Source organism: Porphyromonas sp. oral taxon 279 str. F0450, from assembly GCF_000292995.1.
GTDB lineage: Bacteria > Bacteroidota > Bacteroidia > Bacteroidales > Porphyromonadaceae > Porphyromonas > Porphyromonas pasteri.
On the sequence record NZ_ALKJ01000048.1, the window covers coordinates 1 to 57671 of the forward strand.

52 protein-coding genes and 1 tRNA gene (1 of these 53 running past the window's edge) are annotated in these 57671 nt (G+C 56.7%); 20 read left to right on the plus strand and 33 right to left on the minus strand.

The window, feature by feature from the left end; all coding sequences use genetic code 11:
• The 12 genes from HMPREF1323_RS08455 to radA all read right to left on the minus strand — a co-directional run.
• On the minus strand, positions 1–297 hold a 297-nt coding region (locus tag HMPREF1323_RS08455; RefSeq protein ID WP_009433754.1), incomplete at its 3' end, for an Arm DNA-binding domain-containing protein.
• A gap of 312 nt (positions 298–609) precedes the next feature.
• Positions 610–697, minus strand: a tRNA-Ser gene (locus tag HMPREF1323_RS08460).
• 319 nt (positions 698–1016) lie between these two features.
• Positions 1017–1433 (minus strand): DUF2752 domain-containing protein, encoded by a 417-nt coding sequence (locus HMPREF1323_RS08465; RefSeq protein ID WP_009433785.1) that lies wholly within the window; start codon positions 1431–1433, stop codon positions 1017–1019.
• Between the two features lie 30 nt (positions 1434–1463).
• Positions 1464–1802: a TM2 domain-containing protein gene (locus HMPREF1323_RS08470; protein WP_009433774.1), complete on the minus strand. Its 339-nt coding sequence runs from the start codon at positions 1800–1802 to the stop codon at positions 1464–1466.
• Positions 1803–1839: 37 nt separating this feature from the next.
• On the minus strand, positions 1840–3333 hold the full coding sequence (locus HMPREF1323_RS08475) for a metallophosphoesterase family protein (protein ID WP_009433747.1): 1494 nt from the start codon (positions 3331–3333) through the stop codon (positions 1840–1842).
• A gap of 6 nt (positions 3334–3339) precedes the next feature.
• Entirely contained in the window at positions 3340–3927 is a 588-nt protein-coding gene (locus HMPREF1323_RS08480; protein WP_009433741.1) for a hypothetical protein, read from the minus strand.
• A 31-nt stretch (positions 3928–3958) separates the two neighbouring features.
• Positions 3959–4954 carry a polyprenyl synthetase family protein gene (locus HMPREF1323_RS08485; protein ID WP_009433751.1) on the minus strand — a complete coding sequence of 332 codons (996 nt, stop codon included), beginning with the start codon at positions 4952–4954 and terminating at the stop codon, positions 3959–3961.
• Between the two features lie 145 nt (positions 4955–5099).
• On the minus strand, positions 5100–5573 hold the full coding sequence (locus HMPREF1323_RS08490; protein WP_009433757.1) for a Dps family protein: 474 nt from the start codon (positions 5571–5573) through the stop codon (positions 5100–5102).
• Between the two features lie 208 nt (positions 5574–5781).
• Positions 5782–6306 carry a 50S ribosomal protein L9 gene (gene rplI, locus HMPREF1323_RS08495; RefSeq protein ID WP_009433798.1) on the minus strand — a complete coding sequence of 175 codons (525 nt, stop codon included), beginning with the start codon at positions 6304–6306 and terminating at the stop codon, positions 5782–5784.
• Between the two features lie 60 nt (positions 6307–6366).
• Positions 6367–6633, minus strand: coding sequence for a 30S ribosomal protein S18 (gene rpsR, locus HMPREF1323_RS08500; RefSeq protein WP_009433795.1), 267 nt, complete (start codon positions 6631–6633; stop codon positions 6367–6369).
• 26 nt (positions 6634–6659) lie between these two features.
• A complete protein-coding gene (rpsF, locus tag HMPREF1323_RS08505; RefSeq protein WP_009433752.1) occupies positions 6660–6989 on the minus strand; it encodes a 30S ribosomal protein S6 in 330 nt (109 codons plus the stop codon).
• Between the two features lie 163 nt (positions 6990–7152).
• The gene (radA, locus tag HMPREF1323_RS08510; protein WP_009433789.1) at positions 7153–8529 is read right to left on the minus strand and encodes a DNA repair protein RadA; all 1377 of its coding nucleotides are present in this window, start codon (positions 8527–8529) and stop codon (positions 7153–7155) included.
• A 931-nt stretch (positions 8530–9460) separates the two neighbouring features.
• On the opposite strand from radA, the gene HMPREF1323_RS08515 reads away from it, so the two are divergent.
• Genes HMPREF1323_RS08515 through HMPREF1323_RS08560 form a run of 10 tightly spaced genes read left to right on the plus strand, consistent with a single transcriptional unit; the run spans position 9461 to position 20955 of the window.
• Positions 9461–11215: a tetratricopeptide repeat protein gene (locus HMPREF1323_RS08515; protein WP_198004383.1), complete on the plus strand. Its 1755-nt coding sequence runs from the start codon at positions 9461–9463 to the stop codon at positions 11213–11215.
• Positions 11216–11221: 6 nt separating this feature from the next.
• Positions 11222–12121, plus strand: coding sequence for a DUF4292 domain-containing protein (locus HMPREF1323_RS08520; protein WP_009433739.1), 900 nt, complete (start codon positions 11222–11224; stop codon positions 12119–12121).
• Entirely contained in the window at positions 12118–13527 is a 1410-nt protein-coding gene (locus HMPREF1323_RS08525) for a murein hydrolase activator EnvC family protein (RefSeq protein ID WP_009433763.1), read from the plus strand. Before HMPREF1323_RS08520 ends, HMPREF1323_RS08525 begins: the two co-directional genes overlap by 4 nt.
• Positions 13512–14435, plus strand: a complete 924-nt coding sequence (ribF, locus tag HMPREF1323_RS08530; protein WP_009433776.1) for a riboflavin biosynthesis protein RibF — start codon at positions 13512–13514, stop codon at positions 14433–14435. The genes HMPREF1323_RS08525 and ribF overlap by 16 nt, the downstream gene beginning before the upstream one ends.
• Positions 14435–15625: a glycosyltransferase gene (locus tag HMPREF1323_RS08535; RefSeq protein ID WP_009433793.1), complete on the plus strand. Its 1191-nt coding sequence runs from the start codon at positions 14435–14437 to the stop codon at positions 15623–15625. The genes ribF and HMPREF1323_RS08535 overlap by 1 nt, the downstream gene beginning before the upstream one ends.
• Positions 15626–15637: 12 nt before the next feature.
• Complete coding sequence (locus tag HMPREF1323_RS08540; RefSeq protein ID WP_009433746.1) at positions 15638–16711, plus strand: glycosyltransferase family 4 protein; 1074 nt, start codon at positions 15638–15640, stop codon at positions 16709–16711.
• Positions 16712–17689, plus strand: coding sequence for a glycosyltransferase family 2 protein (locus tag HMPREF1323_RS08545; protein ID WP_009433749.1), 978 nt, complete (start codon positions 16712–16714; stop codon positions 17687–17689).
• Positions 17690–17695: 6 nt separating this feature from the next.
• Positions 17696–18670 carry a glycosyltransferase family 2 protein gene (locus tag HMPREF1323_RS08550; protein WP_009433769.1) on the plus strand — a complete coding sequence of 325 codons (975 nt, stop codon included), beginning with the start codon at positions 17696–17698 and terminating at the stop codon, positions 18668–18670.
• Positions 18671–18684: 14 nt separating this feature from the next.
• Entirely contained in the window at positions 18685–19632 is a 948-nt protein-coding gene (locus tag HMPREF1323_RS08555; RefSeq protein WP_009433748.1) for a ketopantoate reductase family protein, read from the plus strand.
• A gap of 21 nt (positions 19633–19653) precedes the next feature.
• The gene (locus HMPREF1323_RS08560; protein WP_009433773.1) at positions 19654–20955 is read left to right on the plus strand and encodes a M64 family metallopeptidase; all 1302 of its coding nucleotides are present in this window, start codon (positions 19654–19656) and stop codon (positions 20953–20955) included.
• A gap of 146 nt (positions 20956–21101) precedes the next feature.
• Here the strand turns inward: HMPREF1323_RS08560 and HMPREF1323_RS08565 are convergent, their stop codons facing one another.
• From HMPREF1323_RS08565 to HMPREF1323_RS08615, 11 genes are all read right to left on the minus strand, one after another.
• Positions 21102–21875, minus strand: a complete 774-nt coding sequence (locus HMPREF1323_RS08565) for a diadenylate cyclase (RefSeq protein WP_009433756.1) — start codon at positions 21873–21875, stop codon at positions 21102–21104.
• A gap of 21 nt (positions 21876–21896) precedes the next feature.
• On the minus strand, positions 21897–22796 hold the full coding sequence (folP, locus tag HMPREF1323_RS08570; protein WP_009433796.1) for a dihydropteroate synthase: 900 nt from the start codon (positions 22794–22796) through the stop codon (positions 21897–21899).
• A gap of 11 nt (positions 22797–22807) precedes the next feature.
• Positions 22808–23368, minus strand: coding sequence for a 5-formyltetrahydrofolate cyclo-ligase (locus HMPREF1323_RS08575; protein ID WP_009433738.1), 561 nt, complete (start codon positions 23366–23368; stop codon positions 22808–22810).
• A 3-nt stretch (positions 23369–23371) separates the two neighbouring features.
• Positions 23372–25021: a S41 family peptidase gene (locus tag HMPREF1323_RS08580; protein WP_009433805.1), complete on the minus strand. Its 1650-nt coding sequence runs from the start codon at positions 25019–25021 to the stop codon at positions 23372–23374.
• A gap of 45 nt (positions 25022–25066) precedes the next feature.
• Positions 25067–25492, minus strand: a complete 426-nt coding sequence (locus HMPREF1323_RS08585) for a deoxycytidylate deaminase (protein ID WP_009433799.1) — start codon at positions 25490–25492, stop codon at positions 25067–25069.
• 452 nt (positions 25493–25944) lie between these two features.
• Positions 25945–26409 carry a hypothetical protein gene (locus HMPREF1323_RS08590; RefSeq protein ID WP_156795245.1) on the minus strand — a complete coding sequence of 155 codons (465 nt, stop codon included), beginning with the start codon at positions 26407–26409 and terminating at the stop codon, positions 25945–25947.
• Between the two features lie 167 nt (positions 26410–26576).
• Positions 26577–27026: a hypothetical protein gene (locus tag HMPREF1323_RS08595; protein ID WP_009433801.1), complete on the minus strand. Its 450-nt coding sequence runs from the start codon at positions 27024–27026 to the stop codon at positions 26577–26579.
• 175 nt (positions 27027–27201) lie between these two features.
• The gene (locus HMPREF1323_RS08600; RefSeq protein WP_009433767.1) at positions 27202–27645 is read right to left on the minus strand and encodes a lipocalin-like protein; all 444 of its coding nucleotides are present in this window, start codon (positions 27643–27645) and stop codon (positions 27202–27204) included.
• Positions 27646–28454: 809 nt separating this feature from the next.
• Positions 28455–28907 carry a hypothetical protein gene (locus HMPREF1323_RS08605; protein WP_009433787.1) on the minus strand — a complete coding sequence of 151 codons (453 nt, stop codon included), beginning with the start codon at positions 28905–28907 and terminating at the stop codon, positions 28455–28457.
• A 175-nt stretch (positions 28908–29082) separates the two neighbouring features.
• A complete protein-coding gene (locus tag HMPREF1323_RS08610; RefSeq protein WP_009433745.1) occupies positions 29083–29526 on the minus strand; it encodes a hypothetical protein in 444 nt (147 codons plus the stop codon).
• A 176-nt stretch (positions 29527–29702) separates the two neighbouring features.
• Entirely contained in the window at positions 29703–30152 is a 450-nt protein-coding gene (locus HMPREF1323_RS08615) for a lipocalin-like protein (protein WP_009433806.1), read from the minus strand.
• Between the two features lie 162 nt (positions 30153–30314).
• Here HMPREF1323_RS08615 and HMPREF1323_RS08620 point away from each other — a divergent pair, with 162 nt between their 5' ends.
• Both HMPREF1323_RS08620 and HMPREF1323_RS08625 read left to right on the plus strand, forming a co-directional pair.
• Positions 30315–30959, plus strand: coding sequence for an NAD(P)H-binding protein (locus HMPREF1323_RS08620; protein WP_009433778.1), 645 nt, complete (start codon positions 30315–30317; stop codon positions 30957–30959).
• A gap of 444 nt (positions 30960–31403) precedes the next feature.
• Positions 31404–32762 carry an alanine/glycine:cation symporter family protein gene (locus HMPREF1323_RS08625; RefSeq protein WP_009433771.1) on the plus strand — a complete coding sequence of 453 codons (1359 nt, stop codon included), beginning with the start codon at positions 31404–31406 and terminating at the stop codon, positions 32760–32762.
• A 95-nt stretch (positions 32763–32857) separates the two neighbouring features.
• Here the strand turns inward: HMPREF1323_RS08625 and lipA are convergent, their stop codons facing one another.
• The 9 genes from lipA to HMPREF1323_RS08670 all read right to left on the minus strand — a co-directional run bounded on the left by lipA (position 32858) and on the right by HMPREF1323_RS08670 (position 46005).
• Positions 32858–33751 (minus strand): lipoyl synthase, encoded by an 894-nt coding sequence (gene lipA, locus HMPREF1323_RS08630; RefSeq protein WP_009433791.1) that lies wholly within the window; start codon positions 33749–33751, stop codon positions 32858–32860.
• 71 nt (positions 33752–33822) lie between these two features.
• Positions 33823–35997 (minus strand): S9 family peptidase, encoded by a 2175-nt coding sequence (locus HMPREF1323_RS08635; protein WP_009433761.1) that lies wholly within the window; start codon positions 35995–35997, stop codon positions 33823–33825.
• A 202-nt stretch (positions 35998–36199) separates the two neighbouring features.
• Positions 36200–37396 (minus strand): MFS transporter, encoded by a 1197-nt coding sequence (locus HMPREF1323_RS08640; RefSeq protein WP_009433768.1) that lies wholly within the window; start codon positions 37394–37396, stop codon positions 36200–36202.
• 610 nt (positions 37397–38006) lie between these two features.
• A complete protein-coding gene (gene cobJ, locus HMPREF1323_RS08645) occupies positions 38007–39422 on the minus strand; it encodes a precorrin-3B C(17)-methyltransferase (protein WP_009433740.1) in 1416 nt (471 codons plus the stop codon).
• 79 nt (positions 39423–39501) lie between these two features.
• Positions 39502–40863 (minus strand): MATE family efflux transporter, encoded by a 1362-nt coding sequence (locus HMPREF1323_RS08650; protein WP_009433797.1) that lies wholly within the window; start codon positions 40861–40863, stop codon positions 39502–39504.
• A 1-nt stretch (position 40864) separates the two neighbouring features.
• On the minus strand, positions 40865–42334 hold the full coding sequence (locus tag HMPREF1323_RS08655; protein ID WP_009433783.1) for a potassium/proton antiporter: 1470 nt from the start codon (positions 42332–42334) through the stop codon (positions 40865–40867).
• Between the two features lie 288 nt (positions 42335–42622).
• Positions 42623–43996 carry a putative lipoprotein gene (locus HMPREF1323_RS08660; RefSeq protein WP_009433777.1) on the minus strand — a complete coding sequence of 458 codons (1374 nt, stop codon included), beginning with the start codon at positions 43994–43996 and terminating at the stop codon, positions 42623–42625.
• A 15-nt stretch (positions 43997–44011) separates the two neighbouring features.
• Positions 44012–44989 carry a leucine-rich repeat domain-containing protein gene (locus HMPREF1323_RS08665; protein WP_009433762.1) on the minus strand — a complete coding sequence of 326 codons (978 nt, stop codon included), beginning with the start codon at positions 44987–44989 and terminating at the stop codon, positions 44012–44014.
• 119 nt (positions 44990–45108) lie between these two features.
• Complete coding sequence (locus tag HMPREF1323_RS08670) at positions 45109–46005, minus strand: leucine-rich repeat domain-containing protein (protein WP_009433764.1); 897 nt, start codon at positions 46003–46005, stop codon at positions 45109–45111.
• Positions 46006–47148: 1143 nt separating this feature from the next.
• Here HMPREF1323_RS08670 and HMPREF1323_RS08675 point away from each other — a divergent pair.
• The 7 genes from HMPREF1323_RS08675 to HMPREF1323_RS08705 all read left to right on the plus strand — a co-directional run bounded on the left by HMPREF1323_RS08675 (position 47149) and on the right by HMPREF1323_RS08705 (position 53516).
• The gene (locus tag HMPREF1323_RS08675) at positions 47149–48501 is read left to right on the plus strand and encodes a Na(+)-translocating NADH-quinone reductase subunit A (protein WP_009433781.1); all 1353 of its coding nucleotides are present in this window, start codon (positions 47149–47151) and stop codon (positions 48499–48501) included.
• A gap of 33 nt (positions 48502–48534) precedes the next feature.
• Positions 48535–49746, plus strand: a complete 1212-nt coding sequence (locus HMPREF1323_RS08680) for an NADH:ubiquinone reductase (Na(+)-transporting) subunit B (RefSeq protein ID WP_009433803.1) — start codon at positions 48535–48537, stop codon at positions 49744–49746.
• Positions 49747–49764: 18 nt separating this feature from the next.
• A complete protein-coding gene (nqrC, locus tag HMPREF1323_RS08685; protein WP_009433759.1) occupies positions 49765–50499 on the plus strand; it encodes an NADH:ubiquinone reductase (Na(+)-transporting) subunit C in 735 nt (244 codons plus the stop codon).
• 2 nt (positions 50500–50501) lie between these two features.
• Entirely contained in the window at positions 50502–51143 is a 642-nt protein-coding gene (gene nqrD, locus HMPREF1323_RS08690) for an NADH:ubiquinone reductase (Na(+)-transporting) subunit D (protein WP_009433758.1), read from the plus strand.
• Between the two features lie 32 nt (positions 51144–51175).
• The gene (gene nqrE / locus HMPREF1323_RS08695; RefSeq protein ID WP_009433794.1) at positions 51176–51793 is read left to right on the plus strand and encodes an NADH:ubiquinone reductase (Na(+)-transporting) subunit E; all 618 of its coding nucleotides are present in this window, start codon (positions 51176–51178) and stop codon (positions 51791–51793) included.
• Between the two features lie 21 nt (positions 51794–51814).
• Positions 51815–53056, plus strand: a complete 1242-nt coding sequence (gene nqrF, locus HMPREF1323_RS08700) for an NADH:ubiquinone reductase (Na(+)-transporting) subunit F (RefSeq protein ID WP_044124277.1) — start codon at positions 51815–51817, stop codon at positions 53054–53056.
• 205 nt (positions 53057–53261) lie between these two features.
• On the plus strand, positions 53262–53516 hold the full coding sequence (locus HMPREF1323_RS08705; RefSeq protein WP_044124278.1) for a GlsB/YeaQ/YmgE family stress response membrane protein: 255 nt from the start codon (positions 53262–53264) through the stop codon (positions 53514–53516).
• A gap of 181 nt (positions 53517–53697) precedes the next feature.
• On the opposite strand, the gene HMPREF1323_RS08710 is transcribed toward HMPREF1323_RS08705, so the two are convergent.
• Positions 53698–55938 carry a hypothetical protein gene (locus HMPREF1323_RS08710; RefSeq protein ID WP_232204003.1) on the minus strand — a complete coding sequence of 747 codons (2241 nt, stop codon included), beginning with the start codon at positions 55936–55938 and terminating at the stop codon, positions 53698–53700.
• A gap of 860 nt (positions 55939–56798) precedes the next feature.
• Between HMPREF1323_RS08710 and HMPREF1323_RS08715 the strand changes: the two genes are divergently transcribed.
• A protein-coding gene (locus HMPREF1323_RS08715) for a kelch repeat protein (RefSeq protein ID WP_009433744.1) crosses the window boundary here: on the plus strand, positions 56799–57671 show its 5' portion. Its footprint extends 447 nt past the window's final position; the window shows 873 of its 1320 coding nt (coding positions 1–873); its start codon is at positions 56799–56801; its stop codon lies off the right edge, out of view.

The following is a 57671-nucleotide window of genomic DNA, read 5'->3' on the forward strand; positions in this document are numbered from 1 at the left end:
GTAGGCGGAGCGGAGCTTGTCCAGCGAGATCGTTTGGTCGTCTTGGTACTTGTGGTAGAGGGAGTGGAGGATGGTGGAGATGGCATCTAGGCTAGCATTGACAGCGAGGGCTTCGGAGGAGCGTCCCTTCTGTCGGCTGGTTCTGCTATTCCACTGTGCCTTGTCTACGAAGATCTTCGTGGAGCCAAGATTGCTCATTGCTCCTCCGAGGAAGATCCGTAGCATGACGGGCGACTTGCCTTCTTTGTTCTCGTAGTTGGAGCGTAGGTAGAAGGACACCTTGAACGATTGTCTCATAATGCATCATTCCTTAGTGTAGCAGGTGCTACAAAGTTACTTACTTACACATTGAATGAGAGCATGTTGCTGCCTTCAATTAGCCCTTCATTTAGCCGTCACTGCTACACTAATTGCTACGCTTCGATTTGTGTAGCAGTTTGTGTAGCAGAATTTGACCGATTGATGACTATTAGACCCTAGGGGTAAGCCGTCAGGTCTATAGACCGCATACAAAGAAAAATCGTTGTAAGACCGTGTCCTACAACGATTTCCTTTTGTTTTTGAAGGCTTCTGTGACGACTATTTTGCAGTCACTTTGAAGCCTTTTTGCGGAGAGGGCGGGATTCGAACCCGCGAAACGCTTTTGGCGTTTACACACTTTCCAGGCGTGCCTCTTCAACCACTCGAGCACCTCTCCTTATCAGCCTGCTTAAGGCTTCTACTTATTGGAAAGCTCCGCAAAGGTATAATAATATCTGTATACTGCCAAACTGCCACGCTTTCAGCTCCCGTCTCGGACGTCTGTGGCAGACTTTGCCGAAGGGAGCCCTTATGGTGTGGTGGTAGACTCTACGGAGCGGGGCAGTGTGAACCAATATAGGTCAGCGAGCTGACCTATATTGGTCCGACGACGAAGCTATATAGGTCGCGATGACGACCTATATAGGTCAGCTCGCTGACCTATATAGGTTCGTACCACCCGCTTATATGATTCGGTGTTGGTAGCTGCATTAGGGCTAACAGCCGAAGAGGTTGCGTGCGATCCACCAGCCGATGACAGCGACGACGAGGAGGCCGAGGGTCAGCGGATGCTGGAGGATGCCCCTGAGGCGGGGGGCTCGCTGGGGGAAGAACTCCGCGTAGCCGTAGAATAGGAGAAGGGGGATGGTGAAGAGGAGTGCGCGGTTGTAGCTAAAGGCTTCGATGAGGTGCCCATGGAGGAGGGCGTGAGCTGCACGCTGGAGTCCGCACCCTGGGCAGCGATAGCCCGTGGCGGAGCGGATGATGCAGCGAGGGAAGGGGGAGGTCGCTGGATCAAGGAAAGCATACAGCCCCACAGCTACCCCGAGGAGCAGAATCGCGATGAGTAGATATCGGCGCTGCTTGAGGGGGGAGCGATGGGGCTGTGTAGGGGGGAGGGGAGTGTGATTCATCCCCGAGAAGGGGGCTGACTGGCTAGGTACTTAGCTGATGACCTGCATAAGCTTGCTGTAGTTCTGATTGCGAGTGAGCTCTTCTATCTTGAACCAGTCCAGGACCATGAGGATGCCGCAACCGCCACCCGTGAGGAGCTTGAGGACACCATAGCCCGTGTCGCCGAGCATAAAGCGGTCGATGCCGAGTGAGCCTGCGAAGATCGATACGATGATCATCATCGTGGGGTCCTTGTAGTCCAGCGCATTGATGACGGCAAAGCGATCATCATCGAGGGCGAGCAGACGGTCCTTGATGGTGAGAATCTGCATGGGGCTAAAGAACTTCTGGTTAGCGGCAAGGAAGAGGTCTACTTTCTGACTGTCCATAGTGTTGATGTATTATGCGTGTGATCGGAGATGGATATTACTTAGAGCTACTGTGCTGCGAGGCGTGGGCAGCCTTGCGGTCACGCACCTCCTTGGCATATTGAGCGGCTTTCTTACGCCCCTTGCTGTCGGTGCCGAAGGAGTCGAACTCGAAGCGCTCGGGCAGCGTGCGAGCGAAGTCCCTCACGCGGGGCTGTCCGACCGTGCCCTTGTCGATGACGATGGAGTCATAGAGACGCTTCGTCTCAGGGGTGATGCTGTCGGGATGTCCCTTGATGGGCTCGGGGAAGCGGTAGGAGGCGTAGGAGATAGTGGCGGAGTCGACGCTGATGCGCTGGTAGAGCTTGAGGCCAGAGCCTAAGCGGTCATGCACGGCGTCGAAGCCATTGCGGTAGACCTTAGGCGAGGCGGAGCTAATGACGAAGGCAGGGGCGATGGTGTCGCCTTCCTTGCTGCGCGTCGTGCTGCGAGCATAGCCGTGGTCATGGCCCTGCAGGACGAGGTCGGCACCTCCCTTGATGAGCTCGTCCTTGAAGACGTAGTGCATCACCAGATTCTTTCGCCCGTCACGCACGCAGTCTACGGCGTGGTGGAAGAGGACGATCTGCCAAGGCTGGTGCGAGCCCTTGAGGGCAGAGCGTAGCCATTCCTTGTGCTGATTGATAGCCCCCAGACCCATGATGTCCGTGGTGTCCATGACGATGAAGCGTAGGAGCGGCATGTCGATGAAGTAGCTTCGCCCGAGGAAGTCCTTCGGCCCATTGGTCGGGTAGCCGAACTGACGTACCCAGCGGGGATCGAGTTCGCGCCCGAAGCCCTTCTTCAGGTACTCGTGGTTGCCTGGTGCTGCGATGATGGGGATGCTGCGCGTGAGGTTGCCGATGCTGGTGTACCACGCTCTCCAGTAGGCGTCCGTAGGCCCCTCGATCTGGTCACCTGCGAAGGCGAAGAAGTCGATAGAATCAGCTGCGTGGCGGAGGTAGTCGAAGTAGCGCTTGCTCTCTGCGATACCAGGGTCCTGCACATCACCCATATAGACGAAGTGCGTCGCACGGTCTTCGCTGGGCATAGCGAAGCGTCCCGAGACGGGGTCAGTGCCCTGCACGCGGATCGTGTAGAGGTAGCTGCGACCCGAGATGAGGCTGTCGAGATGGACTTGATAATAGCAACCACGGCCCGAGCGGGAGGCGATGACCTCGCTCGTGGGGGCGAAGGAGACGGGGCGGAGGGTATCGCCCTTCTCATTGATGGCGCGTAGGAGAAGCTCAGCGGGCTGGGCGGTCTCTCCCGAGAGCCAAGTGATCGTGCGCTGTGAAGCGAAGTCTTCGCCAGGCGTCAGCGTGACGCGGCTCACAGCCTGCTCGGTCGTGTAGGCTTCTTCGGGCACATTGCCGAACCAAGCACGCCAGCGGAGCTTAAAGAGAATACCTGTCCCGACGAGCAGTACGGCGAGGACGATGAGGGCGATACGCCAGCGGTGCTTCCTCTTGGGGGGCTGATGCCCGCGGAGTGTGGAGCGTCTGCGTCTCATTATGCTTTAGAGGGTGTCTGTAGTCTCCTCGCCGGAGGGGAGTGCCTCTCTGGACTCAGCGGTAGGGGCGCTGGCCTTGAGGATCGTGAGCTCACGCTGCAGTTCGTCGCGCTCGGCATCCCACTTGGTCTTCTCTTCCTTGAGGGTGCGGACTTCCTGTCCGAGGCTGTCCCATTCGTAGAGCCCTCGGACGGAGAGGCCGATAGCCATCGCTGCTACGACGCCGATGACGCCGAGGGAGGAGACGGGTACCGTGCCTTCGGCTACGCCAGGCATCGTGAGATCCCAGAGGCTATAGCTGAGGATGGGGATGATGAAGCCGATGAGTGTAGCAGCCAGCGTCATCCACAGATAGGGCTGGAAGAGGCGGCGACGCATCAGGCGTGGTGCGAGGACGAAGTAGTTGAGGTAGAAGATCACGACCAGATAGAGGTCCGTGAGCCACGTCGAGTAGTAGAGTCGGGGATTGGTGAAGACCGACATCTCGGGCGTCCCCTGCACGGTCGTCACGAGGGTCTGCAGGATGATCAGTACGATCCAGACGAGGGCGTAGATCGAGACGGATATGGTGCGGTTGGCGGACTTAGTACTCATTGTCTAATAGGATATGTCGTGAAGAAGGGTGTTAGATGGTGCGCTCGGCGATGTAGTCGGCGAGGTCGATGAGGGAGGAGCGGTACACGCTCTCGGGGAAGGATAGGAGGAGCGTCTTCGCCTCGTCTATATAATGGTAGAGGCGCTGCCAAGCGTAGTCCATGCCACCACCTTCGTGGGCGAGAGTGGTGAGGCGCTCGATGCTCTCCTCGGCGATGGGCTTCTCCTCGAGGAGCTGGAGGTAGGGGGCTGCCTTACCCACCTTCTGAAGCTCGGTGAGGACGTGGAGTAGGGGGAGGGTGATCTTACCCTCACGGATATCGTTGCCCGTGGGTTTGCCTACGTCAGAGCGATGGTAGTCGAAGATGTCATCACGGATCTGGAAGGCCATACCCAGTGCGGCACCGATGCGGGCAGCACGGTCATAGTCTGCGGCGCTGGCCTCGACGGTGATCGCCGCGACCTCGGCACAGGAGCGGAAGAGTACGGCGGTCTTCTGGAAGATGATATCGTAGTAGGTGGCTTCGTCGAGGATGACGCCCTCGGCGGTCTCGAACTGGCGGATCTCTCCTTCGGTGAGCTCGCGACCTATGGCTGAGACGATACCCATGATACGTAGGTCCGCCAGAGCGATCGCTCCCACGAGGGCGGAGGAGAGGATGAAGTCTCCCATCAGCACCGCCACGCGGTTGTCGAAGAGCACCCCGAGGGTGGGGCGGCCACGACGGGTCTTCGCCTCGTCGATGACGTCGTCATGGATGAGCGTCGCCGTATGGATCAGCTCCAGCAGTACGGCCGCATCGATGCTCCGCTGTGGGGGCACGTCACCACGCAGCAGCCCAGCAATGAGGGCTGTGAGGATGGGGCGTACCTGCTTCCCTGTGGAGGCACTGAGGTGCTCGATGGCTTCTTTCAGCCATTCTGACTTGGTCGCGAGGATCGAAGTGAACTGGCTGTGGAAGTCATCCACGAGGGCGGCCACGGGGGCTTTGATCTGATTGAGGTCGTGCATAGGCTGTCGGCGCATCGTTAATTCCTTGCAAAAGTAGCTAATTCTCCTCGGCTAACGCTCATGAAGCAGCCACCCCGCAGTCTCCACGCCCCTGATATATGGGGATGAGAGACTGCGGGGTGGCTGGTCGTATATAAGGTACGCGCGTGGAGCGAGGTGCTTAGCCGAGGTAGGCAGCTACCATCCAAGCGGTCTTTTCCTGACCGTCGAGGAGGTCCGAGAGGAGGTCGCTCGTAGCCGTGTCGTCAGCTTCGTCAGCCAGGGCGAGGACGGCACGCTCCTGGGCGATGAGTATGCGGAGCGATTCGAGGATAGCGGGGATGATGTCGCTGGCGGCGCTGACGTTGCTCTGCTCCTTGAGCTGGCTGATCTTGAGGTATTCGCTGAAGCGGTTCTCAGGCGTAGCACCGAGCTGGAGGATACGCTCTGCGATCTCATCTACTGACTCTGCGGCTTCGTTATACATCTTCTCGAACTGGCTGTGCAGCGTGAAGAACTGGGGGCCACGGACGTGCCAGTGGTAGCCGCGGAGGTTAGCATAGTATACCTGGAAGTCAGCGAGGAGCTGCTGAAGGCCCTTGACGATAGGTGCGACCTGGTTAGCGTCGAGGCCAGTGATTGAGAGTACGTTCATTGTCTTGTCGTATTAAGTGTTAATGATTACACTGCAAAGGTAGGGGAGTTAATGAATCTATACAAATGAATTTCTCTATATCGATATAAGCATCATTTATACTTTGCCTCTACCTGCTTCATGCGGTGCACAAACTAATCCCGCCCCTACGACTGTCCAAGTGAGGACGTGCCGTAGGGGCGGGGTGTAGTCTATGGGGAGTAGTCCCTTAGGCTTCAGCAGGTGCTTCTTCTTCAGCGGGAGCTTCAGCAGGAGCAGGAGCTTCTTCCTTCTTTTCTTCAGCCTTAGGAGCGTCGGAGAGGACTTCGACGGGGATTTCTACAGCCACTTCCTTGTGCAGGCGCACGATAGCGGTGTAGTTACCGATTTCCTTGATAGCCTTGATGTAGACGAGCTTGCGGTCGGTTTCGAGGCCGAGCTTCGTGAGTTCTTCAGCGATCTCAGCACCCGTGACGGAGCCGTAGAGGCTACCCGTAGCGACGTTGGTGTGAGCCGTGATAGAGAGGCGTACGCCCTGGTACTTCTGGGCACGCTCTTCGGCTTCCTTCTTGATAGCGGCGATCTTGTGAGCGCGCTGACGGAGGTTCTCTGCGAGGATCTTCTTCGCAGCTTCCGTAGCGATGATAGCCTTACCGGTGGGGATTAGAAAGTTGCGACCGTAGCCGTTCTTTACTGTGACGACATCGTCCTTGTAGCCGAGACCGACTACGTCTTCTTTCAAAATAACTTCCATTGTATTCTGTCTCCTCTATGTTTATTCGTTACTAAGTGGATGAGTAAGGGGGGATAGACCTTACTTAGCCATGTTGTCCGTGACGTAGGGCAGCAGGGCAAGGTGACGAGCACGCTTGACAGCCTGTGCGACGCGACGCTGGAACTTGAGGCTCGTGCCGGTGATACGGCGGGGGAGGATCTTACCCTGTTCGTTGAGGAAACGCTTGAGGAAGTCGGGATCCTTGTAGTCGATATACTTGATACCGCTCTTCTTGAAGCGGCAGTACTTCTTCTTCTTGCTATCTACGGTCAGGGGAGTGAGGTAGCGTACTTCTGATGCAGCCATTTTAATTTTCTCCTTTCGTTAATGGGTTATGCCTTGCGGCTTCTTCTCTTTGCTGCGTATTCAGCTGCGAACTTATCCTGGCGGAAGGTCAGGAAGCGGAGGACATTCTCATCGCGACGGAACTGCGTCTCAAGTACGGCGATGGTCTCTGGCTGAGCCTGGAATTCAACGAGCTGGTAGTAACCAGTCGTCTTCTTCTGGATCTGATAGGCGAGCTTCTTCAGCCCCCAGTTTTCTTCGTTGACGATCTCAGCGCCTTCGCCCTTGAGGATGCCGACGAACTTTGCGACCGCTTCCTTTACCTGAGCTTCAGATAAATCGGGAGTAAGAATGAAAACGGTTTCGTAGTTATTCATTTCTCTTTCTGTTTAGTGAGAGTTAAAAATATCGGGCACAAAGGTACATAAATATATCGTTTTGACCAAGCTATGCACCTGCGAGGTGGTGCAAAGTGGCACACGCGCGTACCATTATATATAGGTATGTGTGGGGCGAAGCTCTGCCTCGGGAGGGCGTGAGCTACTCGCCGCGGAAGAGCTTGCGGAAGGCCTCTTCGACGGTCTTCACCCCGATGAGGCGGATGTTGTAGCCCTCGGTGCTCAGTCCGTGGAGGTTCGCCTCGGGGAGGATGATCGCACGGAAGCCGATGCGCTCGGCCTCCATGATGCGCTGCTCGATACGGCCCACGGGGCGTACCTCACCTGATAGACCCACCTCGCCTGTGAGGCAGACGCCTTCGGGGAGGGCGATGTCGAGGCTCGAGGAGAGGACGGCCGTGATGACCGCGAGGTCTGAGGCGGGGTCAGCCAGGCGGATACCTCCAGCGATGTTGAGGAAGACGTCCTTCTGCACGAGTTTGAAGCCCGCGCGCTTCTCCAGTACGGCCAGCAGCATGTTCATACGTCGCGTGTCGAAGCCCGTGCTGGAGCGCTGGGGTGTGGCGTAGACGGCAGAGCTGACCAGCGCCTGCGTCTCGATGAGGAAGGGGCGCACACCCTCCATAGCTACGGCGATAGCGGTGCCGCTGAGCTTGAGGTCGCTCTGCGTCATCAGATGCTCCGAGGGATTCTCCACGGGGCGCAGTCCCGACTGGCGCATCTCGTAGATGCCCAGCTCAGCAGTGCTCCCGAAGCGATTCTTCTGCCCGCGCAGGATGCGGTACATATAGTGCTTGTCACCGTCGAACTGTAGGACGACGTCCACCGTATGCTCAAGGATCTTCGGCCCTGCGATGCTCCCCTCCTTATTGATATGACCGATGAGGATGACCGCCACGCCCTCGGTCTTGCAGTACTTCAGTAGGGCGGTGGCGCACTCGCGTATCTGCGAGACGCTCCCAGGGGAGGAGTCGGAGAGCTCGGTCTGTATGGTCTGTATGGAGTCGATGACGAGGATCTGCGGCTGGGTGTCGATGGCCGTGGCGAGGATCTTCTCGAGGTTCGTCTCGGCATAGATCAGGCAGTCATCGTTCGTCCCGCCGATGCGGTCTGCACGCATCTTGAGCTGGGAGAGGCTCTCTTCGCCCGAGACGTAGAGCGTCTTGTATGGCAGGCGAAGGATGGTCTGCAGGACAAGGGTGGACTTCCCGATACCTGGCTCCCCGCCGAGGAGGATGAAGGAGCCTTCGACGAGCCCGCCACCGAGGACGCGGTCCAGCTCGGGGTCGCCGAGGCTGAGGCGGCTCTCGCTGCGCTGCTCGATGTCACCGAGGCGTACGGGCTTGCTGGCGGTGATGCTCTGTGCCGTGAAGGTACGGCTGGCCTTATCCTGCTTGCCGATGATGATCTCCTCCTCTTCGATGGAGTTCCATACGCCGCACTGCGAGCAGAAGCCCTGCCACTTGGGGTACTCGGCACCGCACTCGGTGCAGTGGTAGACTGTTTTCTTCTTTGCCATCGTGTATCGTGATGCTGCTGTGATTGTGTCCACAAAAGTAGGGAGAATGCGCCTATTATAAGGCATATACGCTGGGGAAGCGATGCTCCACGGTGGAGGGCGCAAAATCAACCACTACTAGTCGGTGGGCGAACCAGTAGTGGTTAGCAATACGAACCACTATTGGTCGACGGGTGAACCTATAGTGGTTCGGCTGCGGACCACTATAGGTTCACTCACGGACCAATATAGGTTCGCCCGCCGACCAATATGAAACCGTTGCATAGAGTCTTGTCCTCTATTTAGAGTGCTAAGGTATCGCACGCCCAGCTCCCCTCAATATGCCCCTCCGAAGTGATTAGGCAAGCCCTTCGCCTTATCGCGAGTATTCCTCTTATCCAGCGGAGGGAAAAGTCTCCTTCTCATGAAGAAAAAAGCGCCTTCCCGTAGTGGTATTCTTCTATCTATGCACGTAGTCTTAAAGACCAAGCACGTAAATCCAAATATCCACGTACGTAGATATTAGAGCCACGTACGTAGTCCAAACATTTCTGCCACTCGTCCACAACTTTTATCCCTACGCGGAGCAATAATCTAATATAGGTCACTTCACAGAGCTATATAGAAAGCTGTCCAAAGCTACATAGCTTTCTTCACCGACCAATATTAGGTTCGATTTGCCTCCTCCATGAGGTCGCTCTTTCTCCCTCACAGAGGTCGGTCGAGTAGTGCACGATTTGAGGAGGTGTATCGAGCAGATTTTTAGATCTTTATGAAAGGGTAGATCCCCGTGCCAAGCGGGCTCTTCGGTGAGCTATCGCGAGAAAATAGTTACCTTTGGTAGATAGTATGCCGTGCTCTATTCATACGGCAGAAGCAGCAAAATTCGATGAGATTGACGAAGCGAAAAGACTATATAAGACGAAGCTATATAGGCCTCTTGATAGGCCTGTTGACCCTCCCGCTTGCTGGGCAGACCCGCCCCAAGCAACCCGCCCCTGACTCTGCAGCCCAGACGAAGGCCCGCGAATACTTCTACCAAGGGGTGCTGGCACAGTCCTCTGGCCGTACGATGGAGGCCTTTGACCTCCTTCGTCACGCGCGCGCCCTCGACCCCACAGATCCCGCTATTGCCTTTATGCTCGGGGGGAACTATGCCCAGCAGGGTATGAGCGATCGTGCGCTCTCCCTCCTCGAGGAGGCTTACGGGGCAGACTCCACCAACCTCACTTACGCGCGTGCCCTCTCGGCTGGCTATATTGAAGCCGGGCGCATGCAGGATGCCCTCCACATCAATGAGCGCCTCTCCGAGGCCGATCCCGAAGATGACGATGTGCGCTATCGTCTCATCCAGCTCTATGCCCGTACGGGAGAGCTGAAGAAGGGGATCCAGCTCGCCACGGAGCTACAGAAGCGCTTCCAGCCTATGCCCGAGGCCTATGGGCAGCTGACGAAGATGAAGATCCAGCTCCTTGCCCTCTCCAAGGACTCGGTAGCGGTGGGTCGTGAATACCGCGCTTGGGCAGCTCTCTATCCGGAAGACCGCCGTCCGTACTACGACTGGATCCTCCACCTCTTCCAGACGGGAGGGGTGAAGGAGGCGGAGAAGCAACTCGCCTCTGACGTGCGTGCTGGCCGTATCTCCTCGGGGGATGCCACCGCCCTGCGTGTCCATAAGTACATCTTGCAGAAGGACTATCCCGCCGCAGAGGCCGAGCTGGTCCGTCTCACCCCAGATAAGAAGATCGGTGCCGATGAGAAGCTCACGCTCTGGCTCCTGCTGACCAAGGAGTCGCAGGGCAGTGAGGGCTACACCGCAGGCAAGTACACCCCCCATATCGCAGAGCTCGTCGCCGAGTACCCGGATGACCTGCAGGTGCTGAGGGCCTATGCCCAGCTCCTTCGCTACGAAGAGCGCTATCAGGAGGCTTATGACCTCCTCGCTCCCAAGAGCAAGCTCCACCCCAGCGAGGAGTGGATATGGAGCGAACTCCTCGATGCGGCTATCGGCCTCCAGTCCGACAGCCTCACCGTCGTCGTCGCCCGTGATGCCAAGCGCTACGTCCCCACCGACTGGCGCAACTATATCGTGCTCTCGGGGGAGCGCTTCCAGCACGATGATGCTGACGGCGCGATGAAGATCCTCGAGGAGGGTGCTGCGGCCATTGATCCCAAGACGGGTGAAGGCGCTGCCCGTCTCTTCGGTTTCCTCGCCGACGTCTATGCCGAGCGTGGTGGCCCCGAGAAGGCTCCGCTGGCTGACAGCCTTTACCTCCGCGCTATTGAGGCCAACCCCAAGGAGCCCGATGTGCTGAACAACTACGCCTACCGCCTGGCGAAGGCGGGGCGCAACCTCGATGATGCGGAGCGCTACGCCCTGCAGGCTGTACGCCTCTCGCCCGATGCCGCCCACATCCTCGACACCTACGCCTATATCCTCCTCCTGCGTAAGAACTATACGCTCGCCAAGCTCTACCAGCGCAAGGCCCTCTCGCAGGCTGGCCCTGAGAAGACTTCGCCCGATATGTACGACCACATGGGCGATATCTACCGCGGGCTGGGCGAGTATGCCGAGGCTATCGAAGCCTGGCAGCAGGCCCTGAAGACCCTCACCGAGCGTGAGAATAAGGATGAGAAAGCCGATAAGGCTGAGCGCATCCGCATAGAGAAGAAGATCAACGAAGCTAAGCAAGCACAGAAGAAGTAACGAACGATGCATAGCACCGCATATCCCCGCCACCAGCGCCTCCGTGGCCTCCTCGTGGCAGCCCTATGTACGGGCCTCCTCTCCAGCTGTGGTCTCCTGCGAGATGTCAGTCACCCCGATGATGATACGCCACGCACCGAGACCCGCCAAGAGACGGGTGTGAATCCCCGCCTCGCTGCCTTCCAGTCCGACCCCGCCTATGGCCCGATGCTCAAGGGCAACCTGCAGGCAGAGATCCTCATCGGTAAGGAGACCTATTCGTCGAAGGTCAATGCCACCATCGTGCGAGGCCAAGGTATCTACTGGTCCGTTGTGCCCTTCCCCCTCATCGAGGCAGCGCGCGTATGGTTCACCCCTCAGGGCGTGACCGCCATCGACAAGATCCACGGCCGCTATGCCGAGGTGAGCTATGCCGAGCTCTCTTCACTCGTGGGCTTCCCCATCAGTTATAATGATGTGGAGCGCCTCCTCTTAGGTAAGCCCTTCTTCCCCGCCGAAGCCCGTGGGGCCAAGGGTGGAGCCTTCAGCTATGGCGTCACCGAAGATGGAGGCACCGATGCCGAAGCCAGCCTCAGCATCGCCCGTGGTGAGGCCGCTGGCGCCTACCATCTGCGCTGGCTTCTCAACGCTCAGCACCAGCCTACGAGCTTCGTCGTCAGCCAGTCCTCCCGTCAGGGTGCTCCTGTCTTCTCGCTGAACTATGATCAGACGGAGGCCTCTGCCACGCGCCACTTCGCTGAGCGCACCTTCCTCTTCCTCGGTCGCACTACGCGCCCCGCACTCACCATCGACTGGAGTAAGCTCCGTCCCTACACGGGCGAAGCGCCCGATCTGACGCCCCGCATCAAGGAGGGCTACAAGCGTATCAGTCTCACTGAGCTCATCAAGCTCCTACCCTCACTATGATCGCCTACGCCCGCCATCAGCTGAGGCACTGCCTCACCCTCGCCCTGCTCCTCGCGAGCAGTCTCCTCGCCCTCACTCCAGAGGCCGCAGCACAGGGGCGTAAGTCCAAGACCCTCCAGCGCCTCGAGCAGGAGCGTAAGCAGCTCCTGCGCTCCATCGAAGCCTCGGACAAGAAGCTCCAGCAGCTGCGCCGTGATACGCGCAATGAGGAGCAGACCCTGCGCACCGTCAAGGAGCAGGTAGAGCAGCGCCGTCAGGTCGTCGCCGTCCTCGGCAATGAGGTCAGCGGTCTGCAGGCTCGTATCGACACCCTCTCAGGGCACATCGGCCGTCTGCACCGCCGTGAGGGTGCCCTCCTTCTGCGCTATCGTGCCGCTCTCGTTCAGCTCCAGCGCATCGACACGCATATCGACCCTGTGCTCTTCGTCCTCTCGTCGCAGAACCCTGCCGAGGCACGCGAGCGTCAGCGCTTCCTCTCCCGCTACTCCAAGGCTGTACGTGAGGCCTCCGTCGCTCTGCGCACTACACGTGCCGAGATCGAGGCCACCAAGGCCGAGGTCGGGCGTACCCATTCGGAGAAGGAGCAGCTCCTTTCTCTCCGTGAGGCCGAGAAGAAGAAGCTCGAAGCCGAGGAGCAGCAGCGTACCGCTCAGGTCAAGGACCTGCAGGGTAAGCAGCAGGTCTTAGCGCAAGACCTCTCGAAGCAGAAGAAGAGAGCCGAGGATCTTGACCACAAGATCCAGGCACAGGTAGAGGCCGAGATCATCGCTGCCCAGCGCCGTGCCGCCGAGCTCCAGCGTCGCCGCGAGGAGGCTCGCCGTCGTCGTCAGACCCAGCCTACACCGCCCCCCTCCACAGGTCGCAGTGGCCGTAGTAAGGGGACGACACCCCCGCCTCCCCCGCCACCTCCTGCTGATGATGAGCCCGAAGAGCGCCGTGCAGCGACCCCAGGGGGCTATGCGATGGATGCCAATGAGCGTGCGCTCGCCTCATCCTTCGCGCAGAACAAGGGCCGTCTCCCTGCTCCTATCCGTGGCTCATACTCGATCCTCCGCACCTTCGGTGTGCATCAGCATAGTGAGCACAATCGTGTGCAGGTCAATAGCAGTGGAGTAGACTTCGGGGTCAATGGGGATAGCCGTGCCTACGCCGTCTTCTCAGGCGTCGTCAGCCGTGTCTTCGTCATCCCAGGCTACGGCACTGCCGTCATCCTCCGCCACGGGAACTACCTCACCGTCTACGCCAATCTCAGTAGTGTCGCCGTCTCTACGGGCTCTCGCGTCTCCACAGGCCAGGGTATCGGCTCTGTCGGTGCTTCGCCTGATGGCTCCTCGGGTCGCCTCCTGCACTTCCAGCTTTGGCACGAGCGTACCAAGCTCAATCCCCTCGCATGGATCAAAAGGTAATCGCTACTATCGGGGCTTTTGACGGCGTGCACCTCGGGCATCAGGCGCTCTTCTCGCAGATGCGCGACTATGCTGCCCGCTACGAAGGGACGCGTCTCGTCATCTTGACCTTCGTCCCTTACCCTGCCGATGTCCTGCGCCCACACGGGAGTCAGCACATCGATCCGCCCCACCGCCACCTCGAGCGACTGGGGGAGCTTGAGGGCTTCGAGGTCGTGCCGATGGTCTTCTCCGCCGAGCTGGCAACCCACTCCGCTGAGACCTTCATCCGCGAAGTTCTGCATGAGCAGCTGCATGTGACGGATCTCTTCCTCGGCTATGACAACCGCTTCGGTGCGGGGGCTAAGCTTGCCTATGAGGATTACAAGGTGCTCGGCGCCCTGTATGGTATGGAGGTCATCCAAGCCGATAGCCTCTCCCTCAGCGGGGAGATCGTCAGCTCCACCGCCATCAAGTCGCTGATACGTAGTGGCGAGATGCGTGAGGCATACCGTGCTCTCGGCCGTCCGCATGCCATCTATGGCACGGTCGTTGCGGGGCAGAAGCTTGGCCGTCGCCTCGGCTATCCCACGGCGAACGTCCAGCGTGAGGATGCAGACCAGCTCCTCCCTCCCGATGGTGTCTACGCTTGTGACCTCGAGCTCCTTCGCCCCATGGGCTGCTCGGAGCAGCATCATGCGATGCTCTATATCGGTAAGCGGCCGACCCTCGGCGGAGAGCTGGAGCGCACCATCGAGGTACATATCCTTGACTTCGATGAGATGATCTATGGGATGGAGGTCATCGTGCATATCTTCGAGCAGCTCCATCCCGAGCACCGCTTTGCCTCGACCGAAGAGCTCCGCTCCGCCCTCGAGACCTACGAGCAAGATACCCGCCGCTACTTCGCCGAGAATACCCGCTACTAATGGAGATAAAAGGACTACACGTCGCGATCGTACATCGCCGCTTTGCCCTTGGTGGAGCGGAGGAAGTGTCGCGTCAGACCGCCTGCCTTTTCTCTGAATTGGGTATCCACACACATTTTTTTGCGGAGACCCATATCGCGACAGAATGGGCTCTGCCCGCTGATCCTCTGATTGATCTCTCCCTTCTCCCTCAAGGGATGCGCCTCTGGACAAAGGAAAGTGCCCTCTACCTGGTGCGTGCCTTCAAGGAGAGAGGGGTGAAGGTGCTGATCATTCCTATCGCTCTGCGCAATGATTACTTGCCCCTAATTCGGGCTGCAGGGATCAAGATTATTTATTGGTGCCATAGCTCTCCGCTGTGGGAACTCATAGACCGACGTGAGCGTGCCAGCTACAAGGCGCATCATCCGTGGTACAAGAATCTCTATAGCCTAACGCTGCGTCGTCTACGTCTGGCACTAACTTCTGCGGAGAAGCTCCGTGCTCGCTACCGAGATTTGGTACGGCAGGTAGACTGCTTTATTACGCTCACCCCTGAGTATGTGCAGGAGTTTGTATCGGCTTTGGGGCTTAACGACGATGAAGCTTCGTGCTTTGCCGTTATGCCGAATATGGCCTTCCTACCCAAGCATCAGCCGATACCAGCTAAGGACCGACCGAAGAAAATCCTCTTTGTCGGACGTCTGAGCTATGCAGATAAGCGCCCAGATCGAGTCCTGCAGATTTGGGAGAAGGTCTGTCAGGATCTGCCTGACTGGGAGGTAGAGATCTATGGGAAGGGGTCGGAAGAGAAGTTCTTGCGCCGCATGATTCAGCAGAAGCAGCTCCCTCGCATCACGCTCAAGGGCTATATCGCTGATGCGACAGCCGTATATGCGTCGGGTGCTATTCTGATGATGACCTCGACCTATGAAGGGTGGGGACTTGTCCTGAGCGAAGCACAAGCGTCGGGAGTTGTACCCATAGCTTTCGATAGCTCGGCAGGTATCCGTGAGCTTATAGGGAAGGATAGTACCTATGGATGCCTTGTTGCTCCCTTTGACTTGGACGCCTATGCAGCTCAGCTTCGCCGTCTCTGTCAGGATGTGGAGTTGAGAAGTCGCCTCTCTCAGGCAGCTCAGACGCATTGCCTCGACTATAGCCCAGAGCGGATTCGTTTGCGATGGGAAGAGATATTTAGCCAACTCTAATACCGCACGTTGATGAAGCCTCGTATCCTCATAGATTTGGAGCGTACCCGCTATCCCTACTCGGGATTAGGGTACTATGGGCATGCCCTTGCTCGGGGACTGCAGGAGGCTCGGGATCCATCACTGGACCTTCACTACTATGCTCCGACCTCTTATCCTATAGATAATAGGAAGCCTTTCTCGCCTCTGCACTCTCTGCTCAGTGTGCAGGCAAAGGGCTATGACTTAGTCCATATCACGCACCAACGTCAGCACTACTTCCCGCAGCTATGGGGGGCAAAGTGCATTGTCACCCTTCATGACTTGAATTTCCTCACCGAGCCTCTCCCCGAGTCGAAGCGAAAGAAGCTCTTGAAGCTGGTGGCAAGTAATCTGAATCGTTCTCATGGGATCGTCTGTATCTCCGAATTTGTGCGCCATGATTTGGAGCAGCATCGTGACCTCTTCCAGATATCGGAGGAGACCCCCATCACGGTCGTGCATAATGGAATCTTCCTTCCTGAAGAAGGGCAGATATCAGGTATCACTCGAGATCCTATAGTCCCCAATGCTCCCTATCTCTTGGCGCTGGGGGTCTTGCATGAGAAGAAGCAGCAGCATCTGCTCATCCCTGCGCTCTGCCATCTGCCCGCTGAGCTACATCTGGTCTTAGTCTATTCGGAGGCTAAGTCTGAATATCTCTCCAAGATCCAGCATACGATCCAGAAATATCGATTGGAGGATCGTGTGCATCTCCTCTCTGCTGTGAGTGATATAGAGAAGGCATCCTTGCTGCAGCACTGCCGTGCGCTGCTACAGCCCTCCATTGCAGAGGGGTTTGGATTGCCAGTGGTGGAGGCTATGGCTTTAGGGAAGCCTATCTTCCTGCGTCCTGCTACAAGTCTTCCCGAGGTGGGGGGCGATGTCGCCTATTACTTCGATGAGGTAGGCCCCGAAGCTATAGCTGGGACTATCTTGTCTGGGCTGAGCGCTTATGATATGTCACCTTCTCAGGCTGAGGCTCTCCGTGCCCGTGCTCGTCTCTTTGACTACCGACGTATGGCGCAGGGCTACCTACAGTTCTACCACGAAATACTCTCCAGATAAATGAAACTAGCCGTCATCGTCCCCGTCTACAAGGTAGAGCCTTACCTGCGTCAGTGTATCGAGTCGATCCTTTCGCAGAGCTACGAGGATCTGAAAGTGATCCTTGTTGATGATGGCTCGCCCGATAGCTGCGGAGCGATTTGTGATGAATATGCAGCGCGTGACCCTCGTATCCTCGCCCTGCATAAGCCGAATGGCGGACAGAGCTCTGCGCGTAACCTGGCTCTACAGCACATTGACGACTGTCCCCTCGTCACCTTCTTAGATAGCGATGATTGGCTGGAGCCTGACATCTATCAGAAGGGGGTAAGCTACCTAACCGCACACCCTGAGGTCAGCATCATCAACTATGGCTACAATCTTGTCACAGAGGAGAAGACCATCCCTTTAATCCCTGCTGAGGAGCATTTGACACGTGACGAAGCTCTGCTTCGCTATGTAGCCACGACTTCCAATATCATTAATACGATGGTTTGGAGTCGTATCTATCGGCGTGAGGTGATTGATGGGCTGACCTTTACCGAGGGGTGTAAGTGGGAGGATGTTGTATATGCTCTTGAGGCGCTCTATCGGTGTCCGGGAGGGTATCATATCTTACCCCTTGTTGGGGTCAATTATCGGAGTAAGCGCCCTGGGGCTATGACCTCCGAGCTACTGCCTGATAAGCGATCCCTTCTTTGGGATATCGAATCGGCAATACAGCGCTATCCAGATGATGCTCATTTCTTAGCTTTAGCCAATACCCTTGCGACTAACTGTCTGTGGTATCACATTAAATATCTATCGTCTTTTACCTACTCTGTCGCTGTCGGGGAGCTGGAGCGCTATCTGCCGATCATAGAAGAGCTGAAAGCTCGTCCTTATCTTGATGCCTTTCATTCAGCATCGAAGGTGAGGAAGGTGAAGCTTTTCTTAGCCTATCCCCGCACGTCCTTTGCTATTCGTACCCTCGTTCGCACCCTGCTTAGCCGTAAATAACTCCATATGAAGCTTGCGGTCATCGTCCCTGTTTACAAGGTCGAAGCTTACCTCCACCAATGCATCGACTCAATCCTCTCTCAGAGCTATCGGGAGCTAAAGGTCATCCTCGTCGATGATGGCTCGCCCGATGGTTGCGGAGCTATTTGTGATGAGTATGCTGCACGTGACTCTCGTGTGCTTGTTCTCCACAAGGCGAATGGGGGGCTAAGCTCTGCACGCAACTTTGCTCTTCCCTATACGGATGATTGCCCATTGGTGACCTTCGTCGATAGCGATGATTGGCTGGAGCCTGGGATCTATCAGTCGGCTGTGAGCTATCTGCAGCAGCATCCAGAAGTCTCTATCCTTGGCTATGGGCACAACAAGGTGCAGGACACTTGCTCCTCGCCTTGCCTTATGCCCGAGATGACTTTGTCGCGAGAGGAGGCTTTAGATAGCTACCTTACTGCGAATAAACTTGCTATCGAAGCGACTGTATGGAGTCGTATCTACCGCCGCCAAGCTATAGAGGGGCTTACCTTCCGTGAGGGGTCGAAGTGGGAAGACAACGTCTACTCTCTTGAGGCGTTCTATCAGAGTACAGGCGATTTCCATGCGTTGCCTATCGTGGGCTACAACTATCGCATCCAGCGTCCTGGGGCAATTACTGCGACTGAGATCCCAGATCTACGAGATCTCTTTGCGGATATAGAAGAATCCATTGATAGGCACGCGGGGGATCCTGCTTATCTGGAGTATGCTAATACCTTGGCTGTGCGTAGCCTCTGGTATCACTTCCGTCTGCTATGTCGTGCCTCCGATCGATATAAGGAAGAGGTGACTGATTATCTGCAGATTGCCTACAAGCTCCGATGTCGCCCCTTCCGTAATCTCTTCCGCTCGCGGTCGAAACGGATAAAGTTTCGCCTATTCCTCATCGCTCCCCGGGCATTTGTTATGGGGCGACGAGCCTTTAATAAGCTGAAAAATAAGTCTTAGTATATAGTCCTCTCATGCTACTCAAGAATATCACCATATCCGGCCTCGGCGGTGTCGGGGGCTACTACGGAGCGATGCTCGTAGAGGCTGCCCGACGTGAGGGCCTTGGCCGTACGATCAGCTTCGTCGCCCGTGGCGCACACCGCGCTGCTATCGAGGAGCGCGGACTGCATGTCCACACTCCCGAGCGGGACTTCACCGTGCGCCCCGATTACTTAGCCGAAGATCCCCACGACCTGCCACCTACCGACCTCCTCATCCTCGCGACGAAGAGCTACGACCTTGAGGCGAATATCCAGCAGCTCCGTCCGATCATCACGCCCACGACCATCATCTTACCCCTCCTCAATGGTGCGGATATCACCGACCAGATCCAGGCGCTTCTCCCCGAAGCCCGTGTCTGGGACGGCTGCGTCTATATCTCGGGGCGCAAGCCTACGGCGGGGGAGATCCTCTTGGAGGCCGAGCGAGAGATCTTCCTCTTCGGGTCACGTGGTGCTGAGCGTAGCGCCGAGGAGCGTGAGCTCTTCGCCCTCCTGGAGTCCGTCGGTGTGCACGTGGTCAATCCCGACGATATCGAGGAGAGCATCCGTAAGAAGTTCCTCATGATCTCGGCTACCGCGACGGGTACCTCCTACTACAATATGACGGTGGGCGAAGCTCTCGCGTCGCACCCCGTGGAGATGCGTGGGCTCATTGAGGAGCTCTGTACGCTCTTCTCCGCCCTCGGGCACGACTTAGGCGAGGGAGCTGTGGAGCGCACCGTCGAGCGTCAGACCTTCATGATCCCCTCCAGCACAAGCTCGATGCACGTGGACTTCATGGCGGGGAGCTCTACCGAGCTGGAGAACCTCACCGGCTACGTCGTCCGTGCGGCACGCCGTATCGGGCTGGAGCTACCACTCTATGAGCTTATGTACAAGGCACTTGCCACGGAGCCCTATCCCCCGAAGCACGATTAATCCCTTACATCCACTATAACTATGCGAACCTACCTATCCCTTCTCCTCCTGCTCCTCTTCGTGGGGAGTGGCCGCGCCTCGGTGCAGCAGCCGTTTGAGACCTTCTTCCGAGACAGTACGCTCCGCCTGGACTACATCCTCACCGGGGGCGAGTCGACGACTGAGATCACGCCCGACGAAGCCCATCTGCTCAAGGGCTGGGCTGGCCGTCGTCACTACCTCGATAGCCTCGTCCTCAGAGGGAATGCTCAGCTCTACGTGCATGACGAAGCCACGGGCAAGCTGATCTATGCCTTCTCCTTCAACCCGCTCTACCTCGAGTGGCGTCAGACGCCGCTGGCGAAGACCGAGCGCCGCTCCTATGAAGAGGTGCTGCGCATCCCCTTCCCCAAGGCTCCTGTGAAGGTGACGCTCCGCCTGTGCAATGCCGAGCAGCGCACCATCGTTGATCAGACGCAGCGTATCGATCCTAAGGATATCCTCATCCGTGACCAGACGACGAAGCAGCCTCAGAAGCACAAGTACCTCATCCACTCGGGGGACAGCCGTGACTGCATCGACCTGGCGTTCCTCGCCGAAGGCTATACCGAGGCCGAGATGCCTATCTTCCTCCGTGATGCCGAGGCGGCTACCGAAGCACTCTTCAACTACGAGCCCTTCAAGAGCAACCGCCAGCACTTCAATGTCGTGGTGGTCTTCTCTCCCTCCGAAGAGTCGGGTGTCGCCGTGCCTCGTGAGAAGCGCTGGCCCCGCACGGCGTTCTCCTCGCACTTCGATACCTTCTACTCCGACCGCTATCTGACGACGCGCAGTGTGAAGGCGATCAACGATGCCCTCATCGGTATCCCCTATGAGCACCTCATCATCCTCGCCAATAGCGATGTCTACGGCGGTGGCGGTATGTACAACTCGTACCTCATCTCCTCGACGCATCACAAGTGGTACCTACCCGTGGTGGTGCATGAGTTCGGCCATAGCTTCGGCGGTCTGACGGACGAATACTTCCACGAAGGCGATGCAGCGGCAGCGAGCGAACACGCTACCGAGGTCGAGCCTTGGGAGCAGAACGTCACGAACCTCAAGGACTTCTCCGGTAAGTGGTCGCACCTGATCAAGAAGGGTACGCCCATGCCTACGCCCACGAAGCTCCAGAAGAAGTACCCCGTCGGGCTTTACGAAGGAGGCGCTTATCTGGCGAAGGGTATGTACCGCGCGAGCTACAACTGCCGTATGCGCACCAATGATACCCCCGACTTCTGCCCCGCCTGCCGTCTTGGGCTGGATAAGATCCTCGACTACAACCTCCCTCCTCGCCGTAAGTAAGAGCGAAGGGCGTATGCCCTACCTGATAGAATCGGTTAGCCCCCACCACAAGAGCGATCAGCTCGATGTGGTGGGGGCTAAGTGTATCGTATCGTAGGGGCTTAAGCGGGTAGGCCCGTGCGGTATGCTCTCGTGGAGCAGTGTGCTTAGTCTTCGGAGGAGAGGAGGGCGCGGAGCTCGTCGGGCGTGATGTCGACGATGATCTCACTGCGGTAGGCGAGCGAGATCGTCCCACGCTCTTCGCTGATGATGATGATCTTCGCGTCGGTCTTCTGCGAGAGGCCGAGGGCAGAGCGGTGGCGCAGGCCGAGGTCTTTGTTGAGGTCGGTGTCGCTGGCTACGGGGAGGATACAGCCCGCAGCGCAGATCTTCCCGCCAGCGATGATCATAGCGCCGTCATGCAGGGGGCTATTCTTGAAGAAGATCGTCTCGATGAGGCGGGCATTGACGGCGGCGAGGAAGCGCTCCCCAGCGTGCTGGTAGGGCGTGAGGTCTGAGGTGCCCTGGATGGCGATGAGGGCGCCCGTCTTCTTACGCGCCATATTCATACACGCCAGCACGACGGGTGCGATGTAGTCCTCTTCCTCCTGCTCCTTCGCCGAGCCCTCACGGAAGAAGCGGCGGATCTTACGCCAGCGCTGGGCGGAGCCGATGGTCACCAGGATCTTCTTGATCTCATCCTGGAAGATAATGACCAGGATGATGAAGCCGATATTGATGAACTTGTCCAGCAGCGCACCCATCAGTCGCATCTGCAGGACCTGCGAGATCAAGAGCCAGATCCCGAGGAAGGCGATGATCCCCATGAAGAGTGAGCGGCTCCCCGAGTACCGCATCGTGGTGAACGCATAGTAGAGGAAGACCGCGAGGAGCAGTATGTCGATGATGTCCTTGATGGAGATGTCGAGCCAAGCGAGCATAAGGGCGATATAAGTCGGGGGTTAGTGTGAGCGGGTGAAGCTATAGTGTAGGTGCTCCTCTCTGTGGAGGTAGGGGCGGGCTTGCTCGTAGAGCGTGATGGCCTCAGCGGCAGCGCGTACATCGTGCACACGGAGGATCTGTGCGCCACGCTCGAGGGCGAGGGCATGGAGGAAGGTCGTACCACCGAGGGCTTCGGCAGGCGTGCAGCCGAGGGGGCGGTAGATCATACTCTTGCGTGAGACGCCGACGAGGATGGGCTGGGTGAAGGTGTGGGTGAGATCGTCGAGGTGCATGAGGAGCTCATAGTTCTGCTCCGTGGTCTTGCTGAAGCCGAAGCCAGGGTCGAGGATGATGTCGTGCAGGCCCAGCTCGAGGAGCTTGCCGATGCGCTCGGTGAAGTAGTCGATGACATCGAGCGTCACGTCACTATAGTCGGTGAGCGACTGCATCGTCTGCGGGTCGCCCTTCATATGCATGAGGATATAGGGTACCTGCAGGGCGGCTACGGTGCGGTACATCTCGGGGTCGAGCGCCCCGCCGGAGATATCGTTGATGATAGCGGCTCCATACTCCTCGACGGCCATGCGGGCGACCTCCGAGCGGAAGGTATCTACCGAGACGGGTAGGTCGGGGTATTCGTCTCTCAGGATGCGAAGGGCTGGGCGTAGGCGCTCCATCTCCTCCGTGACGCTTACCTCATCAGCCCCTGGGCGGGAGCTGTAGGCACCGAGGTCGGCGATGGCAGCTCCTTCGCTTACAAGTTCGTCGAAGCGAGTTCGTAGCGCCGTCTCGCCTGCTATCCTACTACCAGCGAAGAAGGAGTCGGGGGTGACATTGACGATACCCATGACGATGGGGCGCTCGAGGGTAAGGAGCTTCCCCGAGAGGGTGAGGGTCGTCTGTGCTGGAGTGAGGGACATAGCGGGGGAGGTTAGAGGAGGGCAGGCTGCGGGGTGAGTACGACCTCCACGGGGAGGTCCCATGGGTCATGGGGGAGGCACGCGATGGGGCGGAGGGCGAAGGTTACGCCGATACGGCTGGCATGTGGGCAGCGGCTAAGGTAGCGGTCGTAGTAGCCCTTGCCACGGCCGAGGCGGTAGCCCGCCTGGTCATATGCCAGAGCGGGGATGACGAGGAGGTCCAGTGTCGCTGGGTCTACGGCTCCATCAGCCTCAAGGCGGGGCTCGTAGATACCGAAACTCCCCGACTGCTCAAGCTCCTGCCAGCCAGCGAAGGCGAAGAAATCCATCGTCTCGCCGTCAAGGACGCGGGGGAGGTAGACCTGCTTGGTCGTAGCGACCTCGTCGATGAGGGTGCGGAGGTTCGGCTCGTCGGGTAGGGCCGAGTAGAGGGCCACATGCTGGGCCGTCTGCCAGAGGGGATGTTGACGGAGCTGGGAGATGATGGACGCACTCCCCGAGAGACGGAGCTCATCGGTGAGACGCTCACGGCTCAGGGCACGGAGCTCACGGCGGAGGGTGGGCTTGTCCATGGGCTACTTCGTCGGACGCCAGTCATCGGAGGTGAGGCGGTCGAGAGCGGCCTTGACCTCGGGGTCCTCCTCGTTACGTGCGCGGTAGAAGGCATTCTTGTCCCCACCCAAGAGGTCAGAGATCAAGGCGATGAGGTCACGGCGTAGGATGGGCATCGACTCCTGCAGGTAGCCAGGGCGCTGGGGTACGCCCTGCTGCTGGGCATAGCGTGCATAGGCATAGACGATCTCCTCGCCCTGCGAATGTAGGTAGTCCTGGATAGCCTTCTCCGAGCGGAAGGACTGGAACTGCGCACGATGCTGGTCCGCGTAGTTGAAGGCGAAGCGCTGGAAGGTCCCTGAGCGCAGGAGACGGATGTAGTAGGGGTTGATCCCTGCGCTGTCGCGCGGGGTGAAGATGTCGGGGGTGATACCGCCACCGCCGTAGACGACACGGCCCAGACGCGTGTAGTAGCGTGTGGTGTCGGGGCGGCTGATGCTATCGGCTGAGTAGAACTCGCCATGGAGGTAGCGCTCCTCGATGTCCTCAGCGTAGGCTTCGTAGCCCTTGGCATAGCTCTTCTGGATGCTACGGCCCGAGGGGGTGTAGTAGCGGGCTACGGTGAGGCGGACGACGGAGTGGTCCTTCAGCTCGAAGGGGAGCTGCACGAGGCCCTTGCCGAAGGTGCGACGGCCGACGATGAGCGCGCGGTCGAGGTCCTGCATAGCACCGGCGAAGATCTCGCTGGCGCTGGCACTGCCCTCGTTCACCAGCACGATGAGTGGGAGCTGGCGCAGACGTCCGTCACGAGGGTTCTTGAAGTCCTCACGGGGATAGTGTGCACCCTTGTTGTAGACGAGGAGGTCGCCCTTGGAGAGGAACTCCGTGGCGAGTGCCGTAGCGGCCTGCATATAGCCCCCACCATTGTCGCGGAGGTCGATGAGGATGCGCTCGACGCCTTCGGAGGCATGCTCGGCATAGGCCTGCTGGAACTCTAAGGGCGTCTGCGTGCCCCACTTATTGAGGCGTACATACAGCACGTGGGGGCGGATCATATAGCTCGCATCGATAGTAGGCACGGGGACGGCACCGCGGACGACTGAGGTCGTGAAGGTCTTCCCACCACGGCGGACGGTGAGCTTGACGACGGTGTCCTCGGGACCCTTCAGCGCCTTCATGATCTGCTCAGAGGTGATGGAGTCACGGACGAGATTCGTCGTGTCAGCACGTAGGAGGCGGTCGCCAGGCTGCAGGCCTGCGCGCTCGCTGGGGCCACCCTCGACGACACGTACGACGACGACGGTGTCGAGGAGGGTATTGAACTGCACGCCGATACCCGCGAACGAGCCCTCAAGGCTCTCGGTCGACTCCTTGTTCTCCTCTACACTGAGGTAGACGGAGTGGGGGTCGAGCTGTGAGAGGATCAGCGGGAGGGACTGCTCGGTGAGGCTGTCCATATCCGTCGAGTCGACGTAGTACTGCTGGATGAGCGAATAGATCTCGCCGAGCTTCCCAGTCGCTCCGCGTCGGCCTCCGATGCCGAAGTAGCTGGAGGTGAATATGCCCAAGAGGAAGACCAAGACGGTGACAAGCCCGTAGGTGATTCCACTCAGGAGGTGGGCCTTACGCTCGGGACGCGGTGAGCCGGGCTGCTCGTTGGGTGCTGATTGCATGCTGTCTGCTATAGAGGATGATGAAGGGGTGGGGGAAAGAGTCGGTTAGTCCTCGAGGGGAAGGTAATCTACCTGGATGCCAGCGCGCTGGAGGAGCTCGATGCCGTCACGTAGACGGTACTCGGTGCTGTAGACGACGCGGCGCATGTGGCTCTGGATGATGAGCTTGGCGCACTCGATGCAGGGGGCGTCAGTGACGTAGACCGTCGCGCCAGAGCTGTCGTTGGTGCTGCTGGCGAGCTTCGTGATCGCATTGGCCTCAGCATGGAGCACATACTGCTTCGTCTGACCGCTCTCGTCTTCGCAGATGTTCTCAAAGCCCACGGGGGTGCCGTTGTAGCCATCGGCGATGATACGCTTGTCCTTGACGATGAGGGCGCCTACCTTACGGCGCTCGCAGTAGGAGTTCTCAGCCCAGATGCGCGCCATACGGAGGTAGCGCATGTCGAGGGCGAGTTGCTTGTCATCCATCATAACTCTTTGGATTGTCTTGACACGAGGATATAGATATACAAAGATAAGGCTTTGCACCCGAATGTGTATGCTTTTTCGGGGGCTATCTGCTGAGGATAAAGGGAGATCCTGTGGGAAGGGGGGATTAGGATCGCTATGAGGGAGGAAAAGTAACCACTACTGGTCGATGAGTTGACCAGTAGTGGTTCGCACTCCGACCAGTAGTGGTAACTATAGCTGACCAGTACTGCTTCGCTTCGTGACCAGTACTGGTTCGTTTTACGTGCGACGCTGCTACTTGTCTCCTATGACTGTGGAATGCTCCATTAACACTTGTAATTCAGCTCTCTATGTGTTGCTTTTTTCTCTCCACTCTGCTTGCTTCGAGCCCAACGAAAAGCGGTCCGCCCAGCCTCATCTCTCGGGATGGGGCTGGGCGGAGCTTATGGGAATATGTGGGCGGGTGTGCCTTACTTCTTCGGGGTGAAGATGGTGATTTCTCCAGTTGAGTGCTTTTTGCAGGTGAGTCTCTGCTTGGATGCATCCAGGGTATAGGTGAATGTGTCAGGCTTAAATGGCTCGCGCTCGGGCCCTATTCCTCCCGGGGCTATCTCACGTGCCACGTGAACAGTCGCCACCATCCCCTTACGGGTGTAGGGAAGAGAAAGGACCTTAGTCGTGTGTCTTTTACCCTCACCCTCTTCCCGTATTAATTCCTCCTCTATCCTGAATGCGATATGCTTATCCTCTTCGAAGTATATCCAGGTCTGGAAGTGGTATTGTTCGCCATTTGGATATTTCCCAATGTAGCTGGCGGACTCCCACGTGGTTTTAAGGAATGGATCCTCCTTGGGGTCATCTTCCTTGGACGAAGAGCAGGCGGTGAGGGTAAAGAGAACAGCTCCGAGGAGTATCAGGGTGTATTTGAACTTCATATCTATAATGGTATTGATAATTGAATTGTCGCAAAGGTAGGCGAAATAGTGCATAGTCGGAAAGGGCTGCTGTGCGACCTCTCACGCTCTCCTAAATGCAGTCAGCCCAGCCTCATCACTCGGGATGGAGCTGGGCGGACTGTATGGAGAGTCGGGTAGGCGAGGCCTTACTTCTTGCGGACGAAGATCAATGTCTGGGATCCATCCTCATCAGTCACTGTTCCAGTGAATTTCATGTTGGATGCATCCATTGTTAGGGTAAGTACCTCTGTTTCGGTCTTGCCATTACGTATGGTTTGGGTAGTAAGTGTAGCCACCTTATTGATATAGGTGTAGGTGCCCTCGGATGTACTAGGTTCTTCTGTATTGACCACAATACCATTCTTGAAGGTCTTTTGAATTCCCAGGGTAGTAAACTTGGTGTCGTCTACAAATCGGAGGAGTAGCGTGAAAACGTCCTTTTCACCATTCTCCTGCTCGGCCCCTTGGACAATGCACTCCCACTCAGTGCCAGCGAGGGTTTTACTTAGGTTGGGGGTGTTAGGCGTGTCCTTGGAGCAGGCGGTGAGTCCAAGGAGGACTGCTCCGAGGAGCATAAAGATGTGCTTTAGCTTCATACGATCTTTTGTTATGGGGTTAGTGATTTACTGAATCTTTGCAAAGGTAGGAGATTTATACAGAGTTGCAAGCCCCCCTTCTCCTCTTCGCGTGGAGGGCTGTAAATAGACTCGCCCCGCTCTTCTATGGAGAGAAGAGCGGGGCGAGTCTTATGGGGTATGTGCGGGTGCGACCTTACTTCTTGCGGACGAAGGTCAATATCGTACCTGACTCTGGGGCTTTACCTGTGAGCTGCTGCTTGGAGGAGTCCATTGTCAGAGGAAGTGCCAGTTTGATAGCATTATCTTCATCATCTCGGGTGTTGAAGAGGAGTGTAGCGACGCCACCTTGATAGGTGTAAGTGCCCTGCTCAGGATCGTCTACCTCAGTGTCGACTACCGCACCATTCTTTATCGTCTGTTGGGTGGATTGGGACGTGAACTTGGTGTCGTCGACGAACTTGAGGACTATCGTAGTGACTACCGATTTGTTACCTGCATCGGACTCCCGAACGGTGGCCTCCCACTCAGTGCCAGCGAGGGTCTTACTTAGGTCGGGGGTGTTAGGCGTGTCCTTGGAGCAGGCGGTGAGCCCAAGGAGGACTGCTCCGAGGAGCATGAAGATTTGCTTTAGCTTCATAATTTCTATGGGGTTATAAAGAGGGAATGAATACTACTCGCAAAGGTAGGTAAATGCTGCATACTAAGCCTATAGTCTCGGAAGAAAGCTGTCCGCCCAGCCTCATCTCTCAGCATCCAAGTCCGAGGCGTGCATAGAGGTCGTATCTCCTCCCTTGTCGCTACACTTATTTATAGTGCTCCGTAGAAGTCGATTTGCAAACAACTATTGGTCTCGGTATGGATCACTATTGGTTTGGGGGTCAAACCACTATAAGTTTGCACACGAAACCACTATTGGTTTGCCCATAGATGACTATTGGTTTGGATGCAAACGACTATTGGTTTATCGGTCAAAGGACTATAGTGCCTCCTTGCCTTCTGTAGCTTCCTCCATTTCCACGGGCGGGATGTTTCTCTGTGCTGTATCTCATCGCGCGAGTCATAGGCTTGAGGGATAGGCCTCTACCTGCAGCTGGTGAAGGTGCTCCCCATAGGAGGAGGGTATGAAGCTTTAGTGCTCGCTACTTCGACCTATATTGGTCGCTGGGTGAACCTATATAGGTCGCGTCACGGACCAATATAGGTCGACATCGCGACCAATATAGGTCAGCCCACTGACCTATATAGGTTCGCATCACTCCCCGGCGGGAGGTGTCCCCGCACTCTCGCACTATAAGCGTGTCGTGTCGCGAGTAAGTCGCTTGGCTATAATGCCTAAGCTTGGTCGTGTGTGCCTACTCCTGCTCCTCTCCTAAAAGCAGTCCGCCCAGCCTCATCACTGGGGATGGGGCTGGGCGGACTGTATGGAGGGGCGGGTAGGCGAGTGCCTTACTTCTTGCGGGTGTAGATTTCAGGCTCTTCGCCCTCTTCCATCTTTGCTGCCGTCACTGTGATCTTTTGCTTCGCAGCATCCATTGTGAGGATGCCTTTGCGCGTGACCTGCTTGTCATTTTCTATTTTATGGATAATCACCGTAGCTACAAGACCTTCGTACGTGTAAGTCGTTTCTTCCTTAACCGTAGGATTTTGCTTTATGATACTACCATCTTTCGCTATGTCCTTGTAGTCTGAAAGAATTACGAGGCGGCTGTCGTCTATGAACTGGAGTTCGGTCGAGATGATTTCACTACTGCCGTCCTCATCTGTAGCCTTGAGGACGCGTTCCCACTTTGTGCCTGCGAATGGGTTCTTGTTGCTGGTCTCGGGGGTATCCTTCTTGTCACAAGCGGTGAGTCCAAGGAGCATGACTCCGAGGAACATGAAGATGTACTTTAGCTTCATACGTTCTTTTGTTATGGGGTTAGTGATTTGTTGAATCTTTGCAAAGGTAGGAGATTTATACAGAAATGCAAACCTCCCTTCTCCTCTTCGCGTGGAGGGCTATTAATAGACTCGCCCCGCTCTTCTATGGAGAGAAGAGCGGGGCGAGTCTTATGGGGTATGTGCGGGTGTGACCTTACTTCTTGCGAGTGAAGATTAGGGGGTTATCCTCGCCCTCCTCGAATGCCGTGATCTTTTGCTTCGCAGCATCCATTGTGAGGGTGCCCTTGTGTTTGGTCAGTTTGCCATCTTCTACTACCTCTGTAATCACCGTAGCTACAAGACCCTCGTATGTGTAAGTCCCTTCACCCTTAGAAGTAGGATCTTGCCTTTTGATGCTACCATTCGGTGCCGTGACCTTGTAGCTTGCACTAATTACGAATCGGCTGTCATCAATGAAGTGGATCTCAGTTACGAAGGTTTCAGTGTCACCGTCGATTTGTGTGTGAGAGCGGATGCTTTCCCACTTCGTGCCTGCGAATGGGTTCTTGTTGCTGGGCTCGGGGGTATCCTTCTTGCCACAAGCGGTGAGTCCAAGGAGCATGACTCCGAGGAACATGAAGATGTACTTTAGCTTCATACGTTCTTTTGTTATGGGGTTAATGATTTATTGAATCTTTGCAAAGATAGGAGATTTATACAGAGTTGCAAACTTCCCTTCTCCTCTCCGTGTGGGAGGGCTATAAATAGGCTCGCCCCGCTCTTCTATGGAGAGAAGAGCGGGGCGAGGCTTATGGGGTATGTGCGGGTGCGACCTTACTTCTTGCGGGTGTAGATGATACCCTTGCGTACGCCGTCATCCGTCACCGTGCCGGCGAGCGTCTGATTGGTGTCGTCCATAATGAGGCGGACGATGCGCGTGACGGTCTTGCCATCGTCCTGGTGTGTTGTGGTGAGCGTGACCTCCTTGCCTTGGTAGGTGTAGGTACCCTGCTCAGGAGTGTCTGTCTCGCTCTTGAGGATGGTGCCCCCCTGTGTGGTTACCGAGGTGGACTCCGTGACGAACTTCGTGCCGTCAATGAAGCGAAGGACTGTCGTGGTGGTCTCTGTCTTGCCATCATCCTCCAGCTCCTGCTCGATGTACTCCCACTGAGAGCCGGCTAAGGAACCGCTTGAAGCGGGGTTGGTGTTGGGGGTGTCCTTGGAGCAAGCACTGAGCCCAAGAAGTGCGACTCCGAGGAGTGCGAAGATTTGCTTTAGCTTCATATCTACTGTAGTATTAAAGAGTGATTTAGAGCGCGCCTGGGTAAACAAAAGCGACCCTTCTGTACTTATAACGTCGTAGTACTCTGCGAGGTATCTTCGCTCCTTGGTAGGAGGCGGAGAGCTTAGGGAGTACAGCATCATCCTTTATATATAGGTAGACTGATGAAGAGAGCATGGGTATTAGGCGCTACAGGCGCTACGGGGGCGGCTCTGGTGGAGCAGCTCCTTGGGAGTGACGAATACAGCGAGGTGCATGTCTTTGTGCGTCGGCCTCTCCAGCTGCAGCACGCGAAGCTCCGCGTCCACGTGGTAGATATGGAGCGAGCTGAGGACTGGCAGATGGGCCCCGCAGCAGATGTCGCCTTCTCCTGTCTGGGTACGACGCTGCGGGCATCAGGGAGCAAAGCGGCTCAGCATCGTGTGGACGTGGACTACCAACTGCAGTTCGCCGAGATGGCTCGCCGTAGTGGGGTGGGGACCTTCGTCCTGCTGTCGGCAGCTGGGGCAGATGCTAAGTCACGCTTCTTCTACATGCGCCTCAAGGGCGAAGCCGAAGAGGGTGTACATGCTCTCGGCTTTGAGCGGACGCTCTTCTTCCGCCCTGGGATCCTGGATCGTGGGGCAAAGACACGAGGCAATGAGCGTATCAGTATCGTACTGATCCGCGCGCTGAATCGCATCGGCCTCTTGAAGCGTCAGGCGCCGATAGCCGTCGAGACGCTCGCCCATCAGATGATCCGTGGTGAGGCGACGCTGCGTGATGCCGGCGAATATGTGCTTGCCGCAAGGGCGATCTTAGACCTCTAAGAGCGAGGTGTCGGGCGGCTCGGTGAGCGCTGTCTGTCGAGCTTAGTGACCGCACTTAGGAGAGCGAGCAGGGCGAGGGAGTAGTCCCTCGCCCTGCTCGCTTTTGGTGTTTATTCTTAGGAAGGCGCTGGGTAATGGCATTTCTTTAATAAAATTATTAAATCGCCCTGCTTGTGTTTTAAGGAAGTCTGACTATTTTTGTCACAGAGACAGCAAGACATGCTCTCCGTAAGCTGCCCTCTCAAGGTGGCTCTCTACGAGGAGCAACACACCCACTCAGACGCATAGGATGGACAAGCAACCCTTCTCCTACCACTCTTCCCTCCACACCCTACAAGACACGCCCAGCGGGTCTCCACCCCTCCTATGTGCTTCTGATGGTCTGTCTGCCGCCTGATGAGCGGTGTCCCCTACTACTACACTCACACTAAACGAACTATTACGATGGACCTACTTCAGATCGTAAAGGGATTCAATGAAATCCTATGGAACAACTTCCTCATGTACGTCCTCCTCGGCGTCGGCATCTTCTACACCATCTACCTCGGCGTGCCTCAGATACGGCACTTCGGCCTGGCGATGAAGTATAGCTTCGGCTCGATCTTCAAGAAGAAAGAGAAGACGGAAGATACCTGTGACCAGACGAACTCCTTCCAAGCGCTCGCCACGGCCGTCGCCGCCCAGGTCGGTACGGGTAATATCGCAGGCGTAGCTACCGCTATCGCCATGGGAGGTACGGGTGCCGTCTTCTGGATGTGGATCTCCGCAGTGCTTGGGATGAGCACGATCTTCTCCGAAGCCGTCCTCTCCCAGAAGTATCGCGAGATACGCGACGGCCAAGTCGTCGGGGGGCCTGCCTACTACATCAGTCGCGGTCTGAAGAGCCCAGTGCTCGCCATCATCTTCTCTGTCATGGTCATCGTCGCCCTCGGCTTCATCGGCTGTATGGTACAGGCGAACTCCATCTCCATCGGCATGGCTAACGCCTTCGGGATGAAGGGCTGGGTCAGCGGTATCTTCATCGCAGTGCTCGTCGCTGTCGTCATCGTCGGCGGGCAGAAGCGCGTCACGACCATCGCCGAGCTGGTGGTGCCCTTCATGGCACTGGCCTATATCGTCGGGGCGATCATCATCCTCTTCATGTACTCCGAGCAGATCCTCCCCGTCTTCGAGTCCATCTTTGGTGATGCCTTCTCCACGAAGGCGGCCGCTGGTGGTGCTGCGGGTAGCGTGATGAAGTACGCCATCCGCTATGGAGTCTCCCGCGGGCTCTTCTCCAACGAAGCAGGTATGGGCTCGACCCCACACGCCCATGCGCTGGCTCATGTCAAGGATCCATCCATTCAGGGCTTCGTGGCTATGTCGGGTGTCTTCGTTGACCTCCTCATCTGCACCGCTACGGCACTCATCATCCTCTTGACGGGAGCTTATGCTGAGCCTGGCCTGATCTCCGTGCAGATCACACAGCGTGCCTTCGAAGAGACCTTCGGTCAAGCGGGTGTCATCTTCCTTGCGATCAGCCTCCTCGTCTTTGCCTTCACCACGATCATCGGCTGGTACGTCTTCGGGGAGATGAATATACGCTACCTCTTCAAGTCCAAGGCGGTCTACGGCTTCCGCGTCATCGTCATCGCCTGCGTCTTCTCGGCGACGATCTTCCATGCGAACCTCATCTGGGAGCTGGCTGATACCTTCAATGGGCTGATGGTCATCCCGAACGTCATCGCCATCCTCATCCTCGCGCCGCAGGTCAAGAAGCTCTACAAGCGCTTCCTCGCTCGTCGTAAGACGGAGAATATCTAAGCTGCCTCCTCGCTCCTTCCCCGTGGGCTAAATCACTTCGCCCCCACAGCTCCATCGAGCTGTGGGGGCGAAGTGATTTGTATAAGTAGGGAGTCTTAGTCGAGGACGTGGCGCTCGGCGTGGTAGGAGGAGCGCACGAGGGGGCCGCTCTCGATGTGGCGCAGGCCCTTCTCCAGCCCGAGGGTACGCAGACGAGCGAACTGCTTCGGGTGGATGTACTCCACGACGGGCAGGTGGCGGCGCGTAGGCTGCAGGTACTGCCCGATGGTCATGATGGACACGCCGACAGCGTGGGCATCGTCGATGAGCTCGAGGACTTCCTCCTCCGTCTCGCCGAGACCGAGCATGATACCCGTCTTAGCGGGGATGCCGCTCTCAGCGATACGCTCCAGCACCGAGAGGCTCTGGTCGTAGGTCGCTATGTGGCGCACCGAGGGCGTGAGACGGCGGACGGTCTCGAGGTTGTGCGAGATGATCTTGGGCTGACAAGCGATGATCTGGTCGACGTAGTCCAGACGGCCGTTGAAGTCGGGGATGAGGACCTCGACAGTGACCTCAGGCGTCGTGCGGCGGATGGCTTCGATGGTACGTACCCAGTGCCCTGCGCCGTAGTCCTCGAGGTCGTCGCGGTCGACGCTGGTGATGACGGCGTGCTTCAGGCCCATCTTCTTGATGCTCTGTGCCACCTTCATTGGCTCGAGGGGATCGAGTGGTGCGGGGGCTTTTCCCGAGAGGGTGTTACAGAAGCGGCAGGCGCGCGTACAGACAGCACCTCCGATCATGAAGGTCGCCGTGCCTGCGCTCCAGCATTCCCCTTGGTTGGGGCATCGGCCGCTGTGGCAGATGGTATTGAGCCCGTGGTGCTCGATCGTATGCTTTGTATCGGTGAAGGTCGAGTTATCGCCGAGGCGGATCTTCAGCCACTCGGGCTTGCGGACGCGCACGACGTTGCCGCTCTTCTTCTGGGTGATAGGTTCTTCTTGCATCATATAAGTGATAGCCCTTAGGCTGAGGGGCGGTGCCTTCAGCCTAAGGGTAGTGGGGAGTAAAATAGCCGAGGCTAAAGATTCTGCTCGAGGAAGGCAATGATACGCTTGTAGAGGTGGTTGCGGGCATTACCTCCGTAGATGCCGTGGTTGCGGTCCTTGTAGATCGCCATGTCGAAGGGGATGCCTTCGGCGACCAAGAGGTCGGTGAAGTTCATAGCGTTCTGCACATGCACGTTGTCATCGGCGCTACCGTGGATGAGGAGGAGCTTACCCTTGAGCTGCTTCGCTACCTCGAGGGCGGAGGAAGACTTGTAGCCCGTGGGGTTCTCCTGTGGGGTGCGCATGAAGCGCTCCGTGTAGATCGTGTCGTAGTAGCTCCAGTCTGCGACGGGGGCGACGGCGACACCAGTCTTGAAGACGCCCTCGCCGTGGCACAGCCCCATCAGCGTCATGTAGCCACCGAAGCTCCATCCGTAGAGGCCGATGCGGTCGGCATCGACGTAGGACTGCTTGCCGAGCCACTTCGCTGCAGCGATCTGGTCTTCGATCTCCTTCACACCGAGGTTGAGGTAGGTGCACTTACGCCACTCCTCACCGCGAGCGCCCGTACCACGTGGATCGACGCAGACGACGATGTAGCCCTTGCTGGGGAGTATCTGCTCCCAGCCGAGACCGAAGGCATCGAGTACCTGCTGTGAGTCGGGGCCGCTGTACTGAGTCATCAGCACGGGGTACTTCTTGTTGGGATCGAAGTCGTAGGGCTTGAGGATCCAAGCATTCAGCTCTTGACCACGGCCGTTGGGGATCTTGATGAATTCCTCACGGCGTAGGCGGTAGTCCTTGAGGCGCTCAGCGATCTCCTTGTTGTCCTTCAGCACACGCAGGGGACGCAGGCTCCCCGTGGCGTAGACGGCTGTAGTCGTCGGCGTAGTAGAGTTGCTGAAGATGCTGATGTAGTGGGAGAAGTCATCGCTGAAGATAGCACTATTGGCACCTGCTCCAGGGTGAAGAGCGGTCTTGCGGCCCTTGGGATCTACCTTGTAGATCGAGCGACGCAGGGGCGACTCATCGGCAGCCTGATAGTAGGCATTGCCCTGAGCGTCCATGCCGTAGAAGTCGGTGTCGTCATAGCTACCCGTGGTGATCTTACGGATCAAAGCTCCCTTGTCGGAGTAGAGGTAGATATGGCGGTAGCCATCCTGCTCGCCGAGGTAGGCGAAGCCTGAGGGGACGAACTTACACTTCGGGAGGTTGCGGCTATCTACGTAGGCCTTGTTGCGCTCCTCGAAGATGACCTTCGGCAGGAGCGTCTTGTTATTGATGTAGTAGAGCGTGAGGTGGTTCTGCTGGCGGTTCAGCGAGAAGACGGCGAGGTTGCCATCACGGCCGATGAACTCGATGCGGGGGATGTAGTAGGGTGCGCTCTTGAAGTCAATGGGCTTCTTCGCACGGTCCGTGACATTGTAGATGTGTACGGAGACCTTCGAGTTAGGCGTACCGGCCTTAGGGTACTTATAGGTATAGGCACCAGGGTACTGCCCCGTGCCGTAGATAGGCATGCTGTACTCATCGACCTCACTCTCATCGGTGCGGACGAAGGCGAGGAAGTTATTGTCTTCGCTCCAGGTCATCAGCTGGGTCGTCTCCAGCTCTTCTTCGTAGACCCAGTCGGTGATGCCGTTCATGACCTTGTTGTGCACGGCATCGCTCGTCACCTGGACCTCGGTGTCGAACTCAAACTTCTTGATGAAGATATTCCCCTCGCGCACGAAGGCTACCATACGGCCGTCGGGGCTGAAGGTGGGGATCATGACCTTGCCAGCGGTTGTGCTCAGTGGCTCGACGCGGTTGCGACGCACATCGTAGTGGAAGACATTACCCTTGCTTGAGCGACGATAGATCGACTCTTGGTCGGTGATGAGGAGGATGTGATGCCCCTTGGGCTCAAGGATGTAGTCGTCGAATTTCTTGAATTCGCATTCGCGTGCCTTGTTGACGCTGAAGAGTGTGTCGACGAGTTCGCCCGTCTGGAAGCTATAGCGCAGGATGGCGGTGTGTCCGTCGTCCATCATCGTGTAGTACTTCCCGTCGCTGGTGGAGCGCATACCGCGCCCTGCGGTGTAGGCGTAGAACTTACCCGAGGTGACGTCCTCGACTTGGAGGTCCTTGGTGGGCTGCTGGGCCAGAGCCTCAGTGCTTGCACCTAAGCCAAGGAGCAGCAGTGTGAGTGATAGTAGTGTCCGCATAACTCGTATGTATTAGTTTGCTTTTCGACAAAGATACAAAAAGCAAGGGTGGCAAGCGAGGGACTATTGTATCCGCTTCGAGGGGAGTGGAAGGCGTAGCTATACCGATATACGTATGCGGCTGCACCGAGTGCTCGGTGCAGCCGCATGTGTATGTAGAGGGCATCTTATAGAGATTTCGCGACTGAGGGAAGGCTGGTCGCTATCTCAGCTTATGCCCCTTAAAGGCGTAGAAGAGGATATAGGCGAAGCTAATGAGGCAGATGCTATACGCATATCGGATATCTGAGATATCCTTGATAAGGCCAAATAGGACGGTGATGACAGCCCCACCGATAAGCCCCATCGTCAATAGTGATGAGCCCTGCTTGGTGTACTTACCCAGATCCATAAGCGCCAAAGGCCAAAACGCGGGCCACATCAGCGAGCAGCCTAATGCCATGATGCCCACAGAGTAGATGCTATAAACTCCAGGAAGCACTACTACGAGTGCAGTCCCTACGAGTGCCACGAAAGAGCATATCTGTAGGGCTTTGGTTTGCGAGAGGTACTTCGGGATCAGGATAATACCCAGTATATACCCGATGCTAATGCTAATAGGAGTAATCCATGAGTAAGACTCTGGATGGGTAAGACTTAATTCCTGTGCATAGTCTATGAGTGTCCCCAAGACGATGGTCTCCGAGCCTACGTAGAAGAATATGGCGATCGCTCCGAGTACAAGATGAGGGAATTGGAAGACCGAGCTCTTACTATTGGCATAGCTCGATACTTCTGAGTCAGCAGCGTCATTGTCTTCTCCAGCAGCCTTCACTTCGGGCAGTGGCGATATGAGTGCGACGATACCTAAGATCACGAAGAGGCCGATGATCACAAGGAAGGGTTTGCTGAGGTCTTCCAGACCGACACTGCCGCCATTGCTGGCAAAGAGAGCGATAAATAATGGTGAGACAGGCCAAGCTAACTTGTTGATCATCCCCATGATTGAGATTCGCTTTGCCGCACTCTCTGTAGGCCCCAGGATGGTGACATAAGGATTTATCGCAGCCTGTAAGAACGTGTTAGCCGCCCCGCAAATAAAGGAGGCTAATAGGAATATTACGAAGCTCTTGGCTTCTGCCGACAAGATGAATACGCCGAAGGCTATCGCAAACATAGCGAAAGCTGATGCCATCGTGCGCTTATAGCCGATCTTACTAATCAGCAGTCCTGCTGGATAACCAAAGATCAGGAAGGGTAAGAACGTCGCCCCGATGAGCATATAGGCTTCCATTGACGAGACGCTTAGCGATACCTTCAATACGGGTACGAGTAGGGAGTTGATCCCTAAGGCAAACCCACATGTAAAGAACATGAAGGCAAGAAATACCATCGGTACGATGAACTTATTTTCTTTCATAAGAGGGGGATATTTAGGCTTTCGTGTTGTCAAGTCACGCAAATAAAAAGCAGTAGTTTGACTTGTAGCTACCGCAAATGTAACTAAAAATATTTTAAAATTTAATCTGTGGTCCTGAGATTTGTGGTGTTTTCAGGATGATTTATTAAAATAAACTTACGGGCTAACGGCTATATATTCGTATGTCTTGAGGCTGCTTGCGGTGGCATTTCCCCTTGGTCGGATCACTGGGAGGGAAGTGATCCCAAAGCATAAGTGCAAGCACTTGAGGTACTCGTGCGTGCTACACTTCGATAGGGGAGAAGCTGTGAGGCAGCGCAGGAAAAGGTGTGAGGCTGTACAGGGAAAGGTGCGGAGGAGTATGGGGAAACCTTCGTCTATGTGCGTGGTCTTAAAATCTACGTGCATAGATATTAGGAGTGACGTGCATGGATGATAAATCTACGTACGTGGACGGAGGAAAGGCTCTACGAGGCGCGAACTATTTCCCGTGAAGGGGAGCGCTTGTCTTCGTATTGGATGGGAGGCAAAGTAGTATAGATACAAAGAATGCGGCTGCACCGAGCGATCGGTGCAGCCGCATACGTGTATGGGGAGTGTGCGGGACGACTTAGACGTCACGGCCAGGGCGCAGGGCCTCGGCGTCGTCTAGCGTGAGGATGGAGTTGACCAGCGTGGCAGCGAGGTTGCTACCGCCCTTACGGCCTTCGACGATGATCTTGGGGATGTCCTTGAAGACCTTTGCCATGTACTTCGACTCACGTACCTGCACGAAGCCGACGGGTGCGACGACCATACCCGTAGGCTGGGCCTTGCCACGACGGATGAGGTCGCAGAGCTCGATGATGGCGGTGGGGGCATTACCCACGGCGAAGAGCGCATTGGGATGCTCCTCGACGGCGAGACGGATCCCCGCCTGCGAGCGCGTGATACCCTTCAGGTCGGCAAGCTCCTTCGTGCGAGGATCATTGAGGTAGCACTTGACCTGCAGGCCAAGACGCTCCAGCATGCCCTTGCGGATACCCGAAGCCACCATGGTGACGTCGGTGATGATGGTGTCGAACTTCCCGTCGAGCATCGCCTGATAGATGCTGGATACCGCACCAGGATCGGAGTAGAGGATCTTCTCCATCTCGAAGTCCGCCGTGGTGTGGATCGAGTGGATGAGCGCCCACTTGTGGTCGAGGGGGATGTTGGGGTTCGCCAGCTCGCTATTGATCGTGCGGAAGCTCTCGATCATGATCGCCTGACCGATCTTCGCATCCTTGTCGAGCGTGCCTTCGTCATAGTAGCCACGAGGGGTGATGAAGTGCCCTTCGAAGTTGTAGCTCTGCGTATTGCCGATGATCACGACCGTGAACATGTCGAGCTCCTCGGGATCGAATTCTGCGAGCGTGGTGAGCTTGACGACCTGCTCCTCACGACCTGCCTGACGGACGTAGCCGATAGGCGTGTCGGGGCTGCGGTGCTGGGCGAAGATCTCCAGCAGGCGGTAGATCTGCCAGTAGCGACCTTGGCTCTTGGGGTTGTAGATGGCGGTGATGAAGTCACCTGCTGCGGCAGCCTCGATGCGCTTCTCGATACGAAGCCAAGGCGTCATCAGGTCGGAGAGCGAGATGATACACAGGTCATGGCCGATGGGACAGCCGAGCAGAGCGGCGGCCTTCTGGAAGGCGCTGATGCCAGGGAGTACCTCTACCTCGACTTGATCTGTGATGCCCTTCTCGCGCATCATCTCATAGATCAGGGGCGACATGCCGTAGATGCCTGCATCGCCCGAGGAGATGACGCAGACGGTCTTGCCCTCGAGGGCGTAGCGGAAGGCCTCTTCGGCGCGCTGACGCTCAGCCTTCATCCCGCTGTCGATACACAGGGCATCGGGGCGGACATAGTCCTTGATAAAGCGGAAGTAATACTTGTATCCGACGATCACATCAGAGGCCTGCACGGCTTGGAGTACGGCGGGGGTGATATCCTCGGGGCTACCAGGGCCAATGCCAGCGACGATGATCTTATTCTTTTTCATCTAAAATAGGGGTACTTGAATAGTGGAGAGGTAAGATACCTGCAGTTGAATAGTTTTGGAATTCTATCACAAAGATAGTCTATTTCAGCCTATAAGTATAGGAGGAATGGCGAGTATCATGCACTTCTTGGCTCAGTGCTCGGATGCGACGCATGCCGAGGTAGTACTCGATGAAGCTGCGGACGAGGAGGTAGTTGAGGAAGGCGAACCAGAGCATGGTGCCACTACCTATAGTGGCGATGCTCTCCGCAACGATGAAGTACGACATCGCGCCACCAGCTACCCCGATGCTCATGCTCTTGCTGTCTGTCGCACCGACTAAGATGCCGTCCCAGAGGAAGGCGAGGTAGGAGAATATCGGTACGGCTGCCATCAAGAAACTATCGCTGAGAGCGAGCTTAAGCACCTCTTGCTTGTCGGTGAGGAGCTCGAGGAGGGGGCGGGGGAAGAGGGCGTAGAGGATACTCGTGATGAGGGCGACGACGAAGCCCACCTGCAGTGTGATGCGGATGATCAGTCGTAGGTGTCCGAACTTACGCCCGCCAATAGCTTCGCCTACGAGGGCTTCGGCGGCATAGGCCAGCCCGTCCATGAAGTAGGAGAAGAGCGTGAAGAGCTGCATCAGTAGGCTGTTGGCAGCCAGCCTCGTCACGCCGATAGCACCCCCATAGCGGATGAAGGAGAGCATCACCGCCTGCAAGAGGAGCGTGCGGATGAGGAGGTACTTCCCGACATGGAAGTAGCGAACGAGCGTCTCGGGGTGCCAGAGGTACTCCCTGGTGAGGTGGCGGAGGATGCGTCCTTCGTAGCGCAGGCCGCCGAGCGCAAGGAGTAGGACGGCCGTGTACTGCGCAAGCACCGTGCCCAGTGCCAAGCCCCCGACACCCATCCCTGCGGGGAAGGCGAGGAGGTAGCTGAAGAGGATGTTCAGCAAGTTACAAGCGATGCTCACGCTCATGACGAGCTTCATCCGCTGTACGCCGATGAGCCAGCCATTATACACGTAGAGCAGGAGGGCGGCAGGTGCGCCGAGGAAGGAGTAATGGAGGTAGGTCTGTGCCTCGGGTAGGTGCATGTCGGCGCCTGCCTGTAGGAGTGCGGCAGCGGGAGCGACATAGAGCGGGCGCAGGAGGATGAGGAGCAGGCCAACGACGAGTGCGATGATCGAGCCCGAGGTGAGCTGACGCAGGAGGGCGCGTACGTCACAGGCGCCCCACGCCTGAGCGGTGAAGCCCGTCGTACCCATACGTAGTAGGCTCCAGATGCCGATGACGAACTGAGTGATAGCGGCGCCGATGGCTACTGCTGCGATGCTGTCAGCTGTGGCCATACGCCCCGCCATCGCCGTGTCGGCGAGCATGAGGAGCGGTACGGTGACGTTGGAGAGGATGTTGGGCAACGCGAGGCCCCAGATACGGCGCAGGATGTCGGAGGGCTTCACGTTAGGCGCTCTGTTCGGTATTTTGCTCGAAGACAATCAGAAGGATGTCACCGACTTCGAGCTCGAGCTTGCCCTTGGGGACCATGTAGTTCTCTTTGCGGCGTACGAGGATCACGAGCTCTTCCTCCTTGAGATCCAGCTCCATGAGCTTATTCCCCTCACGGAGCATCTTGCTCGTGACGGTGCGCTCGACCATCTTTGCCCCCGTATATTGGGGGATCTCGACGCCGAAGTGGCTGACCTTGACCTTGACCTCTTCGTCGAGACCGAGGAAGCGCGCCACGGCGGGTAGGGTGCTCCCTTGGATGAGTAGCGAGAGGAGTGTGATGACGTAGACGATGTTGAAGAGCGTCTCAGCGCCCTCTACCTGACTCATCATCGGGTAGGTGGCGAAGATGATCGGTACGGCGCCACGCAGGCCCACCCACGAGAGGAAGAAGCGCCCGCGCATGCTGATGCGTGGGAAGAAGATGAGGCTGAGTTGGACCGCCAGAGGTCGTGCTACGAAGATCATGAAGAGACCTGCCAGCACGGCAAAGCCTGTGATGGGGAGCAGGCTCTTAGCATCGACGAAGAGCCCGAGGATGATGAAGAGCGAGATCTGTAGGAGCCACGTCAGCCCATCGACGAAGGTCTCGATACTCTTCTTGTGTACGAGCTTCTTATTCCCCACGAGTACGCCCATGATATAGACGGCGAGGTAGCCATTGCCATGCAGGAGCGAGGTAGCGGAGAAGGTGAGGAAGACGAAGCACAGGAGTAGGATGGGGTAGAGTGCCCCGTTGCCGATGTTGGCCTTATTAATCAGGAGGGGAGTGATGTAGCCAGAGAGATACCCCATCAGACCACCGACGGAGAACTGCAGTACGAAGGTCACGAGGATGCTTGTCCACGAGCCGTCCGTGCCCCCTGTGATGAACTGGATCAGAGCGATGGTGAGCATGTAGGCCATCGGGTCATTACTACCACTCTCGAGCTCGAGGATGGGGCGCAGGCCTTCCTTGAGGTGCATATTCTTCGAGCGCAGCAGGGCGAAGACCGAGGCGGAGTCGGTACTCGACATCGTCGCTGCCAGCAGAAGGGCGATGGGGAAGGTGAAGTGTACGGGCGCCCAGCCCATAAGGTCCATACCGTAGAAGAAGCCCCCGAGACAGAGCGTCGTCAAGATGACGCCTACCGTAGAGAGCATGATCCCCGGGCCGAGGACGGTGCGCATCTCCTTGAGCTTCGTCTCGAAGCCCCCGAAGAAGAGGATGACCGTCAGGGCGATCATCCCGACGAACTGCGTCTTGTTCGTGTCGTTGTATTGGATCCCGAGGCCCGCACTGCCGAAGAGCATCCCTGTGATGAGGAAGAGGAGCAGGGCAGGCACCCCAAAGCGCGTGCCCACCTTACCGGCGATGATACCGGCGAGCATCAGGAAGGATCCTACAAGGATATAGGGTTCGAAGGCTACGGGAGCATGATCCATAGGTATATATAGTTGTGAGAGGACGGGAGTGAGTAGAGCTATGGGCCATCGGCCTAAACAAAGATACAGAAATCTCGGCAGTCTTCGGTCGCTTGACCCGCATAGAAGTTGGTGTATATCAGCCCTCGCCCGAGCCTTGGTAGCTGATAAAAGCCCCGATCTCCGCTCCTCTACTGCCGTCCTCATCGAGTATGAAGCAAGCAGAGCCCCCCGACGGCATCCGTAGGACGCTGTCGGGGGGGCTCTCTCGTCGGTAGCTTGCTCTGTGGACTGCTTGCTCGAGTGACCTTAGAGCGGTATCATGACCTTGGCGGGGAAGATGCGCTTGGGGTCACCGAAGCGTGCGATAGCCTCGGCCATCACCCCCTTGTTGGGACGTAGCACCTCCGAGAAGATGACCTGCCCATTGTGCTTGACGACGATGGGCTTGGTGAAGTCCACATGATCGACATATAGGGTCAGCGAGCCTTGGGCTGTACCACGCAGGAGCTTGGTCTGCACGTCGAAGCTATTGCCCTCATGCCGTACGTCGAGGTGCAGACGGGCATCGCTGCTGTGCTTGATCCCGCCGAAGCCGAGGTAATAGACCCCGTCGGAGAATCCGTCGTCGATATTGTAGTAGGTGTAGCTTAGGTGCTTGGGGTACACGCGTCGCTTGTGCTCCGAGAGCCATGGAGGTATCGTCAGATAGGGGATGGTGTGCCCGTGACCAGCGACGATATTCGCCTCGTGGACGAAGTCTTCTGTATTGGCCTTGGCAAGCTCACTGAGCTTATCGCGCCAGTCCATCGCATTGAGGATGCGGTCGTACTCATAGTCACGCTCCCCGACATCGAAGCGGAAGGCTACGTTGCGCAGGTTCTCTGCGAGCTCAAGGCTCTCGATAGCGGCAGCCAGAGGGCCGACCGCTGCGAAGTAGTCGGGCATGAAGAGTCCGAGGCGGAAGGAGCCGTAGCCCCCCTCCGATATGCCCGTGAGGTAGACTCGGTCGGGGTCTGCATCGCCTCGGAGCACGGCGAGCTGGTAGGCACGGCGGAAGGCGGTGCGCTGTGGAGCGTAGTGCCATCTGCCCTTGCGGTCGTCCGCCATGCGGGGGACGAAGTAGAGGGCGGGGCTATTGGCATAGCGGTCGGTGAAGGACATGAGGGTGTACCACTCCTGCTCGTTGATCTCCGAAGTCCATGGCCCAGGCTCCGCGGGGTAGCGCCCGCCACCATGGAGGTTGATGAAGAGCGGATAGCCACTGGCGGGCTTAGTTCCCTTAGCGAAGAGGCGGAGCTGCATCTCTTCACTTTGGGGGATCTTCCAGACGAGAGCGTTGGGGGAGTTCAGTGACCACGGTTGTGTAGCGAGGCGGTCGGCATTGGCCTTGCGCCAGAGCTCCCATAGCTGCTCCTGCATCGCTCCGTAGCCCTCGGCTGTGCTGTACTCCTTGTAGCAGGCCTCGGGGGCTTCTTGTGGGGTGGCGACATCGATCTGCTGGCGCAGGTAGTCTACGATAGCTGCGTCACTCGTCGTGGTGGTCGTCCCGCGCTGGGTGCCATCATTCGGCTCGCTCTTCGACTTCTCCCCGCTACACCCCCATAGTAGTCCGAGGGCTACGATGGGGAGTAGGAGGATGGAGAGCTTGGGGCGGAGGGGGGAGGTGTGTGCTGTGCGCATGGGCGGGGCGGTCGCTTAGTATTCCTCGAAGCGGCTGGCCTTGTCGGCAGACCACTGCCACTTCTCGAGGAAGCTCTCAGTCTTCCCCTTGGGTACGCGGATGACGCACTTACGCTGTCCGTCAGCTTCCCACACGACGGAGGCGAAGGGGCTCAGCGTCTGTCCGTTCTTGCCCTTCGGTAGGGCGGGAGCTTCACCGAGGAAGGTGATGCGCTCAAGCTGGACACATTCGGCGAAGGCATCTTCCTGGATCTCGGTCACAGCTGCGGGGATATCGATGCTCTTGAGGCTCTTGCAGAAGTAGAAGCAACGCGCGGGGATGACCTTGATCTTGCTGGGTAGCGTGATGGACTCCATCTTGTTGTTGTTCCAGAAGGCATTGGCGAGAATGACCTCTACCGACTCGGGGAGCGTGATCTTCTTGGCCCGCTCGTTGAAGAGAGCGCCACCGAAGATGCGTAGCTTGTCCCCAGGGAAGATGATCTCCTCGGCACGGGTGTAGCTGAACCATCCATCGGCTGTGCGGCGTAGCGTCGCGGGAGCGATGATTTTCTTCAGGCTCTTATTGTCCTTGAGCCCGTACTCATCATCGCTGACGCCGAAGGCTACACGGCTGATGTCCAGCTCCTCAAGCGCCTTCATTTGGTAGCGGATGAAGTCGCAGTCGGCTTGGTTGATAGCGCCCGAAGTGAGGAGTAGGATGCGCACCTTCGAGAGATCTTTCCCCTTGAGAGCTGCCTCCAGACCGCCAGCCTGTGGTACGGCGATGCGGATCTCGCCCTCGCGTAGAGCAGGGAGATTCTCTTTGGGATCGGTAGGAGTAGGTGTCACGGGCGTGCCTGGCTTCTTGGTGGCTCCCGTAGAGCCGTCGGTATGTGGGTCTTTCTTCCCGTCCGTCTTCTCCGTCTTGGGGGTGTCGGTGCTGCAGGCCGTGAATGTCGCATGGGTGAGGAGGGCTATTGCGAAGAGGGGAAGGAGCTTCTTGTAGTTCATGTCTGAGTCGTTGTATGGTGGTAGGTACGCCCTCCTCACAGTGCTCCCTCATCCCCTCGCTTAGCTTGGGGGTGTGGATACTGGCTGTGAGAAGGGCGCTTGCTGATAGAGGATACTGCTTATTCAGCCTCGACGAAGTACTTAGCTACGCGGCTTTTGGGCGACCAGTTGAGGGCCTTGAGGTAGGCGTCCTTTGTACCCTTGGGTACAGTGAACGTGGGCTCGATCGAGTAGTTGAAGTCCTCAAAGGCGTTCTCGTCAAGGTCGTTGGTGGTGAAGGTAGGAGCGGGGCAGAGGAAGGTGATCTCCTTGAGCTGTGCGCAGCCCGTGAAGACATTGTCCTTGATCTCCGTCAAGCTGGTGGGGATGGTGAGCTTCGTCAGACGACGGCAGCCCTTGAAGGCTTCGGTGGGGATGCTCTTGAGGCTGGTGGAGAGTGTGATGCTCTCGAAGTTGCTGTTGGCGAAGGCTGCTGCACCGATCTCCTCTACGGAGTTGGGCAGGGTGATGCTCTTGAGCTTCTCGTTGTACACGGCACCACCGAAGCTCTTGAGCTTATTGCCTGGGAAGATGATCTCTGTGGCTAAGGTATTGGAGAACCAGTCCTTCTGCGTCTTCTCGATATCTGCAGGGGCGGTGATTTTCTTGAGTGTGCTATTGCCGTAGAAGCCCTTATCCTCGTCTCCGAGGCGGAGGGTGGCAGCGCTCAGGTCGATCGCTTCGATCTTGAGGCTCTTGGTCACGTAGTCTAAGTCGGCTTGGTTCAGGACGCCAGAGCGGACGGTGAGCTTAGTGAGCTGCTCCAGATCTTGACCCTTCAGAGCCGCCTCCAAGCCCCCTGGCTGGGCGACAGCTACGCGGGCCTCGCCTGGGGCTGCTGGCTCTTCGGGTTGTACTACGGGTGTCGTGGGCTGAGTAGGCTTCTGCTCTTGTTGTGGGGTCTCCTTGTCGCAGGAGCTAATGAATATCCCTGCTGCTACGAAGCAGGTGAGGGCTGCTAATCTCTGAAATTTCATCACGTCAGTGGTTAGGATGGGTGAATTATGATGGGAGGTTGACAGGGGCTTTGCCCTGAAAAACGTCGCAAATATATGCCCTTTCGCATGATTAAATTCGGGCGGTAGGTAGCCTCGTATATTGTCGGTGTGATCTGGAAATTATCTGTATTATAGTATGTTGTGTGAGGGTCTGCGCTGAGCTGTGCTTCGCTGAGAGGTGAAATCACGGAGAAAAAATACATAATTGTAGGTAGGTTTGCAGCGCAAAATACCGACTTTATCGTCCACTCTCATGCTGCTCGGGACGTGCTTTGGAGTAGAGGTGTTTGCTTCGGACTCGTGGAGGGAGGATGTGTGGACCTATATTGGTCGGCGGGCTGACCTATATCGCTTCACTGCGCGACCTATAGGAGACTGTTGCGGCAGAGTCCTGTTCTCTATTTATTGTGCTAAGGCATCGCACGCCCAGCTCCCCGATGTACCTCTTCGAAGTGATACACAAGCCCTTCGCCTTATCGCGCGTATTCCCCTTATCCGGCGGAGGGAAAAGCATCGTTCTCGTGAAGAAAAAAGCGCCTTCACGTAGTGGTTTTTTTCTATCTACGCACGTAGTCTTAAAGACCAGGCACGTAAATCCCAATATCCATGTACGTAGATATTAGAGCCACGTACGTAGCCCAAACTTATCTGCCACGCGTCCACAACTTTTCTCCCTACGCGGAGCAACAACCTCATATAGGTCACTTCACAAAGCTATATAGGAATCAGTCCAAAGCTATATAGCTTTCTTCGTCATCCTATATAGCTCGACCCACGCACCCATATAGGTTAGCCCACAGATCAATATAGGTTCATTTATCTACCTCGGGTGAGGCTTGCGAAGTCCCTTCGGTAAGACGGCGGGCAGCGCGCTGTAGGAGTGGGGTATCCGACGTCAGGGGAGCTTCTCTTGAAGAGGAGGTCTGTGGGTGAGTGCCTATATAATAATGTACGCGCGCGGGGCTGTGAGGAACGCCGAAGATGGGGAGTTATGCATACCCTCTTCGCTTGTTGTGGGGATGTTGTGGGGCGCTGCCTCCCTTATTATAGGTAGAGTATGGCAAAGAATGTGTACTTTTGTACCCAAATAATTTAACTAAACAAATCATCAAATCACGTGTTATGCCGAACATTATCACGATAAAGAAGGGCCTCACGCTGAATCTGAAGGGAAAGGCCGCTGAGACGCAACTCGCAGCAGCCCAGCGCACGGAGAGCTATGCCGTCGTCCCCGATGATTACATCGGCTTCGTCCCTAAAGTGATCGTTCACCCAGGCGACAAGGTGCTGGCAGGCGATGCTCTGCTGCGCCACAAGGGTGCGCCTGAGCTGTGCTTGACCTCGCCTGTCAGTGGCGAAGTCATCGCTGTCAATCGCGGTGCCAAGCGCAAGGTCCTGAGCGTCGAAGTACGCCCCGATGCGACGACGGAGTACAAGTCCTTTGCCACGGCTGGGGTCGAAAAGATGCAGCGCTCTGAGGTACTTGCTCTCCTCCTGGAGAGTGGTATGTTCAGCTTCTTCAAGCAGCGTCCCTACGACCGCCTGGCTAATCCTCTGACTGAGCCCCGTGACATCTTCGTCACGGCGAACTTCACCGCTCCCCTTGCTCCCCGCTTCAGCTATCTGGCTCAGGGTCGCGAGGACGAGCTGCAGCTGGCTCTCACCGCTCTCACCAAGCTTACCACGGGTAAGGTCTACCTCGGTGTCGCTCCTGGCGAACTGACGGGTGTGACGGGTGTCGAGCGCGTCGAAGTCCGCGGGCCACACCCCGCAGGTCTGGTCGGTACGCTGATCAACCACACGGCGCCTATCAACAAGGAAGAGACCGTCTGGACGCTCAAGGCCAGCGACCTTCTTGTGATCGGCCGCTTCCTCAAGACCGGTAAGGTCGACTTCTCCCGCACCATCGCTCTCACAGGCTCCGAAGCCAAGGAGACGGGCTATCTGACCGTCCTGCCTGGTGCCCGCTTCACCGAAGCCCTCGCAGGCCGTCTCGGTAAGAAGGGTGAGCATGAGCGCATCATCGAGGGGGATGTCTTCTCCGGTATCAAGGTCGATGAAGAGCACGACCGCATGAGCTACTCTATTGACCAGATCACGATCATCCCCGAGGGGGACGACGTGCACGAGGTCTTTGGCTGGGCTATGCCTCGTCTCAACCAGTACAGCCACAGCCGCTCTTACTTCTCTTGGCTCATGCCTAAGAAGGAATATGTGCTCGATGCCCGTGTCAAGGGTGGTCGCCGCGCTATGATCATGAGTGGCGAGTACGACCGTGTCTTCCCTATGGATATCTATCCTGAGTTCCTCCTGAAGAGCATCATCGCCTTCAACATCAACGATATGGAGGCTCGCGGTATCTATGAGGTAGCTCCCGAAGACTTCTCTGTCTGCGAATTCGTCGACACGTCCAAGATACCTCTCCAGCAGATCGTACGTCAGGGTCTGGATGAGCTGTACAAGGAAATGAACTAATAGAAGGTTTCACTCATTAAAAGGACAACGACCTTGAACGCATTAAGAAAACAAATCGATAAGATTAAGCCCGCCTTCTCGAAGGGGGGGCGCTTCTCGGCCCTGGAGTCAGTCTTCGACGGCTTTGAGACGTTCCTCTTCGTCCCCAATACGACCTCGAAGCGTCGTGGCGCTCACGTCCACGATGCCATCGATAGCAAGCGCACGATGAGCGTAGTCATCTTCGCTCTCCTGCCTGCGCTGCTCTTCGGGATGTACAACGTCGGGCTGCAGCATAATATCGCTGTAGGTGTAGAGGCTTCCTTCTGGAGCACCTTCTTCTATGGCTTCCTCTCCGTGCTGCCTCAGATCATCGTCTCCTACGCTGTAGGTCTGGGTATTGAATTCATCATCGCCCAGATGAAGCATGAGGAGATCCAGGAAGGGTTCCTCGTCACGGGGATTCTCATCCCGATGATTATCCCTGTGGAGACCCCACTGTGGATGATCGCTGTAGCTACTGCCTTCGCTGTAGTCTTCGCTAAGGAAGTCTTCGGTGGTACGGGCTACAACGTCTTCAACGTAGCGCTGATCACGCGTGCCTTCCTCTTCTTCTCTTACCCCGCCGCTATGTCTGGTGACAGCGTGTGGGTACGCCTCGGCTCGACCTTCGGGCTCGGTGGTGCTGAGAAGGCTGTCGATGGCTTCTCTGGTGCTACGCCCCTCGGGCAGATCGCTGCTGCTAAGGGTATGCTCCCCGACATCCACAATACACTCGGTGGTCCTCTCACCGACTGGGATGCCTTCCTCGGCTTCCTCCCAGGCTCGGTAGGTGAAGTCTCCACGCTCGCTATCCTCATCGGGGCTTGCATCCTCATCTATACGGGTATCGCCAGCTACAAGATCATGGTATCTGGTGTCGTCGGTGTCTTCGCTATGGCTGCTGTCTTCAACGCCATCGGTGCTACGCCTGCTATGCAGGTATCTGCACTTCACCACCTCATCTATGGTGGCTTCGCCTTCGGTATCGTCTTTATGGCTACGGACCCCGTGACCGCTGCACGCACCGAAGCTGGGAAGTGGGCCTATGGTTTCCTCATCGGGGTAATGGTCGTCTTCATCCGTGTGCTCAATGCTGGGTACGCTGAAGGTATGATGCTCGCTATCCTCCTGATGAACACCTTCGCACCTCTCATCGACTACATCGTGGTAGAGCGCAATACGCAGAAGCGTCTCAAGCGTCTCTCCGCTAAGGCTCAGAACTAATCCAACACCGCTACAACGATGAATAGAGATAAGAATTCTTATGTACTGATCTATGCTGCGGTGATGGTCATCCTCGCTGCAGTCCTCCTGGCAGGTGCAGCGATCGTCCTGCGTCCCGCACAGCAGGAGAATGCGAACATCGACAAGATGCAGCAGATCCTCCGCGCACTTGGTCAGAGCCCTGATAAGTCCGCCGTCATCTCCACCTACAAGGACCTCATCAAGAAGGAACTCCTCGTCAACGAAGAGGGCCAGGTCGTCAAGACCTTCGAAGGGGAAGAAGTCGGTAAGAGCGACGCTTTCAATGCCAATACCGAGCTCTCCTATAAGCTCATCGCTAAGGGAGAGAAGCAAGACCTCCCCGTCTACGTCGCTGAGGTCAACGGGAAGACCCTCTACGTCCTCCCCCTCAATGGTGCAGGTCTGTGGAACAAGATCTGGGGCTACATCGCTATCGATGCTGCTGACCACTCTACGGTCGATGGGGCTGACTTCGGCAACGCTGGGGAAACCCCAGGTCTCGGTGCTGAAATCTCCACGCCACACTTCTCTGCCCAGTTCAAGGGTAAGCACATCTTCCGTGAAGGCGCCTTCACCGGTATCGCTGTCGTCAAGAATGGCCAGAAGGTCGAGGATAAGGACTACGTCGATGGTATCTCGGGCGGTACGCTCACCAGCAATGGTGTGAACGATATGCTCGCTGCCTCGCTCAAGCCCTTCCAAAAATTTCTTGAAACCTATAACGCTCAGTAGCCATGTCTCTCTGGAATAAAAAGAATAAAGAAACGCTCCTCGGGCCACTCAGCAAGAACAACCCCATCATGGTGCAGATGCTCGGTATCTGCTCCGCGCTGGCTGTAACCTCTAAGCTCGAGCCCGCTATCGTCATGGCACTCTCTGTGACGGTCGTCGTCGCCTTCTCCAACGTCGTCATCTCGCTCCTGCGTAAGACGATCCCTAACCGTATCCGCATCATCGTGCAGCTCGTCGTGGCAGCTACCCTGGTGACCATCGTCAGCGAAGTCCTCAAGGCTTATGCTTACGACGTCAGCAAGCAGCTCTCCGTCTTCGTCGGGCTGATCATCACGAACTGTATCCTCATGGGTCGCCTCGAAGCCTTCGCTCTGGGTAACGGTCCTTGGGAATCCTTCCTCGATGGTATCGGGAACGGTCTTGGCTATGGAGCTGTCCTCGTCGCTGTAGGCTTCTTCCGTGAGCTCCTCGGCTCTGGTACGCTCCTCGGCTTCCAGATCATCCCTCAGAGCTTCTACGCTACCGATGGTATCCACGGCTATGTCAACAACGGTCTGATGATCCTGCCTCCTATGGCACTTATCTCCGTGGCTGTGCTCATCTGGATCCACCGCTCGTACAACAAGGAGCTTCAGGAAAACTAACCTTTACCCACGCAAATAAGAACTAACAAAGAATGGATTCATTAGCCTTATTCTTTAGGTCGATCTTCATCGATAACATGATCTTCGCCTACTACCTGGGGATGTGCTCCTTCCTGGCAGTATCGAAGAACGTAAAGACCTCCTTTGGCCTGGGTATCGCTGTCACGTTTATCCTGACCTGCACGCTGCCTATCAACTACCTCCTCGAGACCAAGGTCTTCAAGCAGGGGGCGCTTGATTGGCTCCTCGGTGCGCAGGCTGCCGATGTAGATCTCTCCTTCCTCTCCTTCATCATCTTCATCGCCGTCATCGCCGCTTTTACGCAGCTTGTGGAGATGCTCGTCGAGCGCCTCAGCCCCTCGCTCTACGCTTCGCTCGGGATCTTCCTCCCGCTGATCGCTGTGAACTGTGCTATCCTCGGTGGATCACTCTTCATGCAGCAGCGTGAATTCCCCACCATCGGTGAAGCTACCATCTACGGCTTCGGCTCCGGTATCGGCTGGATGCTCGCTATCGTCGGGATGGCTGCTATCCGTGAGAAGCTCCAGTACTCTGATGTGCCCAAGCCCCTGCGTGGCCTCGGGATCACCTTCATCGTCACGGCGCTCATGGGGATTGCCTTCCTCAGCTTCTCTGGTGTCAAGATGTAACGAAAGCGAAGACTCAACGAAATGAATACAACCATTATACTCGTCAGTGTGGGCATCTTCCTCGTGGTCACACTGCTCCTGGTGATCGTCCTGCTTGTCGCTAAGAGCAAGCTCGTCCCATCAGGCAACGTCAAGCTCACCATCAATGGGGAGAAGGAAGCAGAAGTGCCCATCGGCGGTACGCTGCTGAGCACTCTGCAGGGTGAGAATATCTACCTCTCCTCCGCTTGCGGTGGTAGCGGTTCGTGCGGTCAGTGCCGCTGCCGTGTCGTCGAAGGTGGTGGAGAAATCCTGCCTACTGAGACGGGCTTCTTCTCTCGCAAGGAGCAGAAGGAACACTGGCGTCTGGCTTGCCAGACCAAGGTCAAGGAAGACATGCAGGTCATCGTACCTGAGTCGGTCTTCGGCGTCAAGGAATGGGAGTGCGAAGTCGTCTCGAACCGCAACGTCTCGACCTTCATCAAGGAATTCGTCGTGAAGCTCCCCGAGGGTGAAGTGATGAACTTCCAGAGCGGTAGCTACGCACAGATCACCATCCCTCCCTATGATATCAAGTATGCCGACTACGACATCGATGAGAAGTTCCGTGGCGACTGGGATCACTTCGATATGTGGAGCCTGACCTGTAAGAATGATACGGAGACCATCCGTGCTTACTCGATGGCTAACTACCCTGCCGAAGGGAACATCATCACGCTCAACGTCCGTATCGCTACGCCTCCTATGGACCGCGCTACGCACAAGTGGCTCCCCGTCTCTCCTGGTATCTCCTCGTCCTACATCTTCTCGCTGAAGCCTGGGGACAAGGTCCGCATGAGCGGTCCTTATGGGGACTTCCACATCCAGGACACGGATGCTGAGATGCTCTACATCGGTGGTGGTGCTGGTATGGCTCCTCTGCGTGCTCAGATCCTCCACCTCTTCCGCACGCTCCACACGGGCCGTAAGGTCTCTTACTGGTACGGTGCACGAAGCAAGAAGGAGATCTTCTATGAAGAGGACTTCCGCGAGATCGAGAAGCAGTTCCCCAACTTCAGCTTCCACATCGCGCTCTCTGACCCCCAGCCCGAAGACAACTGGACCGGCTACGTCGGCTTCATCCATCAGGTCATCTACGACAACTATCTGAAGGATCACGATGCGCCCGAAGATATCGAGTACTACATGTGCGGCCCTGGTCCTATGGCCAACGCCGTGAAGAAGATGCTCGAGGATCTCGGCGTAGAGCGTAGCCAGCTCTTCTTCGACGACTTCGGCGGATAGTACACCACTCGCCTTGCCTCCTTCGGGTGGCTGGCGAAGTCCAATACAAAGCCTCCCCACCGTTAGCTCCGTGCTGACGGTGGGGAGGCTCTTTTTGTGGGCAGCCCGAGGAGGCCTGAGCGTAAGGGCGAAGGCGCCGAGCTTTGATGTCTTGCCATCCAATCAATAAACCGTACCTTCGTAGCTGAATTTAATAGTAAAGCTTATAAGTATGATCGCAACACTGATTACAGGAGCCCTGGCCGGATGGCTGGGCGGGACTATCTATCGAGGTAGTGGCCTTGGCCTTCTCGGGAATATCGTCGTCGGTATTCTGGGGAGTGGCGTGGGCTCTTGGCTTTTGGAGAAGGTCTTCAACATCTCCTTGGGCGAAGGCTGGATCGGCTCTATCCTGACGGGAGCCATCGGCGCTATCGTCATCCTATTCGTAATGAATCTGCTATTCAAGCGGAAGAAATAGGGAAGCCGTAGCTTCAAGAATCTAGCTGACAGTAGGGCGGAGAGCATGCTTCCACCCTGCTGTCAGCTTTTTTAGGCACCACACCACGGCTTTGCAAATGAAGCAGCCCCCGAGTAAGCATATCGCTTACTCGGGGGCTTCTTGCTTTATTTGAGTGCCTCACAGGGAGGCGGGGGAGGTGTTACTTGATCTCGCAGGCACCACCAGCGCAGGAGGCTGCACCAAGCTCATCGGCATTGGTGAACTGCTTGCCAGAGAAGTCGACGCTCTTCCAGTCAACGGGCTTGTACGTCTTCTTCAGGACCTCGAAGAGGTGGAGGTTATTGACGCTCTTCAGCACGTTCACCGCCTTGTAGATGTCACCACGGTAGTAGTTGTGGGCGAACTTCTCGATACGGCGGACGATATCGCGCTTAGCAGCGAGGTTCTCGACCTTGTCCTGCAGGCGTGCTGAGAGGATGCCACGCACGTGCTCACGGTCCAGGCAGGGGGCTTCGCCCTCGACGCTGTGACGCTGGATGTAGTCATCGATAGCGTAGTCCGAGACGAAGAGCTGCTCGCCACGGCCCTGAGCCGATTCGCAAGCCTTCCACAGGTCGCCGAAGACCTCGATCGTGTCTACGACGAGACCCGAAGCGAACATACTACCGACGCCGTATTCGCGGAGGATCTCCTCAGCCGTCGAGACCTTGCACATAGGAGCCTGAGGCAGGTCCATATCGCCATAGGTCGAGAGGAAGGTCACACCAGCGATGTAGTCTTGGTTCTCCCAGACCCAGTCGCCGACGGCATCCCACTGGTCGTTGGGCACGTCGACGGTGTTCGATACATTATTCTTGATGGGAGACTCCATGTCGCTCATGCCGGGGATGACCCAGCTCTGCTGCACGAGCTTGACGTACTCGAGGAGCTTGACGCCACTGAGTTCGCTGCGCAGAAGAGTGTCTTCGCTTTCTTCGATGGGGAAGAAGATCTTCTTGTCCGTAGCGGGCTTGAAGATGTTAGGCTGTACAGCCTTGGGGTTAGCCTCTTCGTAAGCCTTGAGGTTGGGCTCCTCGATGTTGGCCTCGACGCTACGCAGGTAGCGCTTAGCGTAAGCACCGTGGATACCCGAGGTCATACCGAGCAGGAGGCTCACCGTACCATCAGGCTTGACGCAGGTAGTACGGCTGGCGGGGTTGATGCCGAGGATGCGAGCACACTGAGAGTTCTGCTGGCGCACCTGCATAGCCCCGACGGCGAGGATATCCTTGTTCGTGAGGATCTGAGGGTTGTTCATGATCCCGCCGATAGATACACCGATGAGGGGGTCTGACTGGATGATATTCGTCGTAGCCTGTCCGAGGTAGGGGAAGTCCATGTAGGTAGCCTGCACGGTAGCGAGCGTAGACGCGCAGCGGCAGATCTTGTAGAACTCCTCTTCGCTCGTACATTCCATCCCATTGATGGAGGCAAGGTTACATACCTGCCAGCCCGTATCGCCATTCTTGTCCGTGGGGAAGAAGCCGATTTCGCAGCAAGGGTTACAGCCGACGCCGAACTTATCTCTCCAGTAGAGACCGGGGTCACCGCTTGTGCGCATCGCCTGGAAGAGCGACTCATAGAGTGAGCGATCGACTTCGCCACGGTTGAGAGCGGCCGACATGTTGAAGCGAGCACGCTGAGGATTGGTAGTGAACCAGTCGCCGTGCTTACAGTTCACCATCTCGGTGTCTTCCGGAGAGAAGAGGATCATCAGCGCCGAGCGACGGACACCACCCGAGAGGACGGAGTCTGCCAGGTGAGCGATGATGTCGGTGCACTGCAGGGCAGAGAGGCGCTTCTGACCAGCTGCGACGGCAGCATTCATCAGGGCACGGATCTTATCGAGAGCCATACGCAGACCGTCGGGCCCAGGAGCGATGAAGCGCTTCGCGATCTTAGCACCCTTGGGGCGGATCTCAGAGTAGTCGAAGACGGGCTTCTTGACCCCTGGGATGAAGTAGTATTCGAGGAGGCGGTGGATGGAGTCAGCCCAGCCCTCGATGCTGTCACCGATGACATAGGCTTCGCTTTCCTGAGACAGCTCACTGGTGGGGAGGAGTGCGGGGAGCTTGTCTACGTGAGCCTGCTCTACGGAGAGGCCGCAGCCGCAGCCACTGAGCAGGAGCCACTCGATCTCGCGGAAGACCTCAAGGCGGTCACAGTGCGAGTAGCTACAGTTATAAGATTTCGCTGAGGACTTCAGGACGGGCTCACCGCCGAACTGGAGGTTGCGCTGGGACCCAACGAACTTCTTCAGCTTGTAGTAGTCGATGGCCTCATTGAACTGAGTCATGAACCACTCGTCTTGCAGCGCCTGGGGGGCGATGCGCTCCAGGTGTGTCAGGTGCATCTGGCGGATACGTTCGACGCTCTCGTCCCAGGTCTCTTTACGACCCAAGTCTTCGCGGAACAAGGAATACTTACTTTGGTAAACGTATTCAGATAAAGCGCGTTTGCTCTCTGTCATGATGGTTATTGAAAATGTAATATTTACGAGTGGACTCCCGAAGCAATCCAATCAAAGTTTGTGCAAAGCTACAAAAACAAAACCGCACTTTCCCTCCAAAGTTCACCCCCAAATCGCACTGCTTTATCCCTCAGCGAGATACATTTTTTTTGCCCCTTTGCCCCCTCTTTTTCCCCTCTTGACTACCCCCGAGAAGGGACGAAATTGCCCCTTTCCTTCCCCCGAAATCTCACCCTCACCTGCTACAATGCATCCCTTTCCCGCCTCCCTCGACTATACATTATATATAGGGGTTGTTGCTCCACGTAGGGATAAAAGTTGCGGACGAGTGGCAGATAAGTTTGGACTACGTACGTGGATCTAACATCTACGTACGTGGATATTGGGATTTACGCGCCTGGTCTTTAAGACCACGTACATAGACAGAGGAAAACTACTACATGATGGCGCTTTTTTCTTCACGAGAACGATGCTTTTCCCTCCGCTGGATAAGAGGAATACGCGCGATAAGGCGAAGGGCTTGCGTATCACTTCGGAGGGGCATATTGGGGAGTGGGGTGTGCGAACCTATATAGGTCGCTACTCCGACCAATATAGGTCGATACGACGACCAGTATAGCTCCGCGTCGTGACCTATATAGGTTCACCCGCTGACCAATATAGGTCGGTAGCAGCCCCTCTCGAGAAGGGGGTGTTAGAAGCCTATGGTCATGCTGCCGATTATTCTCATCTTTACGCTACCAAATCACGGTGAGGACTTCCGTCCCTATAAACTAAATAGTGAATAGACAATGATGAATAGCATACTATATAGAGTGCGACTTGTGGGGCTCTTCCTGCTTGCGGTGGGTGGGAGCTACGGCACGTCGCAGGCACAAGAGGATTATCGCATGTTCGAGGCTAAGACGCCTCAGTTAGACTCTGCCTATGCCAAGGGCGTGTCGGGGCATATAGCGGGAGAACTACGTCCGGGACTACTTGTGATGGCTGGTGGGTGTAACTTCCCCGACCGCCCAGCACGAAAGGGTGGAGCAAAGCGCTACTATTCAGAGATCTATATCGGCGAATATCTTGGCGCAGTGCATCATGCTTGTGAGACAAAGTCTTCGGAAGTAAATATATGGTGGTGGCTCATAGGGCATTTGCCCCAACCGACGGCCTATGCGGCCTTCCAGCAGTATGATGATCAGCTCATCGTCGCAGGTGGGCAGTCTGCTGAGGGAGACCTACGTGATGCCTATATCATTCAGCTGGGCAATCGCCATGGTATGACGATCACTCCGCTCCCCAGCTTGCCAGAGCCTCGTAGTGGGATGGCTTCAGCTCTCATAGAGAATGTGCTCTACCTCATCGGGGGCCGTGTGAATGGTAAGCTCTCCAATACCGTCCTGTCTCTTGACCTCAGCCGTCCGCAAAAGGAGTGGCGTGAGGAGACGCCTTATCCGCATAGCCCTTTCCTCAAGCTCGTAGCTATGACGAATCAGGATGAAAGCGACACTTCTTCCGGCGTCCCGTACTTAAGTGTTATGGGATCATTCACAGGTGTAGATGAGCCCGATCAACGAGTCCAGGCCGATGTCACCTATATGACTTATACACCTCAGCCGAAGCAGTGGCAGACTTACAAGATCGCACCCGATGACCCCATCGCTGCCCATGGCTTT

Excerpts from the sequence above, each read along its gene's own strand:
- HMPREF1323_RS08465 (WP_009433785.1), bottom strand. The coding sequence starts at position 1,433 with ATGAATCACACTCCCCTCCCCCCTACACAGCCCCATCGCTCCCCCCTC.
- HMPREF1323_RS08470 (WP_009433774.1), bottom strand. The coding sequence starts at position 1,802 with ATGGACAGTCAGAAAGTAGACCTCTTCCTTGCCGCTAACCAGAAGTTC.
- HMPREF1323_RS08475 (WP_009433747.1), bottom strand. The coding sequence starts at position 3,333 with ATGAGACGCAGACGCTCCACACTCCGCGGGCATCAGCCCCCCAAGAGG.
- HMPREF1323_RS08480 (WP_009433741.1), bottom strand. The coding sequence starts at position 3,927 with ATGAGTACTAAGTCCGCCAACCGCACCATATCCGTCTCGATCTACGCC.
- HMPREF1323_RS08485 (WP_009433751.1), bottom strand. The coding sequence starts at position 4,954 with ATGCGCCGACAGCCTATGCACGACCTCAATCAGATCAAAGCCCCCGTG.
- HMPREF1323_RS08490 (WP_009433757.1), bottom strand. The coding sequence starts at position 5,573 with ATGAACGTACTCTCAATCACTGGCCTCGACGCTAACCAGGTCGCACCT.
- rplI (WP_009433798.1), bottom strand. The coding sequence starts at position 6,306 with ATGGAAGTTATTTTGAAAGAAGACGTAGTCGGTCTCGGCTACAAGGAC.
- rpsR (WP_009433795.1), bottom strand. The coding sequence starts at position 6,633 with ATGGCTGCATCAGAAGTACGCTACCTCACTCCCCTGACCGTAGATAGC.
- rpsF (WP_009433752.1), bottom strand. The coding sequence starts at position 6,989 with ATGAATAACTACGAAACCGTTTTCATTCTTACTCCCGATTTATCTGAA.
- radA (WP_009433789.1), bottom strand. The coding sequence starts at position 8,529 with ATGGCAAAGAAGAAAACAGTCTACCACTGCACCGAGTGCGGTGCCGAG.
- HMPREF1323_RS08520 (WP_009433739.1), top strand. The coding sequence starts at position 11,222 with ATGCATAGCACCGCATATCCCCGCCACCAGCGCCTCCGTGGCCTCCTC.
- HMPREF1323_RS08525 (WP_009433763.1), top strand. The coding sequence starts at position 12,118 with ATGATCGCCTACGCCCGCCATCAGCTGAGGCACTGCCTCACCCTCGCC.
- ribF (WP_009433776.1), top strand. The coding sequence starts at position 13,512 with ATGGATCAAAAGGTAATCGCTACTATCGGGGCTTTTGACGGCGTGCAC.
- HMPREF1323_RS08535 (WP_009433793.1), top strand. The coding sequence starts at position 14,435 with ATGGAGATAAAAGGACTACACGTCGCGATCGTACATCGCCGCTTTGCC.
- HMPREF1323_RS08540 (WP_009433746.1), top strand. The coding sequence starts at position 15,638 with ATGAAGCCTCGTATCCTCATAGATTTGGAGCGTACCCGCTATCCCTAC.
- HMPREF1323_RS08545 (WP_009433749.1), top strand. The coding sequence starts at position 16,712 with ATGAAACTAGCCGTCATCGTCCCCGTCTACAAGGTAGAGCCTTACCTG.
- HMPREF1323_RS08550 (WP_009433769.1), top strand. The coding sequence starts at position 17,696 with ATGAAGCTTGCGGTCATCGTCCCTGTTTACAAGGTCGAAGCTTACCTC.
- HMPREF1323_RS08555 (WP_009433748.1), top strand. The coding sequence starts at position 18,685 with ATGCTACTCAAGAATATCACCATATCCGGCCTCGGCGGTGTCGGGGGC.
- HMPREF1323_RS08560 (WP_009433773.1), top strand. The coding sequence starts at position 19,654 with ATGCGAACCTACCTATCCCTTCTCCTCCTGCTCCTCTTCGTGGGGAGT.
- HMPREF1323_RS08565 (WP_009433756.1), bottom strand. The coding sequence starts at position 21,875 with ATGCTCGCTTGGCTCGACATCTCCATCAAGGACATCATCGACATACTG.
- folP (WP_009433796.1), bottom strand. The coding sequence starts at position 22,796 with ATGTCCCTCACTCCAGCACAGACGACCCTCACCCTCTCGGGGAAGCTC.
- HMPREF1323_RS08575 (WP_009433738.1), bottom strand. The coding sequence starts at position 23,368 with ATGGACAAGCCCACCCTCCGCCGTGAGCTCCGTGCCCTGAGCCGTGAG.
- HMPREF1323_RS08580 (WP_009433805.1), bottom strand. The coding sequence starts at position 25,021 with ATGCAATCAGCACCCAACGAGCAGCCCGGCTCACCGCGTCCCGAGCGT.
- HMPREF1323_RS08585 (WP_009433799.1), bottom strand. The coding sequence starts at position 25,492 with ATGGATGACAAGCAACTCGCCCTCGACATGCGCTACCTCCGTATGGCG.
- HMPREF1323_RS08590 (WP_156795245.1), bottom strand. The coding sequence starts at position 26,409 with ATGAAGTTCAAATACACCCTGATACTCCTCGGAGCTGTTCTCTTTACC.
- HMPREF1323_RS08595 (WP_009433801.1), bottom strand. The coding sequence starts at position 27,026 with ATGAAGCTAAAGCACATCTTTATGCTCCTCGGAGCAGTCCTCCTTGGA.
- HMPREF1323_RS08600 (WP_009433767.1), bottom strand. The coding sequence starts at position 27,645 with ATGAAGCTAAAGCAAATCTTCATGCTCCTCGGAGCAGTCCTCCTTGGG.
- HMPREF1323_RS08605 (WP_009433787.1), bottom strand. The coding sequence starts at position 28,907 with ATGAAGCTAAAGTACATCTTCATGTTCCTCGGAGTCATGCTCCTTGGA.
- HMPREF1323_RS08610 (WP_009433745.1), bottom strand. The coding sequence starts at position 29,526 with ATGAAGCTAAAGTACATCTTCATGTTCCTCGGAGTCATGCTCCTTGGA.
- HMPREF1323_RS08615 (WP_009433806.1), bottom strand. The coding sequence starts at position 30,152 with ATGAAGCTAAAGCAAATCTTCGCACTCCTCGGAGTCGCACTTCTTGGG.
- HMPREF1323_RS08620 (WP_009433778.1), top strand. The coding sequence starts at position 30,315 with ATGAAGAGAGCATGGGTATTAGGCGCTACAGGCGCTACGGGGGCGGCT.
- HMPREF1323_RS08625 (WP_009433771.1), top strand. The coding sequence starts at position 31,404 with ATGGACCTACTTCAGATCGTAAAGGGATTCAATGAAATCCTATGGAAC.
- lipA (WP_009433791.1), bottom strand. The coding sequence starts at position 33,751 with ATGATGCAAGAAGAACCTATCACCCAGAAGAAGAGCGGCAACGTCGTG.
- HMPREF1323_RS08635 (WP_009433761.1), bottom strand. The coding sequence starts at position 35,997 with ATGCGGACACTACTATCACTCACACTGCTGCTCCTTGGCTTAGGTGCA.
- HMPREF1323_RS08640 (WP_009433768.1), bottom strand. The coding sequence starts at position 37,396 with ATGAAAGAAAATAAGTTCATCGTACCGATGGTATTTCTTGCCTTCATG.
- cobJ (WP_009433740.1), bottom strand. The coding sequence starts at position 39,422 with ATGAAAAAGAATAAGATCATCGTCGCTGGCATTGGCCCTGGTAGCCCC.
- HMPREF1323_RS08655 (WP_009433783.1), bottom strand. The coding sequence starts at position 42,334 with ATGGATCATGCTCCCGTAGCCTTCGAACCCTATATCCTTGTAGGATCC.
- HMPREF1323_RS08660 (WP_009433777.1), bottom strand. The coding sequence starts at position 43,996 with ATGCGCACAGCACACACCTCCCCCCTCCGCCCCAAGCTCTCCATCCTC.
- HMPREF1323_RS08665 (WP_009433762.1), bottom strand. The coding sequence starts at position 44,989 with ATGAACTACAAGAAGCTCCTTCCCCTCTTCGCAATAGCCCTCCTCACC.
- HMPREF1323_RS08670 (WP_009433764.1), bottom strand. The coding sequence starts at position 46,005 with ATGAAATTTCAGAGATTAGCAGCCCTCACCTGCTTCGTAGCAGCAGGG.
- HMPREF1323_RS08675 (WP_009433781.1), top strand. The coding sequence starts at position 47,149 with ATGCCGAACATTATCACGATAAAGAAGGGCCTCACGCTGAATCTGAAG.
- nqrC (WP_009433759.1), top strand. The coding sequence starts at position 49,765 with ATGAATAGAGATAAGAATTCTTATGTACTGATCTATGCTGCGGTGATG.
- nqrD (WP_009433758.1), top strand. The coding sequence starts at position 50,502 with ATGTCTCTCTGGAATAAAAAGAATAAAGAAACGCTCCTCGGGCCACTC.
- nqrE (WP_009433794.1), top strand. The coding sequence starts at position 51,176 with ATGGATTCATTAGCCTTATTCTTTAGGTCGATCTTCATCGATAACATG.
- nqrF (WP_044124277.1), top strand. The coding sequence starts at position 51,815 with ATGAATACAACCATTATACTCGTCAGTGTGGGCATCTTCCTCGTGGTC.